Annotated in this window: 50 protein-coding genes and 7 tRNA genes (1 of these 57 only partly in view); 19 read left to right on the forward strand and 38 right to left on the reverse strand. The window is 70.5% G+C overall.

The window, feature by feature from the left end; translation table 11 throughout:
* Positions 1–265 precede the first annotated feature (265 nt).
* Both ACH4DZ_RS21470 and ACH4DZ_RS21475 read right to left on the reverse strand, forming a co-directional pair.
* Complete coding sequence (locus tag ACH4DZ_RS21470) at positions 266–1,621, reverse strand: replication-associated recombination protein A (RefSeq protein WP_398288821.1); 1,356 nt, start codon at positions 1,619–1,621, stop codon at positions 266–268.
* A gap of 84 nt (positions 1,622–1,705) precedes the next feature.
* The gene (locus ACH4DZ_RS21475) at positions 1,706–2,344 is read right to left on the reverse strand and encodes a vitamin K epoxide reductase family protein (protein WP_398288822.1); all 639 of its coding nucleotides are present in this window, start codon (positions 2,342–2,344) and stop codon (positions 1,706–1,708) included.
* Positions 2,345–2,483: 139 nt separating this feature from the next.
* Here ACH4DZ_RS21475 and ACH4DZ_RS21480 point away from each other — a divergent pair, with 139 nt between their 5' ends.
* The 4 genes from ACH4DZ_RS21480 to ACH4DZ_RS21495 are packed head-to-tail and all read left to right on the forward strand — an operon-like array spanning position 2,484 to position 6,047.
* Complete coding sequence (locus ACH4DZ_RS21480; RefSeq protein ID WP_398288823.1) at positions 2,484–3,350, forward strand: ABC transporter ATP-binding protein; 867 nt, start codon at positions 2,484–2,486, stop codon at positions 3,348–3,350.
* The gene (locus ACH4DZ_RS21485; protein WP_398288824.1) at positions 3,347–4,195 is read left to right on the forward strand and encodes an ABC transporter permease; all 849 of its coding nucleotides are present in this window, start codon (positions 3,347–3,349) and stop codon (positions 4,193–4,195) included. The genes ACH4DZ_RS21480 and ACH4DZ_RS21485 overlap by 4 nt, the downstream gene beginning before the upstream one ends.
* Positions 4,192–5,427: a sensor histidine kinase gene (locus tag ACH4DZ_RS21490; RefSeq protein WP_398289214.1), complete on the forward strand. Its 1,236-nt coding sequence runs from the start codon at positions 4,192–4,194 to the stop codon at positions 5,425–5,427. Before ACH4DZ_RS21485 ends, ACH4DZ_RS21490 begins: the two co-directional genes overlap by 4 nt.
* Complete coding sequence (locus ACH4DZ_RS21495) at positions 5,424–6,047, forward strand: response regulator (protein WP_398288827.1); 624 nt, start codon at positions 5,424–5,426, stop codon at positions 6,045–6,047. The genes ACH4DZ_RS21490 and ACH4DZ_RS21495 overlap by 4 nt, the downstream gene beginning before the upstream one ends.
* Before the next feature lie 167 nt (positions 6,048–6,214).
* Here ACH4DZ_RS21495 and hisS read toward each other — a convergent pair whose 3' ends face one another.
* Both hisS and ACH4DZ_RS21505 read right to left on the reverse strand, forming a co-directional pair.
* Entirely contained in the window at positions 6,215–7,477 is a 1,263-nt protein-coding gene (hisS, locus tag ACH4DZ_RS21500) for a histidine--tRNA ligase (protein WP_398288828.1), read from the reverse strand.
* 13 nt (positions 7,478–7,490) lie between these two features.
* Positions 7,491–8,207, reverse strand: coding sequence for an MBL fold metallo-hydrolase (locus tag ACH4DZ_RS21505; protein WP_398288830.1), 717 nt, complete (start codon positions 8,205–8,207; stop codon positions 7,491–7,493).
* Between the two features lie 181 nt (positions 8,208–8,388).
* Here ACH4DZ_RS21505 and ACH4DZ_RS21510 point away from each other — a divergent pair, with 181 nt between their 5' ends.
* The gene (locus tag ACH4DZ_RS21510; protein WP_398288831.1) at positions 8,389–9,228 is read left to right on the forward strand and encodes a peptidylprolyl isomerase; all 840 of its coding nucleotides are present in this window, start codon (positions 8,389–8,391) and stop codon (positions 9,226–9,228) included.
* Between the two features lie 135 nt (positions 9,229–9,363).
* Positions 9,364–10,593, forward strand: coding sequence for a DUF349 domain-containing protein (locus ACH4DZ_RS21515; protein WP_398288832.1), 1,230 nt, complete (start codon positions 9,364–9,366; stop codon positions 10,591–10,593).
* A 158-nt stretch (positions 10,594–10,751) separates the two neighbouring features.
* Here the strand turns inward: ACH4DZ_RS21515 and ACH4DZ_RS21520 are convergent, their stop codons facing one another.
* The 15 genes from ACH4DZ_RS21520 to pgsA all read right to left on the reverse strand — a co-directional run bounded on the left by ACH4DZ_RS21520 (position 10,752) and on the right by pgsA (position 26,908).
* Complete coding sequence (locus ACH4DZ_RS21520) at positions 10,752–13,346, reverse strand: RelA/SpoT family protein (protein ID WP_398288833.1); 2,595 nt, start codon at positions 13,344–13,346, stop codon at positions 10,752–10,754.
* A 229-nt stretch (positions 13,347–13,575) separates the two neighbouring features.
* Positions 13,576–14,124, reverse strand: coding sequence for an adenine phosphoribosyltransferase (locus tag ACH4DZ_RS21525; RefSeq protein WP_398288834.1), 549 nt, complete (start codon positions 14,122–14,124; stop codon positions 13,576–13,578).
* On the reverse strand, positions 14,121–15,251 hold the full coding sequence (gene secF, locus ACH4DZ_RS21530) for a protein translocase subunit SecF (RefSeq protein WP_398288835.1): 1,131 nt from the start codon (positions 15,249–15,251) through the stop codon (positions 14,121–14,123). The genes ACH4DZ_RS21525 and secF overlap by 4 nt, the downstream gene beginning before the upstream one ends.
* Position 15,252: 1 nt before the next feature.
* Entirely contained in the window at positions 15,253–17,007 is a 1,755-nt protein-coding gene (gene secD, locus ACH4DZ_RS21535; protein WP_398288836.1) for a protein translocase subunit SecD, read from the reverse strand.
* Between the two features lie 138 nt (positions 17,008–17,145).
* On the reverse strand, positions 17,146–17,679 hold the full coding sequence (gene yajC, locus ACH4DZ_RS21540; protein WP_398288837.1) for a preprotein translocase subunit YajC: 534 nt from the start codon (positions 17,677–17,679) through the stop codon (positions 17,146–17,148).
* A 164-nt stretch (positions 17,680–17,843) separates the two neighbouring features.
* Complete coding sequence (gene ruvB / locus ACH4DZ_RS21545) at positions 17,844–18,914, reverse strand: Holliday junction branch migration DNA helicase RuvB (RefSeq protein ID WP_398288839.1); 1,071 nt, start codon at positions 18,912–18,914, stop codon at positions 17,844–17,846.
* A gap of 171 nt (positions 18,915–19,085) precedes the next feature.
* Positions 19,086–19,697, reverse strand: a complete 612-nt coding sequence (gene ruvA / locus ACH4DZ_RS21550; protein WP_398288841.1) for a Holliday junction branch migration protein RuvA — start codon at positions 19,695–19,697, stop codon at positions 19,086–19,088.
* Positions 19,694–20,239, reverse strand: coding sequence for a crossover junction endodeoxyribonuclease RuvC (ruvC, locus tag ACH4DZ_RS21555; protein WP_398288842.1), 546 nt, complete (start codon positions 20,237–20,239; stop codon positions 19,694–19,696). The genes ruvA and ruvC overlap by 4 nt, the downstream gene beginning before the upstream one ends.
* Before the next feature lie 224 nt (positions 20,240–20,463).
* The gene (locus tag ACH4DZ_RS21560) at positions 20,464–21,216 is read right to left on the reverse strand and encodes a YebC/PmpR family DNA-binding transcriptional regulator (protein WP_398288843.1); all 753 of its coding nucleotides are present in this window, start codon (positions 21,214–21,216) and stop codon (positions 20,464–20,466) included.
* Between the two features lie 76 nt (positions 21,217–21,292).
* A complete protein-coding gene (pdxT, locus tag ACH4DZ_RS21565; protein WP_398288845.1) occupies positions 21,293–21,898 on the reverse strand; it encodes a pyridoxal 5'-phosphate synthase glutaminase subunit PdxT in 606 nt (201 codons plus the stop codon).
* Between the two features lie 101 nt (positions 21,899–21,999).
* Positions 22,000–22,923 carry a pyridoxal 5'-phosphate synthase lyase subunit PdxS gene (gene pdxS / locus ACH4DZ_RS21570; RefSeq protein WP_398288846.1) on the reverse strand — a complete coding sequence of 308 codons (924 nt, stop codon included), beginning with the start codon at positions 22,921–22,923 and terminating at the stop codon, positions 22,000–22,002.
* Positions 22,924–23,098: 175 nt separating this feature from the next.
* The gene (locus ACH4DZ_RS21575; protein WP_398288847.1) at positions 23,099–23,644 is read right to left on the reverse strand and encodes a hypothetical protein; all 546 of its coding nucleotides are present in this window, start codon (positions 23,642–23,644) and stop codon (positions 23,099–23,101) included.
* Between the two features lie 269 nt (positions 23,645–23,913).
* Positions 23,914–25,086 carry a glycosyltransferase family 4 protein gene (locus ACH4DZ_RS21580; RefSeq protein WP_398288848.1) on the reverse strand — a complete coding sequence of 391 codons (1,173 nt, stop codon included), beginning with the start codon at positions 25,084–25,086 and terminating at the stop codon, positions 23,914–23,916.
* On the reverse strand, positions 25,083–26,159 hold the full coding sequence (locus tag ACH4DZ_RS21585; RefSeq protein WP_398288850.1) for a phosphatidylinositol mannoside acyltransferase: 1,077 nt from the start codon (positions 26,157–26,159) through the stop codon (positions 25,083–25,085). Before ACH4DZ_RS21585 ends, ACH4DZ_RS21580 begins: the two co-directional genes overlap by 4 nt.
* Entirely contained in the window at positions 26,156–26,908 is a 753-nt protein-coding gene (gene pgsA / locus ACH4DZ_RS21590) for a phosphatidylinositol phosphate synthase (protein ID WP_398289215.1), read from the reverse strand. The genes ACH4DZ_RS21585 and pgsA overlap by 4 nt, the downstream gene beginning before the upstream one ends.
* 225 nt (positions 26,909–27,133) lie before the next feature.
* On the opposite strand from pgsA, the gene ACH4DZ_RS21595 reads away from it, so the two are divergent.
* The gene (locus ACH4DZ_RS21595; RefSeq protein ID WP_398288853.1) at positions 27,134–29,341 is read left to right on the forward strand and encodes an elongation factor G-like protein EF-G2; all 2,208 of its coding nucleotides are present in this window, start codon (positions 27,134–27,136) and stop codon (positions 29,339–29,341) included.
* 155 nt (positions 29,342–29,496) lie between these two features.
* On the forward strand, positions 29,497–31,170 hold the full coding sequence (locus ACH4DZ_RS21600) for a hypothetical protein (protein ID WP_398289216.1): 1,674 nt from the start codon (positions 29,497–29,499) through the stop codon (positions 31,168–31,170).
* 36 nt (positions 31,171–31,206) lie between these two features.
* Here ACH4DZ_RS21600 and ACH4DZ_RS21605 read toward each other — a convergent pair whose 3' ends face one another.
* Positions 31,207–31,767 (reverse strand): HIT family protein, encoded by a 561-nt coding sequence (locus ACH4DZ_RS21605; RefSeq protein WP_398288854.1) that lies wholly within the window; start codon positions 31,765–31,767, stop codon positions 31,207–31,209.
* Positions 31,768–31,834: 67 nt separating this feature from the next.
* On the opposite strand from ACH4DZ_RS21605, the gene ACH4DZ_RS21610 reads away from it, so the two are divergent.
* Positions 31,835–32,491, forward strand: a complete 657-nt coding sequence (locus ACH4DZ_RS21610) for a potassium channel family protein (protein ID WP_398288856.1) — start codon at positions 31,835–31,837, stop codon at positions 32,489–32,491.
* 44 nt (positions 32,492–32,535) lie between these two features.
* On the opposite strand, the gene thrS is transcribed toward ACH4DZ_RS21610, so the two are convergent.
* The 3 genes from thrS to ACH4DZ_RS21625 all read right to left on the reverse strand — a co-directional run bounded on the left by thrS (position 32,536) and on the right by ACH4DZ_RS21625 (position 36,459).
* The gene (gene thrS, locus ACH4DZ_RS21615; RefSeq protein ID WP_398288858.1) at positions 32,536–34,512 is read right to left on the reverse strand and encodes a threonine--tRNA ligase; all 1,977 of its coding nucleotides are present in this window, start codon (positions 34,510–34,512) and stop codon (positions 32,536–32,538) included.
* A gap of 160 nt (positions 34,513–34,672) precedes the next feature.
* Positions 34,673–35,896: a hypothetical protein gene (locus ACH4DZ_RS21620; RefSeq protein WP_398288860.1), complete on the reverse strand. Its 1,224-nt coding sequence runs from the start codon at positions 35,894–35,896 to the stop codon at positions 34,673–34,675.
* Positions 35,893–36,459 carry a DUF4365 domain-containing protein gene (locus ACH4DZ_RS21625; RefSeq protein ID WP_398288861.1) on the reverse strand — a complete coding sequence of 189 codons (567 nt, stop codon included), beginning with the start codon at positions 36,457–36,459 and terminating at the stop codon, positions 35,893–35,895. The genes ACH4DZ_RS21620 and ACH4DZ_RS21625 overlap by 4 nt, the downstream gene beginning before the upstream one ends.
* Positions 36,460–36,627: 168 nt before the next feature.
* Between ACH4DZ_RS21625 and ACH4DZ_RS21630 the strand changes: the two genes are divergently transcribed.
* On the forward strand, positions 36,628–37,356 hold the full coding sequence (locus tag ACH4DZ_RS21630) for a 3'-5' exonuclease (RefSeq protein WP_398288862.1): 729 nt from the start codon (positions 36,628–36,630) through the stop codon (positions 37,354–37,356).
* A gap of 98 nt (positions 37,357–37,454) precedes the next feature.
* On the opposite strand, the gene ACH4DZ_RS21635 is transcribed toward ACH4DZ_RS21630, so the two are convergent.
* Positions 37,455–37,526: transfer RNA gene (locus ACH4DZ_RS21635), tRNA-Val, on the reverse strand.
* 39 nt (positions 37,527–37,565) lie between these two features.
* Positions 37,566–38,024 carry an SRPBCC family protein gene (locus ACH4DZ_RS21640; RefSeq protein ID WP_398288864.1) on the reverse strand — a complete coding sequence of 153 codons (459 nt, stop codon included), beginning with the start codon at positions 38,022–38,024 and terminating at the stop codon, positions 37,566–37,568.
* Positions 38,025–38,185: 161 nt separating this feature from the next.
* Between ACH4DZ_RS21640 and ACH4DZ_RS21645 the strand changes: the two genes are divergently transcribed.
* On the forward strand, positions 38,186–40,627 hold the full coding sequence (locus tag ACH4DZ_RS21645) for an SCO7613 C-terminal domain-containing membrane protein (protein ID WP_398288865.1): 2,442 nt from the start codon (positions 38,186–38,188) through the stop codon (positions 40,625–40,627).
* Positions 40,628–40,862: 235 nt separating this feature from the next.
* Here the strand turns inward: ACH4DZ_RS21645 and ACH4DZ_RS21650 are convergent, their stop codons facing one another.
* The 7 genes from ACH4DZ_RS21650 to ACH4DZ_RS21680 all read right to left on the reverse strand — a co-directional run bounded on the left by ACH4DZ_RS21650 (position 40,863) and on the right by ACH4DZ_RS21680 (position 49,306).
* Positions 40,863–43,610 carry a Tat pathway signal sequence domain protein gene (locus ACH4DZ_RS21650; RefSeq protein ID WP_398288866.1) on the reverse strand — a complete coding sequence of 916 codons (2,748 nt, stop codon included), beginning with the start codon at positions 43,608–43,610 and terminating at the stop codon, positions 40,863–40,865.
* Positions 43,611–43,755: 145 nt separating this feature from the next.
* Positions 43,756–44,376 (reverse strand): hypothetical protein, encoded by a 621-nt coding sequence (locus ACH4DZ_RS21655; protein ID WP_398288868.1) that lies wholly within the window; start codon positions 44,374–44,376, stop codon positions 43,756–43,758.
* A gap of 5 nt (positions 44,377–44,381) precedes the next feature.
* The gene (locus tag ACH4DZ_RS21660) at positions 44,382–45,305 is read right to left on the reverse strand and encodes a carbohydrate ABC transporter permease (protein ID WP_398288869.1); all 924 of its coding nucleotides are present in this window, start codon (positions 45,303–45,305) and stop codon (positions 44,382–44,384) included.
* Positions 45,302–46,261 carry a carbohydrate ABC transporter permease gene (locus ACH4DZ_RS21665; protein WP_398288871.1) on the reverse strand — a complete coding sequence of 320 codons (960 nt, stop codon included), beginning with the start codon at positions 46,259–46,261 and terminating at the stop codon, positions 45,302–45,304. Before ACH4DZ_RS21665 ends, ACH4DZ_RS21660 begins: the two co-directional genes overlap by 4 nt.
* An 11-nt stretch (positions 46,262–46,272) precedes the next feature.
* Entirely contained in the window at positions 46,273–47,562 is a 1,290-nt protein-coding gene (locus ACH4DZ_RS21670; RefSeq protein WP_398288872.1) for an extracellular solute-binding protein, read from the reverse strand.
* A gap of 1,168 nt (positions 47,563–48,730) precedes the next feature.
* Positions 48,731–48,802: transfer RNA gene (locus ACH4DZ_RS21675), tRNA-Val, on the reverse strand.
* Between the two features lie 69 nt (positions 48,803–48,871).
* Positions 48,872–49,306 (reverse strand): TIGR02611 family protein, encoded by a 435-nt coding sequence (locus ACH4DZ_RS21680; RefSeq protein ID WP_398288874.1) that lies wholly within the window; start codon positions 49,304–49,306, stop codon positions 48,872–48,874.
* A 191-nt stretch (positions 49,307–49,497) separates the two neighbouring features.
* On the opposite strand from ACH4DZ_RS21680, the gene ACH4DZ_RS21685 reads away from it, so the two are divergent.
* Both ACH4DZ_RS21685 and ACH4DZ_RS21690 read left to right on the forward strand, forming a co-directional pair.
* Complete coding sequence (locus tag ACH4DZ_RS21685; RefSeq protein WP_003959770.1) at positions 49,498–49,911, forward strand: SsgA family sporulation/cell division regulator; 414 nt, start codon at positions 49,498–49,500, stop codon at positions 49,909–49,911.
* 550 nt (positions 49,912–50,461) lie between these two features.
* Positions 50,462–51,019 carry a CGNR zinc finger domain-containing protein gene (locus ACH4DZ_RS21690; RefSeq protein ID WP_398288876.1) on the forward strand — a complete coding sequence of 186 codons (558 nt, stop codon included), beginning with the start codon at positions 50,462–50,464 and terminating at the stop codon, positions 51,017–51,019.
* A gap of 41 nt (positions 51,020–51,060) precedes the next feature.
* Here the strand turns inward: ACH4DZ_RS21690 and ACH4DZ_RS21695 are convergent, their stop codons facing one another.
* Together ACH4DZ_RS21695 and ACH4DZ_RS21700 are read right to left on the reverse strand one after the other, a co-directional pair.
* Positions 51,061–51,213, reverse strand: coding sequence for a hypothetical protein (locus ACH4DZ_RS21695; protein WP_398288878.1), 153 nt, complete (start codon positions 51,211–51,213; stop codon positions 51,061–51,063).
* Between the two features lie 232 nt (positions 51,214–51,445).
* On the reverse strand, positions 51,446–51,892 hold the full coding sequence (locus ACH4DZ_RS21700; protein ID WP_398288880.1) for a hypothetical protein: 447 nt from the start codon (positions 51,890–51,892) through the stop codon (positions 51,446–51,448).
* 295 nt (positions 51,893–52,187) lie between these two features.
* Between ACH4DZ_RS21700 and ACH4DZ_RS21705 the strand changes: the two genes are divergently transcribed.
* Complete coding sequence (locus tag ACH4DZ_RS21705; protein ID WP_398288881.1) at positions 52,188–52,718, forward strand: DsbA family protein; 531 nt, start codon at positions 52,188–52,190, stop codon at positions 52,716–52,718.
* Between the two features lie 28 nt (positions 52,719–52,746).
* Here ACH4DZ_RS21705 and ACH4DZ_RS21710 read toward each other — a convergent pair whose 3' ends face one another.
* The 3 genes from ACH4DZ_RS21710 to ACH4DZ_RS21720 all read right to left on the reverse strand — a co-directional run bounded on the left by ACH4DZ_RS21710 (position 52,747) and on the right by ACH4DZ_RS21720 (position 55,619).
* Positions 52,747–53,571 (reverse strand): GNAT family N-acetyltransferase, encoded by an 825-nt coding sequence (locus ACH4DZ_RS21710; RefSeq protein WP_398288884.1) that lies wholly within the window; start codon positions 53,569–53,571, stop codon positions 52,747–52,749.
* Between the two features lie 129 nt (positions 53,572–53,700).
* A complete protein-coding gene (locus ACH4DZ_RS21715) occupies positions 53,701–54,522 on the reverse strand; it encodes an aminotransferase class IV (protein ID WP_398288886.1) in 822 nt (273 codons plus the stop codon).
* Positions 54,523–54,560: 38 nt separating this feature from the next.
* The gene (locus ACH4DZ_RS21720; RefSeq protein WP_398288888.1) at positions 54,561–55,619 is read right to left on the reverse strand and encodes a chorismate-binding protein; all 1,059 of its coding nucleotides are present in this window, start codon (positions 55,617–55,619) and stop codon (positions 54,561–54,563) included.
* Between the two features lie 156 nt (positions 55,620–55,775).
* On the opposite strand from ACH4DZ_RS21720, the gene ACH4DZ_RS21725 reads away from it, so the two are divergent.
* From ACH4DZ_RS21725 to ACH4DZ_RS21745, 5 genes are all read left to right on the forward strand, one after another.
* A tRNA-Gly gene (locus ACH4DZ_RS21725) sits at positions 55,776–55,848 on the forward strand.
* 39 nt (positions 55,849–55,887) lie between these two features.
* A tRNA-Cys gene (locus ACH4DZ_RS21730) sits at positions 55,888–55,961 on the forward strand.
* Between the two features lies 1 nt (position 55,962).
* Positions 55,963–56,034, forward strand: a tRNA-Val gene (locus tag ACH4DZ_RS21735).
* A gap of 23 nt (positions 56,035–56,057) precedes the next feature.
* Positions 56,058–56,129 (forward strand) — tRNA-Val (locus tag ACH4DZ_RS21740).
* 73 nt (positions 56,130–56,202) lie between these two features.
* Positions 56,203–56,277 (forward strand) — tRNA-Val (locus ACH4DZ_RS21745).
* Between the two features lie 124 nt (positions 56,278–56,401).
* Here ACH4DZ_RS21745 and ACH4DZ_RS21750 read toward each other — a convergent pair.
* Positions 56,402–56,510, reverse strand: the final stretch of a protein-coding gene (locus ACH4DZ_RS21750) for a zf-TFIIB domain-containing protein (protein ID WP_398288889.1). The gene runs 191 nt beyond the window's last position; 109 of the gene's 300 nt are visible here — the last part of the coding sequence; its start codon lies beyond the right edge, outside the window; it ends in the stop codon at positions 56,402–56,404.

Genomic DNA, 56,510 nt, shown 5'->3' on the forward strand with positions numbered 1-56,510 from the left:
AAACCCTTCGGGTCCGTCACGGACCTGCTGGGCAGCCGCTCCCTGAGCTGGGCACATGTGCAGCACGCGAGTGGCCCACCGACCGTTTCCCGGGATTCCGAGAGGGTGGTGGGCTGCCCGCGACACCTTCGACGGTGCGCGACGCTCCTGGATTCCTCACCCGGAGGTGAGGGCTCCGGCTGCATGTCCCGTTCTGGTGGTGCCGACTTCCTCGTTGAAGGAGGCCGGACACGGGACGCAGCGCTTCGGAGAGTCTACAGGGCGATCAGGACCGCCCTCGACCGAGGTGTTTCCTGGTCCACTCCACCGCGTCCGCGTAGCGCGCCTCGGCGCCGTGCCGGGTCGGGGTGTAGTACTCCCGGTCCTTGAGCTCCTCGGGCGCGTACTGCTGGGCGGCGATGCCCTCGGGCAGGTCGTGCGGATACACGTACCCCTGCGCGTGGCCGAGCTTGGCCGCGCCCTTGTAGTGCCCGTCCCGCAGATGCATCGGCACGGGACCCGCGTGGCCCTTGCGCACGTCCTCCATGGCGGCGCCGATCGCCGTCGTCGCGGCGTTCGACTTCGGGGCCAGGGCGAGGGCGATGGTGGCGTGGCTGAGGGTGAGCGCGGCCTCCGGGAAGCCGATCATGGCGACGGCCTGGGCCGCCGCGACCGCCGTCGGCAGCGCGTTCGGATCGGCCAGGCCGATGTCCTCGCTGGCGGAGATCATCAGGCGACGGGCGATGAACCGGGGGTCCTCGCCGGCCTCGATCATCCGGGCCAGGTAGTGCAGCGCCGCGTCGACGTCCGAGCCCCTGATCGACTTGATCAGGGCGCTGGCCACGTCGTAGTGCTGGTCGCCGTCGCGGTCGTACTTCACCGCGGCCCGGTCGACGGTCTCCTCCAGGGTCTGGAGGGTGATCCCGGCGTCCTTCTTGTCGAGTGCCGCCCCGGCGGCGGCCTCCAGGGCGGTGAGGGCACGCCGGGCGTCGCCGCCGGCGATCCTCAGCAGGTGCTCCTCACTGTCCGTGGGGAGGGTGAGCGCCCCCTTGAGGCCGCGCTCGTCGGTGAGCGCCCGGCGCAGCAGCCCGCGCAGGTCGTCGTCCGTGAGCGGTTCGAGGGTGAGCAGGAGCGAGCGGGACAGCAGCGGGGAGATGATCGAGAAGTACGGGTTCTCCGTGGTCGCCGCGATCAGCGTCACCCAGCGGTTCTCGACGGCCGGGAGCAGGGAGTCCTGCTGGGCCTTGCTGAAGCGGTGGATCTCGTCGAGGAAGAGGACGGTCTCCTTGCCGTAGCCCCCGGTGGCACGGCGGGCCCCCTCGATGACCGCGCGGACCTCCTTGACGCCCGCGGTGATCGCGGAGAGCTCCACGAAGCGCTTGTTCGTCGCCTTGGAGACCACGTACGCGAGGGTCGTCTTGCCGGTGCCGGGCGGGCCCCAGAGGATCACCGAGGAGGGTCCGGCCGGGCCGCCGCCGCCCTCGCCGACGAGTCTGCGCAGCGGCGAGCCCGGCTTCAGCAGATGCTGCTGGCCCTCGACCTCGTCGAGGGTGCGCGGGCGCATCCGGACGGCCAGGGGACTGCCGGAGGGGTCCTTCTCCTGGCGTTCTTCGGCTGCGGCGGTAAACAGGTCGGGCTCCACATCCGGAACCCTATGCCACGCCACTGACAACGCGGCCCGGCCCTTGCCCCGCAAGGGATCCGCCCGGGTCCGTCGGCTGGTGCGTCAGCTGGTCCAGAAGTCCCACCAGCGCGTCAGGATCAGCATGCCGATGATCCCGATGTGCAGGACCGGCAGCACCCAGGCGAACTCGCCGAAGAACCCCTTGAGCCAGCCGGGCGCGGGCAGGAAGCCGTGCCGGACGTTGTGCGCGGTCACGGACCAGAACATCACGATGGTCGCGACCCAGGCGAGGCAGCACCACAGGCACAGCGAGTTGATGTTGTACAGCGACTGGTACTGCAGCCAGGTCACGAATCCGACGCCGAACAACGTGCCCGCGTTGAAGGTCAGCCAGTACCAGCGCGGGTAGGTCGCCCGCCCGAGCAGGCTCACGCCGACGGCGATCACGATGCCGTACGCCACGAGGCCCATCATCGGGTTGGGGAACCCGAAGACGGAGGCCTGGTCGCTCTTCATGATGTTGCCGCAGGAGACGACCGGGTTCAGGCTGCAGCCCGGCGTGAAGCCCGGGTCCTCAAGGAGCTTGAACTTGTCGATGGTGATGACCCAGGAGGCCAGCAGCCCGGCCGCGCCCGTGATCATCAGCACAAGGGCGAGGAACCGGCCGCCGCCCACGGTCCGTGGGACTCCCGCGGCTCCCTGGTCGGTGGAGACGCCTTCCCTGACTGTCGTCTTGCTCATCACGCCGTTTCCGTAGCTTGAGAGGACCTTCCGGGCACGGTCATTGTGCCGCACACGCGCGGGTGTCCACCGTTCGATGGACATAAGGAAGTACGTGCGGTCGTCCCGGAACGCTCGCTTCGGCGGGACGCTCGTTCGCATGACAGCACACGCGAACGAACTCGCGGTCGACGTACGGGGGCTGCGCAAGCGGTACGGCGGCATCACCGCCGTCGACGGCATCGATCTCGGTATCCGGCGGGGCGAGGTGTTCGGCCTGCTCGGACCCAACGGCGCGGGCAAGAGCACCACGGTGGAGATCCTTCAGGGCAACCGTTCCCGCGACGCGGGCGAGGTCTCGGTGCTCGGCACGGATCCGGTGAACGCCACGCGCGCGTGGCGCTCGCGGGTCGGCATCGTCTGGCAGGACGAATCCGCGCCCGCCGAGTTGACGGTGGGCGAAACGGTCCGCCATTTCGCCCGCTACTACCCGAAGCCGCGCGACCCGGCGGAGGTCATCGGCCTGGTGGGCCTGGAAGGGAAGACGGGCAGCCGCATCAAGGCGCTCTCGGGCGGCCAGCGGCGCCGGCTCGATGTGGCGCTCGGGGTGATCGGCGGTCCCGACCTGCTGCTCCTGGACGAGCCCACGACCGGATTCGACCCGGCGGCCCGGCGGCAGTTCTGGGAGCTGATCCGCAGGCTCGCGGACGAGGGCACGACGATCCTGCTGACCACGCACTATCTGGAGGAGGCGGAGGCGCTCGCGGACCGGCTCGCGGTGATCGCGCGCGGGCTGGTCGTGGCCGAGGGCGAACCCGCGGAGCTGCGCGACCGGTTCGGGACCGAGGCCGTCGTCGAGTGGACGGAGTCCGACGGCTCTCCCCGCACGGAACGCACCGGGACGCCCACGCGTACGGTCGCCGAACTCATGCGCCGCTTCGACGGGGAGATCCCGGGGCTGCGGGTGGCCCGCCCGACCCTGGAGGACGTCTATCTGCGGCTCACGGGGCTGGAGGACGCGCGATGACCACGGCCACGGCACGGGTGCGTACGAAAGAGAGCGGCACGCGGCGGCTCCCGGCGGCCTGGCTGCTCGGATGCCACCGGGGCGCCCTGGAGATCAAGCAGTTCTTCCGACTGCGCGACCAGGTGGTCTTCACCTTCGCCTTCCCCATCGTGTTCCTCTTCCTGTTCGCGTCGATCTTCAGCGACGACGTGACGGGCGCGGGCGTCACCGCCTCGCAGCTGTACGTGCCTGCGATGATGGCCGCCGGCATCATGACCACCAGCTTCCAGTCGCTCGGCATCTCGATCGCGATCGAGCGGGACGAGAAGGTGCTGCGCCGGCTGCGCGGCACTCCGATGCCGCCGGCCGCGTACTTCGTCGGCAAGATCTGGCTGGTTCTCGTCACCGGCTTCCTGGAGACGGTCGTCCTGCTCGTCGTGGGCATCACGTTCTACGGCGTGGAGCTGCCCTCGGACACCATGAGGTGGCTGGACTTCGGCTGGATCTTCCTGCTGGGCCTGACGGCGTGCGCCCTGCTGGGCATCGCGATCAGCTCGGTCCCGAAGACCGGTAGGAGCGCCACTTCCGTGGTCGTACTGCCCTTCCTGGTGCTGCAGTTCATCTCCGGGGTCTACATCTCCATCGACACCATCCCGGGCTGGATGCTCGACATCAGCGCGGTGTTCCCGCTGAAGTGGATGTGCCAGGGGCTGCGGGGCGTGTTCCTGCCGGAGTCGGCGCAGGTCCTGGAGCAGGCGGGGAACTGGGAGTTCGGTCGGATCGCTCTGGTGCTCGGGGCGTGGTGCGTCGGAGGATTGCTGCTGTGCCTGCTGACCTTCCGCTGGAAGAACCGCCGCGACGGATGAACGGCCTCTCCGTGGACCACGGCGACGGCGCCTACACCTGGGCCCGTTCCTTCCGGCTCTGGGACTCGTACTTCGCCGTGGTGTGGGCGGCCACCCTGGTGTTCGTGCTCGGCACGGACTTCCCGGGGTGGCACACCCGTGCCGTCGCCGCGGCCCTGCTCGTCCCGCTGAGCCCCTGGTACGTACTGGTGGGCCGCCCGGTCCTCAGGAGCGAACCCCCCGACGAGCGGCGGGCCCTCGACTACCTCGCCGGATGCCTGGCGCTGTTCCTCCCCTCGGCGATCCTGGTCGGGGAGACCCGTCTGATGACCTTCGCGCTCGTCCCGCCGTGCTTCATGGCGCTGCGCCTGCGCCGGGCGCTGGCCGCGGTGGTCGTCATCAACCTCGCGCCGGTGGTGGGCTGGGCGCTGCTGTGGTGGCCCGGTGACCACGCCGTCTTCTTCAACTCGATGTTCGCCGTGGTCACCCTCGCCTTCTCGGCGGCCGTCGGCAGCTGGATCATCCGGGTCATCGAGCAGAGCCAGGACCGGGCCACGCTGATCGCCGAGTTGGACGCCAGTCGTCACGAGCTGTCGCGGCTCTCGGCCGCGCACGGCGCGCTGGCCGAGCGGGAGCGCCTCTCCCGCGAGATCCACGACACACTCGCGCAGGGCTTCACGAGTCTGCTGATGCTCACGCAGGCCGTCGAGGCGGAGCTGGACCGCTCCGATGTGGCGCGGGCCCGCCGGCATCTGGCCCTGATGGAGGGGACCGCACGCCAGAACCTCGCCGAGGCGCGGGCCCTGGTCACCGGCGGCACACCCGCCGACCTCGACGGGGCGTCGCTGCCCGACGCGCTGCGCCGGCTCGCGGCCCGGCACGAGGCGTCGGTGACCGTGTCCGGTACCGTGCGCGCGCTGCCCGCCGCGGCGGAGGTCGTCATCCTGCGCGCCTGCCAGGAGGCGCTGTCCAACGCCCGTAAGCACGCGGGGAGTTCGGCCGCGGTCGACATCGAGCTGAGCTACTCCTCGGAAGAACTCTCGGTGCGGGTGGGCGACGACGGGTGCGGCTTCGACCCCTCCCTGCCGTCCGGTGGTTACGGGCTCGTGGGGCTGCGGGCGCGGGCCGCCGCGGTGGGCGGGGCGACGATGGTCCGCAGCGCACCCGGCGAGGGCACGACCGTCACGGTCGGGCTTCCCGTACCGGTCATGCCACTCGCACCACTCGCACCGCTTGAAGGGGGTACCCCGTGATCCGGATCGTCCTCGCCGACGATCATCCCGTCGTGCGCGAGGGGCTGCGCGCGATGCTCAGCGCCGAACCCGATCTGGACGTCGTGGCCGACGCCTCCAGCGGGCCCCGGGCGGAGGCTTTGGCCGCGGAACTCCGGCCGGACATCGTGCTGATGGACCTGCGGATGCCCGGCGGCGGGGGCGTCGACTCGATCCTCCGGATGACCGAGGCGGGGCTGCCGTGCCGGATCGTGGTGCTCACCACCTACGAGACCGACCGTGACATCCTGCGGGCCGTCGAGGCCGGGGCCGCGGGTTATCTGCTCAAGGATCTGCCGCGGGGGGAACTGGCGGACGCGGTACGGGCCGCAGCTCGCGGGGAGACGGTACTGGCGCCCTCGGTCGCCGCGCGGCTGGTGGACCAGCTGCGTACGAAGCCGGAGCGGCCTCGGTTGTCCGCGCGGGAGGTAGCGGTGCTGCGGCTGGTCTCCGACGGGTGCACGAACGCCGAGATCGGGCGGCGCTTGTTCATCGGGGAGTCGACGGTGAAGACGCATCTGCTGCGGGCGTTCGGAAAGCTGGGGGTCGATGACCGGACGGCGGCGGTGACGAGCGCGATGCGGTTCGGTTTGCTGGAGTGAGTCCTCCGCCGCCCCGTCCCTGGGGCTGCGCCCCAGACCCCCTGTCGCGCTTGCGCGCTCGTCCTCGAACGCCGGACGGGCTGAAGATGTCCGCCCGTCCGGCGACACTTCAGCCCGTCCGGCGTTCGAGGACACGGGGGTTCGGGGGCAGCGCCCCCGAGAATGCCTCAGCTCAGCCTGGACTCCAGCTCGGCCACGATCTCGTTGACACCGACGGCCACCTGCTCACCGGACTCCATGTCCTTGAGCTGGACGACCCCCTCGGAGAGGTCCCGCTCACCGGCGACGACGGTGTAACGGGCGCCGCTGCGGTTCGCGTTCTTCATGGCGCCCTTCAAGCCCTTCCCCCCGTACGAGAAGTCCGCGGCGACCCCGTTGCGGCGCAGCTCGGTCACCACACCGAACAGCACCCGCCGCGCCTCGTCCCCGAGCGGCACCGCGAACACACTGGTGGAGGAGGGGAGTTGGAGCGTGACACCCTCGGCCTCAAGCGCGAGGACCGTGCGGTCGACGCCCAGCGCCCAGCCGACGGACGGCAGCGCGGGCCCGCCGATCATCTCGGAGAGGCCGTCGTAACGCCCGCCACCCCCCACCGCGGACTGCGAGCCGAGGCCGTCGTGCACGAACTCGAAGGTCGTCCGGGTGTAGTAGTCGAGCCCCCGGACCAGCTTCGCGTCGTCCTCGTAGGAGACGCCCGCGGCCGTGATCAGCTCGCGCACCTCCTCGTGGTACGCCTTGCAGGCGTCGCAGAGGTAGTCCCGCAGGAGCGGCGCCCCGACCAGCTGCTTCTGGACGTCGTCCCGCTTGTCGTCGAGGACCCGCAGCGGGTTGATGTCGGCGCGGCGCAGGGTCTCCTCGTCCAGGTCGAGTCCTCGCAGGAAGTCCTGGAGCGCCGCGCGGTAGACGGGCCGGCACTCCTTGTCGCCCAGCGAGTTGAGCAGGATCCGGAACTCGCGCAGCCCGAGCGAGCGGTACGCCTGGTCGGCCAGGATGATCAGCTCGGCGTCCAGGGCCGGGTCCTCCGCGCCGATGGCTTCCGCGCCGACCTGGGAGAAGTGCCTGTACCGGCCCTTCTGCGGGCGCTCGTAGCGGTAGTAGGAGCCCGAGTACCAGAGCTTGAGGGGGAGGTTGCCGAGCTTGTGGAGGTTGGCCTCCAGGGCGGCCCGCAGCACGGAGGCCGTGCCCTCGGGGCGCAGCGCCAACCGGTCTCCGCCCTTGGTCTCGAAGGCGTACATCTCCTTGGTCACGATGTCGGTGGACTCACCGACCCCGCGCGCGAACAGCTCGACGCTCTCGAAGCCGGGCGTCTCGATGTATCCGTAACCGGAGTCGCGCAGCGGAGCGGCGATCGCCTCGCGCACCGCGAGGTACTTCGCGCTGTCCGGCGGGATCAGGTCGTACGTGCCCTTGGGGGCCTTGAAGGTGCTCACGGGAATTCTCTCGTCACATTCCTCGTCGCGGGGCGGATTTCGGGTCCGCTCCCTGGCCGGCCGCCGCCACCTGCCGCAGATACGGGTTGGTGGCGCGCTCCTGGCCGATGGTCGTCTGGGCGCCGTGGCCGGACAGCACCACGGTCGAGTCGTCGAGCGGCAGGCACACACGTGCCAGCGAGCCGAGCATCTCGTCCATGTCGCCGCCGGGCAGGTCGGTACGTCCGATGGAGCCGGCGAAGAGCAGATCCCCGGAGAAGAACACGGACGGGACCTCCGTGTTCCCGGGCATCCGGAACGTCACCGACCCCTTCGTATGGCCGGGCGCGTGCGCGACCGAGAAGTCGAGGCCGGCGAGGGTCAGCGCGGCGCCGTCCGTCAGTTCCCGCACGTCGTCCGGTTCGCCGACCGTCAGCTCGCCCATCAGCGGCATGCCGATGGAGCGGCCGAGTGCCCGCTCCGGGTCGCTCATCATGTACCGGTCCTCGGGGTGGATCCACGCCGGTACGTCATGCGCTCCGCACACGGGGACCACCGAGGCGACATGGTCGATGTGGCCGTGCGTGAGGACGACGGCGACGGGCTTGAGCCGATGCTTGGCGAGCGCTTCCTCGACTCCCGGGGCGGCCTGGTGGCCCGGGTCGATGATCACGCACTCCTCACCGGCGGCGGGGGCGACCAGATAACAGTTGGTGCCCCAGGCCCCGGCGGGGAACCCGGCAATGAGCACGTTCGTCCTTCGGTATGCCGTACGGAATGTCGCACGGGGGATGGCTTCGCTGCGGTTCAGAGCCTACCGGCGCTGCCGGAACCACAGCGAACCCATATACGGTACGGGGCACACGCAGGCGGTCGGCTCACGAGACCCACGCGTCCCACCTGACGTACGAGACGCATGAGGAGATAACCCGGTGGTCACCCAGGAACAGCGGCGGCGTCAGCTCGCCCGGGAGAAGTTCTTGCGGCAACAGCAGCGGCGTACGTCCGCTCGGCGCAAGGCCCACGCTCGTAACGCGGTGATCGCGTCGGTACTCGGCGTGATCGTCGTCGGCAGCGTGGTGTCGTACGCGACCGGGGTCTTCAAGAAGGACGACGACGACAAGTCGAACGCCGCCGCGGAGGCCACCCCGAGCGCCTCCCCCAGCAAGGCCCCGGACCCCTGTGACAAGGCCGCCGCGGGCAAGGTGAAGTCGCTGACCTACAAGAAGGAGCCGGCGATCACCATCGACAAGTCGGCGGACTACACGATGAAGCTGCAGACGACCTGCGGCGCGATAGACATCGACATGCCGGCCTCGAAGGCCCCGCACACCGTGAACTCGTTCAGCTTCCTCACGGGCAAGGGCTATCTGGACCACACCAAGTGCCACCGTCTGACGACGAACGGCATCTACGTGCTCCAGTGCGGCGACCCGCAGGGCACCGGCATGGGCGGTCCCGGCTACACCATTCCCGACGAGAACCTCAAGGACAAGCGCCTCAAGGGCAATGTGTACCCGGCGGGCACGGTGGCGATGGCCAACCAGTACAACGCGCAGACGAAGGAAGGCCGCGACAGCGGCGGCAGCCAGTTCTTCCTCGTCTACCAGGACAGTCAGTTGCCGGCCAACTACACACCGTTCGGCACGATTTCCGAATCGGGCATGAAGGTGATGAAGAAGATCGCGGCCGCCGGCGAGGCCACCGGCCAGGGCGACGGCGCACCCAACGCGACGGTCGTGATCGACAAGGCGACCGTGACGAAATCCTGACCGCAGGCAGCGAAACTTCGGTCGCGCGGGATGCGGACAGCCGCCCCGCCGGTCGCCTATGTTGGCCGTGACGAAACTGTGGACGATGCCCGGGGGCAATGCCGCCCCACGCAGGCATCATGTGGAGGAGGCGCTGTGAGCAGCGACCCGTGGGGCCGCGTCGACGAGACGGGCACCGTGTACGTGCGTACCACCGACGGCGAGCAGGTCGTCGGTTCCTGGCAGGCCGGTACTCCCGACGAGGCACTGGCCTACTTCGAGCGCAAGTACGAGGGCCTGGTCGTGGAGATCGGCCTCCTCGAACGACGGGTGAAGACGACCGACCTGTCCTCGAAGGACGCCCAGGTCGCCATCGCCCACATCCGCGAACAGGTGGACGCCCACCACGCGGTCGGGGATCTGGACGCGCTGAAGGTCCGGTTGGACAAGCTCGTCGAGACGGTCGACGCCCGTCGTGAGGAGCGCAAGGCGCAGCGGGCGAAGCAGTCCGACGAGGCCCGGCACTCCAAGGAGGCGCTGGTCGTCGAGGCGGAGGAGCTGGCCCAGTCCGACCAGTGGCGGGCCGCCGGTGAGCGGCTGCGCGCGCTCGTGGACACCTGGAAGGGCCTGCCCAGGCTCGACCGGAAGTCCGACGACGAGCTGTGGCACCGCTTCTCGCACGCGCGCTCGGCGTTCTCCAAGCGGCGCAAGGCGCACTTCGCGTCGCTGGACGCGCAGCGGGAGGATGCCCGCAAGACCAAGGAGAAGCTGGTCGCGGAGGCCGAGTCGCTCTCGGCCTCGGCCGACTGGGGTCCGACGGCGGCCCGTTACCGCGAGCTGATGGCGGACTGGAAGGCCGCGGGCCGCGCCCAGCGCGAGCACGAGGACGACCTGTGGAACCGCTTCCGCGGCGCCCAGGACGTGTTCTTCGCGGCGCGCAGCTCGGTCTTCGCCGAGCGGGACGCGGAGCAGACGGAGAACCTGAAGCTCAAGGAGGAGCTGGCCGAGGAGGCCGAGAAGCTCGTCCCGGTGCAGGACCTGAAGGCGGCCCGGGCCGCTTTCCGCTCGATCAACGAGCGCTGGGAGGCCATCGGCCATGTGCCGCGGGACGCCCGCCCGAAGGTCGAGGGGCGGATGCACGCGGTGGAGCGGGCTCTTCAGGACTCCGAGGAGACCGAGTGGCGCCGGACGAACCCGGAGGCACGCGCGCGTGCGGAGGGTCTGACCGGACAGCTGCAGGCGGCCGTGGACAAGCTCCAGGGGCAGATCGAGACGGCTCGCTCCGCGGGGAACAACGCGAAGGCCGACAAGCTCCAGCGGGAGCTTGATGGGCGTCAGGCGCTGTTGGAGCAGGCGCTCAAGGGGCTGCACGAGTTCGGCGGATAGCTCCGCCGGGGCGCTCCGCCGGGGGCCGGTTCTTGTCTGGGGTGCGTTGTGGCCGGTCGCGCAGTTCCCCGCGCCCCTTCGGGGGCGCTGCCCAACCGACACAGGAGGGGCTCCCGTACGAATCTGTACGGGAGCCCCTCCTGTGTCGTGTCCGGCTGTCAGGCCTCTGAGGGTCTGCGGGCCGATGTCACGCGGTAGACGTCGTACACGCCCTCCACTCCCCTGACCGCCTTCAGGACGTGGCCCAGGTGTTTGGGGTCGCCCATCTCGAAGGTGAAACGGGAGGTGGCCACCCGGTCGCGGGACGTCTGGACGGCCGCGGACAGGATGTTGACGTGCTGGTCGGACAGGATCCTCGTGACGTCCGACAGGAGCCGTGAGCGGTCCAGCGCCTCGACCTGGATGGCGACCAGGAAGACCGAGGACTGGGTGGGGGCCCACTCGACCTCCAGGATGCGCTCGGGCTCACGGGACAGCGAGTCGACGTTGACGCAGTCGGTGCGGTGGACCGACACCCCGCTGCCGCGCGTCACGAAGCCCATGATCGGGTCGCCGGGAACGGGCGTACAACAGCGGGCCAGCTTCACCCACACGTCGTCGACGCCCTTGACGACGACACCCGGGTCGGCGTTGGAGCGGCGCTTGCGGCCACGGCCGCGCGCGGGCGGGACGCTCTCGTCGATCTCCTCGGAGGCGGCCTCCTCGCCGCCGAGCGCCTGGACGAGCTTCTGCACGACGCCCTGCGCGGCCACATGGCCTTCGCCGATCGCCGCGTACAGGGACGAGATGTCGGGGTAGCGCATCTCGTGCGCGAGCGTGACCAGCGAGTCCCCGGTGAGGATGCGCTGGATCGGCAGGTTCTGCTTGCGCATGGCCCGCGCGATGGCGTCCTTGCCCTGCTCTATGGCCTCGTCGCGGCGCTCCTTGGAGAACCAGGCGCGGATCTTGTTGCGGGCGCGGGGCGACTTGACGAAGCCCAGCCAGTCCCGCGACGGTCCGGCGCCGGACGCCTTGGAGGTGAAGACCTCCACCAGGTCGCCGTTGTCGAGGGTCGACTCCAGCGGTACGAGGCGTCCGTTGACGCGTGCTCCTATGGTGCGGTGGCCCACCTCCGTGTGCACCGCGTAGGAGAAGTCCACGGGTGTGGCGCCGGCCGGCAGCGCTATCACGTCGCCCTTCGGCGTGAAGACGAAGACCTCGTTGCGCGAGAGGTCGAAGCGCAGGGACTCCAGGAACTCCCCCGGGTCCTCGGTCTCCTTCTGCCAGTCGAGGAGCTGGCGCAGCCACGCCATGTCGTTGAGGTGGTCGTCCTTGCCGGTGGTCCGCGGCTGGTCGGAGCGCACCTTGGAGGCGCCGGCGACGGCCTCCTGCTTGTACTTCCAGTGGGCGGCGATGCCGTACTCGGCGCGGCGGTGCATGTCGAACGTACGGATCTGGAGTTCGACCGGCTTCCCGTTGGGGCCGATCACCGTCGTGTGCAGCGACTGGTACATGTTGAACTTGGGCATCGCGATGTAGTCCTTGAACCGCCCCGGAACCGGGTTCCAGCGGGCGTGGACGGTGCCCAGTGCCGCGTAGCAGTCGCGGACCGTGTCGACGAGGACGCGGATGCCCACCAGGTCGTAGATCTCCGCGAAGTCACGGCCGCGGACGATCATCTTCTGGTAGACGCTGTAGTAGTGCTTCGGGCGGCCGGTGACGGTCGCCTTGATGCGGGCCGCGCGCAGGTCGGACTGGACCTCGTCGGTCACTATGGCGAGGTATTCGTCGCGCTTCGGGGCGCGCTCGGCGACCAGGCGCACGATCTCGTCGTACATCTTGGGGTAGAGGATCGCGAAGGCGAGGTCCTCCAGCTCCCACTTGATGGTGTTCATGCCCAGGCGGTGGGCGAGCGGCGCGTAGATCTCCAGGGTCTCGCGCGCCTTCTTCTCCTGCTTCTCGCGCTTGAGGTAGCGCATGGTGCGCATGTTGTGCAGGCGGTCGGCGAGCTTGATGACCAGGACGCGCGGGTCCTTGGCCATGGCGACGACCATCTTGCGGACGGTCTCGGCCTGCGCGGCCTCGCCGAACTTGACCTTGTCGAGCTTGGTGACGCCGTCGACGAGCAGGGCGACCTGGTCGCCGAAGTCCTTGCGGAGGGTGTCGAGCCCGTACTCGGTGTCCTCGACCGTGTCGTGCAGGAGTCCCGCCATCAGCGTGGCCGGGTCCATGCCCAGCTCGGCGAGGATCGTCGTCACCGCGAGCGGGTGCGTGATGTACGGGTCGCCGCTCTTGCGCTTCTGGCCGCGGTGCCAGCGCTCGGCGACCTGGTAGGCGCTCTCGACCTGGCGCAGCGTGGCCGTCTCGATCTTCGGGTCGTTGCTGCGCACTATCCGCAGCAGCGGCTCCAGGACCGGGTTGTACGGGTTCGAACGCTGGACGCCGAGACGGGCGAGCCGGGCCCGTACACGGTTGGAGGAGCCGCCGGAGCGCGCGGGCTGACCGACGGCGGGCCGGGCGGCGGACGCGGGGCGGGCCGCGGGCGGGGAGGTCTGGCGCTCGGGAGCCGCCGCCGGCTCGGGGCGTGGCTGATCGGCCGCCTTGCCCGTGGCGGCCTGGGTGGCCTCGGTGGCCGACCCGTTCTTCGCGGGTGCGGGGGCGGGCGCGGGTGCCGCGGACGTGCCCGCGGGCGCCGCGGGCTGGTCGGGCTTGGCGGCCGGTGGTACCCCCGGGCGTTCGGCCCTGGGGGCGAGTGGCTGGGCCTCGTCTGGCAAGAGGGCTCCTCGTGCGCGATCCGGGTCCCCGGTCAGGCTCCGGAAACCCCATGGTAGCGATCCTGGGCTCGGGTCTCGCCTTCGGCCGGTGGGACGGCCTTCCACAAGAGAAACGCGAGAGGCGGGTCCCGGATTCCTCCGGGACCCGCCTGCGCGGTGTCCTGCGGGGTTCTGAGCTGTGTCGGACGGGGGGCCGCCCGGGTTGCCGGGCGGTCGGTCGTCCGGTCGCTCAGACCGTGAGCAGTGCCTCCAGCGGGGCACCGTCCAGAGCGGGCTCCAGACGGGCACGGCCGCCCAGGAAACCCAGCTCCATGAGAACGGCCACCCCGGCGACCTCGGCGCCCGCCCTGCGGATCAGCCGGAGCGAGGCCTCGGCGGTGCCACCGGTGGCGAGGACGTCGTCGACGACCAGGACACGGTCGCCCGGCACGAGGTCCTCGGCGTGCACCTCGATCTCGGCGGAGCCGTACTCCAGGTCGTACGTCTGGCCGAGGGTCGCTCCGGGGAGCTTGCCGGCCTTGCGTACGGGGATGAAGCCCAGTTTGGCGAGGACCGCCACCGGGGCGCCCAGGATGAAGCCGCGGGCCTCCAGGCCGACGATCTTCGTGGCGCCGTTGCGGACAGCGATCTCCGCCAGGGCCTCGGTGAGCGCCGTGAACGCCGCCGGGTCCGCCAGGAGCGGGGTGATGTCCTTGAACATCACGCCCGGCTCCGGGTAGTCAGGCACGTCACGGATGCGGCTGAGCAGCAGCGCCGTGGTGTCTGCGAGTCCGGTCATCGGCGCTTGCCCGAGGGGCGGCCGCGGCCCCTGCCCCGGGACGACGGCTGGGCGCGCTGGGCACGGGGTCCGACGACCGCGGGGGTCGCTTCGTCGTCGGGCTCCTCGTCGTCGTACGAGCGCTCGACGACCGGGGTCTCCAGGGACTCGCCCTTCGCCGCGGCGGCGGCCCGCTTGGCCAGGATGCGCTTCCTCAGTGCCTTTATCTGCGGCTCGCGCTCCTTGAAGTCGGCGACGAGCGGCGTGGCGATGAAGATCGAGGAGTACGCGCCGGCGGCGAGGCCGACGAACAGCGACAGCGAGATGTCGTTGAGCATGCCCGCGCCGAGGACACCGCCACCGATGAACAGCAGGCCCGCCACCGGGAGCAGCGCGACCACCGTGGTGTTGATCGAACGCACCAGGGTGCCGTTGATCGAGCGGTCGGCGATCTCGCTGTAGGTCCAGCGGGTCTGTTTGGTGATGTCCTTCGTCTGTTCCTTGAGGCTGTCGAAGACGACCACCGTGTCGTACAGCGAGTAACCGAGGATCGTGAGCAGACCGATCACGGTGCCCGGGGTGACTTCGAAGCCGACGAGCGCGTAGACACCGACCGTGATGGTGATGTCGTGGATGAGCGCCACGAGCGCGGCAGCGGCCATGCGCCACTCGAAGGCGATGGCCAGATAGATCACGACGAGGACCATGAAGATCGCCAGGCCCTGCCAGGCCTTGTTGGCGACCTGATCACCCCAACTGGGGCCGACCAGATCGGCGTTGATCTTCTCCGAGTCGACCTTCAGGTCCTCGGCGAGGGTCTTCTTGATCTGGTCGGACTTGCCGGTGTCGACGCCGGCGACCTGGATGCGCAGTCCGCCGTTGCCGAGCTTCTGGACGATCGCGTCGTGGCCGGAGGCCTCTTCCGCGTACGTCTCGGCCTGGCTCACCGAGACGCTGGTGCGCTCGGTGGTGAAGACGGCGCCGCCCTGGAACTCGATGCCCATGTTCAGACCGCGCACCGCGAGGCCGAGGATCGCCGTGATGGTGATCAGGATCGAGACGCCGTACCAGATCTTGCGCTTGCCGACGAAGTCGTAGCCGATCTCACCGCGGTGGAGCCGGGCGCCGAGGGTGCCGAGTTTCGACATCTCACGCCTCCTTCGTGTCGACGGGGGCGGACGCACGACGGGTGCGGCGCAGCGGCGGCTGCACGCCCAGTCGCTTCGGGTCGAGGCCGGACCAGCTGTGGCCCTCCGCGAAGAACTTCTTGCGGGCCAGGATCGTCATCAGCGGCTTGGTGAAGAAGAAGACGACCACCACGTCGAGCAGGGTGGTCAGCCCCAGGGTGAAGGCGAAGCCCTGGACCTTGCCGACGGTGACCACGAAGAGCACGGCGGCGGCGAGGAACGACACGAAGTCGGAGACCAGGATGGTGCGCCGGGCGCGCGGCCAGGCACGCTCGACCGCGGGGCGCATCGAGCGGCCTTCGCGGATCTCGTCACGGATGCGTTCGAAGAACACGATGAACGAGTCCGCCGTGATGCCGATCGCGACGATGGCGCCACAGACCGCGGGCAGGTTCAGCGCGAAGCCGATGGTCGGGCCGAGCAGCGCCATGATCACGTAGGTCATGACCGCGGAGACCAGCAGCGAGGCGATGGCGATGAGCGACAGACCCCGGTAGTAGAGCACCAGGTAGATGATGACCAGGGCCAGGCCGATGGCGCCGGCGATCAGACCGGCCTCCAGCTGCTCCCCGCCGAGCGCGGCGGTGACGGTGGTGACGCTCGCCTCGGTGAAGGTGAGCGGCAGCGCGCCGTACGACAGCATGTTGGCGAGGTCCTGGGCCTCCTGCTGGTCGAAGCTGCCGGAGATCTCCGCGGTGCCGCCGGTCAGCGCCTGGCTGACGTACGGGTCGGAGACGACCTCACCGTCGAGGACGATGGCGAACTGGTTCTGCGGGGACTGGTTCTGCGCCAGCTTGCCCGTGATGCTCGCGAACTTCTTGCCGCCCTTGCCGGTGAAGTCCATGGTGACTTTCCAGCCCGCGGCACCCTGGGTGTCGAACACGGCCGAGGCCTTGTCGACGTCCGTGCCCTCGACCTCGGCCGGGCCGAGGATGTACTTCTGCCACTGGCCCTGCGAGTTCTGGCCGCAGGCCACGGTCGGGTCGCCGGCCTTGACGCCGTCACCGGCCTTGGCGCGGACCGTCTTCTTGCTGCAGTCCAGCGCGGTGTACTGCGCCTGGAGCTTCGCGGTCGCCGGGTCGGTGCTCGCGGAGGCGGACGGCGAGGCGGACGCGTCGGCGGAGGAGCTCCCGCCGCTCGCCGAGGGAGTGGGGTCGGCCTTCAGCGCGTCGGTGACCGCCCGGCCCTGCGAGGTGGCGGAGGCGGAGGGCGACGAGGACGAGGTGGCCTTCTCGCTCTCCTCGGCCGAGGCCGAAGGGCTCGCGGAGGAGCTGCCGGACGCGCTCGGGGACGGGGTCGCGGCGTCGGCGCCGGAGACCTCGGTGACCAGCACGGGACGGAAGTAGAGCTTGGCGGTGGTGCCGACCTGTTCCCGGGCCTGCTCGGAGTTCGTACCCTTGGGGATGTTGACGATGATGTTGCTGTCGCCCTGGGTCTGCACCTCCGCTTCGCTGACGCCCAGACCGTTGACACGACGGTTCATGATGTCGACCGCGGTGTCCATGTTGGTCTTGTTGATCGCGTTCTTCTGACCGGGCTCGTTCTTCGCCTGGAGCGTGATGCTCGTACCGCCGGCGAGGTCGATGCCCAGTCGCGGTGTCGTGTGCCCGGAGGCGAACATGCCGCCGGTGAGCGCCACGATGGCGATCAGGATCAGGGCCAAGGTGCGCCCCGGCCTGCCCTGGGTGCCCTGTCGGCCCTTCTTAGGTGCTGCCACCTTCTTGTTCTCCCTCTTCGTCCGCCCGGTCACTCGGTACCTTCGCGGACGGGCATCGAATGGTGTGGAGGTTCCGCGCGAAGCCGGACGTCCGGGTCGCGGCGCGCGAGCGGCGCACTCCGCGGTCCCCGGTCGTGGCTACTTCGTGTCGGACTCGCCGTCGGACTTCTTCAGCTCTGCGGCGTCGGTCTTCTTCGGCTCGGCGACGGCGGACTCGTCGGCGGGCTCGGCAACGGGCTCGACGGTCGGCTCGGCGACCGGCTCGTCGGCCACGTCCTTCTTGCCGAGGTCGATGTGCTTGCCGTCGGAGACGTCGGCGGACTCGTCCGTCTCGGTGAGGGAGGAGGCGTCGTCCGGCACGACCGACTCGTCGGACTTCAGGTCGTGCTCGATGCCGTGGACGATGCGGTTGTACTCGTCGTCGCCGAGGACCGCGCCGATGGCGTTCTTCGCGAAGAGCAGGTCGACGCCCGGGCCCGCGTCAAGAAGGACCGTCTCCTCGTTGACCTCCTTCACCGTCGCGTACATGCCACCGATCGTGCGGACGCCGGTGCCGGGCTGCATGTCGTTGCGCATCTGCGCGGCCGCATTCTGCTTCTTCTTGGCCGACCGGGTCATCAGGAACATGGCCCCGATGAGCACGATGAACGGGAGGAGGGTCACGAGACTCACGGGACGGAACTTCCTTCATTCGACCGCGATGGTGAGCGGCCTGATGGATGGGGGTGTGTACGCCGTCGACAAGGGCGGCATCGGCGGAGTCTAAGCGAGTCCGCCGTCAAGGAACAACGCTCAGCATGGCACCGGGGTTCCTGACCTCGCGAGCCCCCTCGCCGTCACGCCCCGAACAGGTCCCCTTGTCCGTTTCCACCGGTTGACGACCGGGGCGGCGTGAGGCCCAGGTGAGCCCACGCGGCCGGTGTGGCGACGCGTCCACGGGGCGTACGGGCCAGCAGCCCCTCGCGTACGAGGAAGGGCTCGGCCACCTCTTCGACGGTCTCCCGCTCCTCCCCCACGGCCACGGCGAGCGTGGAGAGGCCGACGGGCCCGCCGCCGAAGAGCTTGATCAGGGCTTCGAGGACGCCCCGGTCGAGGCGGTCGAGGCCGCGGCTGTCCACTTCGTACACCGCGAGGGCGGCCCTGGAGATGTCCTGGTCGATGACGCCGTCGGCCTTGACCTGGGCGTAGTCGCGGACCCGGCGCAGCAGACGGTTGGCGATACGCGGTGTGCCCCGGGAGCGGCCGGCGATCTCGGCGGCCCCGTCCGTGTCGATCTCCACGTCGAGCAGGTGTGCGGAGCGGTGGATGACCCGCTCCAGCTCGGCCGGCTCGTAGAACTCCATGTGGGCGGTGAAGCCGAAGCGGTCGCGCAGCGGGGGCGGCAGCAGGCCCGCGCGCGTGGTGGCGCCGACGAGCGTGAAGGGCGGCAGTTCGAGGGGGATGGCGGTGGCGCCGGGGCCCTTGCCGACGATGACGTCGACGCGGAAGTCCTCCATCGCCATGTAGAGCATCTCCTCGGCGGGCCGCGACATGCGGTGGATCTCGTCGAGGAAGAGGACCTCACCCTCCTGGAGGGAGGAGAGGATCGCCGCGAGGTCGCCCGCGTGCTGGATGGCGGGGCCGCTGGTGATGCGGATCGGCGCTTCCATCTCGGCGGCGATGATCATCGAGAGGGTGGTCTTGCCCAGGCCGGGGGCGCCGGAGAGCAGCACGTGATCGGCGGTGGCGCCCCGCGCGCGGGCGGCGCGCAGGACGAGGTCGAGCTGCTCGCGCACCTTCTCCTGACCGATGAACTCACCGAGGTCCTTGGGCCGCAGAGCGGCCTCGACGGCCTGCTCCTCACCGTCGGTGGACGCGCCGACGAGCCGCTCGGCGTCGGCGTCGTCGGTCGTCTCGTCCCAGTTCATTCGGCGTGCCTCGCGGGGTAGTGGTTCCGGGTCGTACGGGTGGTTCCGGGTCGTACGGGTGAAAGTCTCTCCACGGGGGCGCGACCCGCAAGGGTTCGCCCCCGAAGAGGCGCGGGGAACTGCGCGACCAGCCACAGTGGACCCGCAGCTTCACGACAGCCTCCCGCGGGGTCAGCGAGCCCGGTTGAGCGTCTGAAGCGCGGCCTTCAACAACTGGCCGATCTGCGGCACCTCGCCGGAGGCGTCCGCCTGCGGCGCAACCGCGGAGACGGCTTCGTCGGCCTCCCGAGTCGCATACCCCAGCCCGATCAGCGCGGCATGCAACTGCTCCCGCCACCCCGCGGCGACGGGGCGTCCGATCGCCGCGCCCCCCGTACCGAGCGGCTCCCCGAGGCGGTCCTTGAGCTCAAGCAGCAGCTTCTGGGCACCCTTCTTGCCGATGCCAGGGACGGCGGTGAGCGCCTTCTCGTCCCCCGTGGACACCGCGCGGCGCAGGGCGTCCGGGCTGTGCACGGCGAGCATCGCCTGGGCCAGGCGCGGCCCCACCCCGCTCGCGGTCTGCAGCAGCACGAAGGTCTGGCGCTCGTCGTCGTCCACGAAGCCGTACAGCGTGAGCGAGTCCTCGCGGACGACCAGGGAGGTGGCGAGCCGGGCCTCCTTGCCCATGCGCAGCCCGGAGAGCGTGTTGGGGGCGCACTGGACGGCGATGCCGATACCGCCCACCTCGACCACCGCGGAGTCGGGGGCGAGGGCGGCGACCTTGCCGCTGACGAAGGCGATCATCGGGGGACCTTCCGGCTGGAGAGCTGGGCCCGGCGGTGCGCGGCCTGTGCCTGCTGGAGGCGGTTCACGGCCGGGGCACGCCAGATGTGACAGATGGCGAGGGCGAGGGCGTCGGCGGCGTCGGCCGGCTTGGGAGGCGCGTCGAGCCGCAGCAGCCGGGTGACCATGGCGCCGACCTGGGCCTTGTCGGCGCGGCCGTTGCCGGTCACGGCGGCCTTGACCTCGCTGGGGGTGTGCAGGGCGACGGGGATGCCGCGCCGGGCCGCACAGAGCATCGCGACGGCGCTGGCCTGGGCCGTGCCCATCACCGTACGGACGTTGTGCTGGCTGAACACCCGCTCCACGGCGACGCATTCGGGCCGGTGCTCGTCGAGCCACTGCTCGATGCCCTGCTCGATGGCGACGAGTCGCTGCCCCAACTCCGCGTCGGCGGGGGTGCGGACGACTCCGACGGCGATCATGGCGAGCGGCCGGCCCGCCACGCCCTCGACGACACCGACACCGCACCGGGTCAACCCGGGGTCGACGCCCAGTACCCGCACCCGGCCCCCTCCTTCGACTCATCGGCCCCACCCGGCCACCACCGGGGAGCTGCCCCCGATTCGTGCAGGTTATCGGGTGCCACCGACAACGCCCGCCAGCGACGCCCGACAGGAGGACGGGCCGGCGAGAGGACCGGCGGGCAACGGAACGGGCCGACGGGGTGTGTCCCGTCGGCCCGTTGAGCCCGTACCGCCCGTGGCGGGGTGACGCGCGGAGTGCGGTGTTACGCGTCGACCTTCTCCATGACCTCGTCGCTCACGTCGAAGTTGGCGAAGACGTTCTGCACGTCGTCGCTGTCCTCAAGGGCGTCGATGAGCTTGAAGATCTTGCGGGCGCCGTCCTCGTCCAGCTCGACCTGCATGGTCGGGACGAAGTTGGCGTCGGCGGAGTCGTAGTCGATGCCGGCCTCCTGGAGCGCGGTGCGCACCGCGACCAGGTCGGTGGCCTCGGAGAGGACCTCGAAGGACTCACCGAGGTCGTTGACCTCCTCGGCACCCGCGTCGAGCACGGCACCCAGGACGTCGTCCTCGGACAGCTCGCCCTTGGGGACGATGACGACGCCCTTGCGGTGGAACAGGTACGAGACGGAACCCGGGTCGGCCATGTTGCCGCCGTTGCGGGTCATGGCGACGCGTACGTCCGAGGCGGCGCGGTTGCGGTTGTCGGTGAGGCACTCGATGAGCACCGCGACACCGTTGGGGCCGTAGCCCTCGTACATGATCGTCTCGTAGTCGGCGCCACCGGCTTCGAGACCACCGCCGCGCTTGACCGCGGAGTCGATGTTCTTGTTCGGAACCGAGGACTTCTTGGCCTTCTGCACGGCGTCGTAAAGCGTCGGATTGCCGTCGAGGTCCACGCCGCCCATACGCGCCGCGACCTCGATGTTCTTGATCAGCTTCGCGAAGAGCTTGCCGCGCTTGGCGTCGATCACGGCCTTCTTGTGCTTCGTCGTGGCCCATTTAGAGTGGCCGGACATCTGCCTGTCTCCTTCGCGTAACCCAACCAGTACGAACTCCCGAGGCTTCGAGAGCCTGGGGGACCCCCAGATCCTACTAGGACGCCACTGTCCGGGTCGCGCGCACCATGTCGACGAAGAGACCGTGCACCCGGTGGTCGCCGGTCAGTTCCGGGTGGAACGACGTGGCGAGCGCGTTGCCCTGCCGCACGGCGACGATGTGACCGCCGTACTCGGCCAGTACCTCGGCCTCCGCGCCCACTGATTCCACCCAGGGGGCCCGGATGAAGAGTCCCTCCACGGCATCGCCCTCGATGCCCGTCACGTCGACCTTCGCCTCGAAGGATTCGTTCTGCCGTCCGAAGGCGTTGCGGCGCACGATCATGTCGATGCCGCCGATGGTCTCCTGGCCCGAGCGCGGGTCGAGGATCTTGTCGGCGAGCATGATCATGCCCGCGCAGCTGCCGTAGACGGGCAGGCCGTCCCGCACGCGCGCGCGGAGGGGCTCCATCAGGCCGAAGAGGACGGCCAGTTTGGAGATGGTGGTGGACTCACCGCCAGGGACGATCAGTCCGTCCACCTCGGCGAGTTCCTCGGGGCGCCGCACCGGCCTGGCCACGGCGTCCGCCGCGGCCAGGGCGATGAGGTGCTCCCGTACGTCGCCCTGGAGGGCCAGGACGCCTATGACGGGGGTGGTGCTCATCTACGGATTGCCTGCCTTGTGTGAAGGGGTGCCCTGGAGAGGATGGTTTCCGCCCGGACGACGTCTGCCGTCCGGAGGGCATCCACCGTCCGCGGGAATGGTCACCAGCCGCGGTTCGCGTAGCGCTCGGACTCGGGGAGGGTGTCGCAGTTGATGCCGACCATGGCCTCGCCCAGGTTGCGGGAGGCATCCGCGATGATCTTCGGGTCGTCGTAGAAGGTGGTGGCCTTCACGATGGCCGCGGCGCGCTTGGCCGGGTCACCGGACTTGAAGATGCCGGAGCCGACGAAGACACCCTCGGCACCGAGCTGGCGCATCAGAGCGGCGTCGGCGGGAGTGGCCACACCACCCGCGGAGAACAGCACGACCGGGAGCTTGCCCAGCTCGGCGACCTCCTTGACGATCTCGTACGGGGCGCGCAGCTCCTTGGCGGCGGCGTACAGCTCGTTGTTGTCGTAGCCGCGCAGCCGGGCGATCTCGTTCTTGATCTGGCGCAGGTGGCGCACGGCCTCGACGACGTTGCCGGTGCCGGCCTCGCCCTTGGAGCGGATCATGGCGGCGCCCTCGGCTATCCGGCGCAGGGCTTCGCCCAGGTTGGTGGCGCCACAGACGAAGGGGGTCGTGTAGGCCCACTTGTCGGAGTGGTTGACCTCGTCGGCGGGGGTGAGCACCTCGGACTCGTCGATGTAGTCGACGCCGAGGGACTGCAGGACCTGGGCCTCCACGAAGTGGCCGATGCGCGACTTGGCCATCACCGGGATCGAGACGGCCTCGATGATGCCCTCGATCATGTCCGGGTCGGACATGCGTGCCACGCCGCCGTCCTTGCGGATGTCGGCCGGGACCCGCTCCAGGGCCATGACGGCCACGGCGCCCGCGTCCTCGGCGATCTTCGCCTGCTCGGGCGTGACGACGTCCATGATCACGCCGCCCTTGAGCTGCTCGGCCATACCGCGCTTCACGCGCGCGGTGCCGGTGGCCGGGGTGTCGGTGGGCTGGGCGGGGTGGGAGAGCGTGCTGGACACGGGTTGACCTCACTCGGTGAAAGAGGGCTTCTGCAAACACCGAGGAAACGCCCGGGGACCAGGCCACAGCAAGGGCCAATGGGTAGGCGGTGGCTCATTTTCCGCGCGCTGATACGGGTTTTACCTGGTCAGCGCCCTGCGTGAGGGGCTGGTGCGTAGTCCACGCGCGCGTGGACTACGTCCCGGGGCGGTCCGCCAGCGCCGTCGGCGGCTCGTCGTCCATCTCGACGGCCAGGGGGAACGGGGCGTGTCCGGCCAGCCGGAACCAGCGCACCGTGCGGTGGCGGCGCAGGGCACGGGCCGCCCGTACGGCGTCGTTGTGGAAGCGCCGGGCCATCGGTACGCGGCGGACCGCCTGGGCGAGTTCGCGGGCCGCTTCCTCGCCGCCCCGGGCCGCCCGGACCGCCTCGACCTGCTCGGTCGCTCCGAAGACGGCCCGCAGTGCCTGGCTGAGGTCGCTCTCGGCGACCTCCCGGTGGTCCTCCTCGGCCTGCCGGGCGGCGTGCGCCGCCTCGTAGAGCACCATCGACGCGGCCGGATCGAGCACGCCGGCGGTGGCCAGTTCCTGTGCGACCGAGGCGCGGCGCAGGAGCTGTGCGTCGAGGGCCGCGCGGGCCGCGTCGATGCGCGAGTGCAGGCGGTCGAGGCGGCCTGCCGTCCAGCTCAGGTAGAGGCCGATCGCCACGAGGGCGACCACGATCCAGATCAGTGTGGAGGTCACGGGGGCACACGCTACCGGTGGGGGTGGGGGCGCCTTGCCCGGCGGCGCCCCCGCGATGGCGCCTGCGGCGCCTGTCCGATCGTTTCCGGGTGCGGCCCGGTGGGGGCTGGTCGCGCAGTTCCCCGCGCCCCTGAGGGGCGGGGCTTCGCCCCTGCCCATCCGTCCGCCGGGCGGGATGAAAAGCACGGCGAAGCCGGCTTTTCAGGGGCGCGGGGAACTGCGCGACACGCCCCCACCGGCCCGCAGCCGAAACACTGCCGCCCGGAGGGTCAGTCGCGGGCCAGCCCGAAGCGGGCCAGGAGACCACCCGGCTCCGCCGGTTCGTCCGCCGCCGCCACCGCCGCCGCGCCGTCCGTGACCGTCTCGTACACGGACAGGATGTCCGCGCCGACCGTCGACCAGTCGAAGCGCCGCACGTGCGCGCTCCCCCGCTCGCGCAGTTCCGCGCGTCGCGCCGGATCGCCGAGGAGCCGTACCGCCGACGCGGCCAGCGCGTCCGCGTCCTCGTTGGTGAACAGCTCGCCCGCCGCGCCCTGGTCCAGGACCTGCGCGAACGCGTCGAGGTCGGAGGCGAGCACGGGCGCGCCCGCCGACATGGCCTCGACCAGGATGATGCCGAAGCTCTCGCCGCCGGTGTTGGGCGCGATGTACAGGTCGACGCTGCGCAGGAACCGCGCCTTGTCCTCGTCGCTGACCATGCCGAGGAACTCGACGCGCGAGCGCAGCTCGGCCGGAAGCTTCTCGACCGCCTCCTTCTCGTCGCCGCGTCCGGCGACCAGCAGCCGGGTCTCCGGCCGCTCGGCGAGGATCTTCGGCAACGCCTTCATGAGGACCGGCAGGCCCTTGCGGGGCTCGTCGATACGGCCCACGAAGCCGATCGTGCCGCCCTGCCACGCGGGGTTGGGCTCGGCCTTCGCGAAGTGGTCCACGTCGACGCCGTTCGGGATGACCACGGCGTCGCCGCCCAGGTGCTCGACGAGCGTGCGCCGCGCGTACTCGCTGACCGCGATCCGCGCGCTGATCTTCTCCAGGGCGGGCTGCAGGATCGGGTACGCGGCGATCATCGCGCGGGACCGCGGGTTCGACGTGTGGAAGGTGGCGACGATCGGCCCCTGGGCCGCCCAGCAGGCCAGCAGGCCGAGGGACGGCGAGGCCGGCTCGTGGATGTGGATGACGTCGAACGTGCCGTCGTGCAGCCAGCGGCGGACCCGCGCGGCGGACAGGAACCCGAAGTTGAGGCGCGCGACCGAGCCGTTGTACGGCACCGGAACGGCACGGCCCGCCGAGACGACGTACGGCGGGAGCGGTGTCTCGTCGTCGGCGGGCGCGAGGACGGACACGTGGTGCCCGAGCGCGATGAGGTGGTCGGCCAGGTCGCGGATGTGGAACTGGACTCCCCCGGGGACGTCCCAGGAGTACGGGCAGACGATGCCGATCCTCATGGCCGCTCCCCCGGCCGGACCTGATCGTCGTGCCGGATCCCGTCGTCGAGCCGTGCCCCGTGGTCGTGGCGGACCCCGTCATCGTGACGAACCCCGTCATCGTGACGGACCCCGTCGTCGTGCCCGTTCCGGTCCTGCTGTGCTCCGGACGGGGGCTGCCCCTCGGTCGTCCCCGGGCGGGGCTCCAGGTCGGCGAGCCACAAGCGTTGCAGCATGTGCCAGTCCTCCGGATGGTCGGCAATCCCCGTGGCGAAGGCGTCGGCCAGCGCCTGCGTCATGACAGACGTCTTCTCGGCCCGCGTACCTGACTCGGGCACCTCGACGGGGGGATGGACCCGGCCACGCATCACGGGCGAGTCGTCGTACCACAGTGTCACCGGCAGCAGCAGCGCGCCGGTCTGCTGGGCGAGCAGGGCCGGGCCCGCGGGCATCCGGGTGGTGTCCCCGAAGAAGGAGACCTCGACCCCGGAGGCGGACAGGTCGCGCTCGGCGACCAGGCAGACCAGGCCGCCGTCGCGCAGCCGCCTGGCCAGCGTGCCGAACGCGGTGCCCCCGCTGTGCGGCAGCACCTCCATGCCGAGGCCCTCGCGGTACGCCACGAACCGGTCGTAGAGCTTCTCGGGCTTGAGGCGCTCGGCGACCGTCGTGAACGGCGTCCGGAGGCTGGTGGTGACCCAGGCGCCAGCGAGGTCCCAGTTGCCCAGGTGCGGCAGCGCGAGGACGACGCCCTTGCCCGCCGCGAGCCCCTCGGTCAGATGGTGGAGGTCCTTCGCCTCGAAACCGCTCCTGATGCGTTCCTCGCTCCAGGCGGGCAGCCGGAACGATTCCATCCAGTAGCGCAGATACGAACGCATGCCCGCGCGGGACAGCTCCGCGAGCCGCTCCGGACTCGCGTCGGGCAGCACGCGCGCGTAGTTCGACTCCAGACGCAGTACGCCCTTGCCGCGCCGCTTCCAGGTGATGTCGGCGATGGTCCGGCCCAGGCGCACGGCCACCGGCTCGGGGAGCTTCTTGACGGCTCCCCAGCCCGCGGCGTACGCGCCGTAGGTCAGCTGGTCCCGCAGACCGCTCACGAGGTGGCCTCGCTGTTGTGCGAGGTGCTTTCCGGTGAGTTCCCCGGCGGGGCGGCGACCTCCGCGTCGGCCTCGGCGGCCTCCCGGCGCACCGTGACGACGCGCTGGATCAGGGTGACGACACTGCCCACGGCGACGATCCACAGGGCGATCGGCAGCAGTACGTCGATGCCTGGCACGCCGAACTTGTGGAAGCCGGCCAGACCGGCCGCGACCAGCGAGATCACCAGGCGTTCGGCGCGCTCGACGAGGCCGTTGACGGCGACGGGCAGGCCGATCGACTCGCCCCGGGCCTTGGTGTACGACACCACCTGACCGCTGGCCAGGCAGAAGATCGACACGGCGCACAGGACGTTGTTGTCACCGCCGCCCGCGTACCAGAGGGCGAAGCCGCCGAAGACCGCGCTGTCGGCCACCCGGTCGAGTGTCGAGTCGAGGAAGGCGCCCCAGCGGCTGGAGCGGCCCAGCTGGCGTGCCATGTTGCCGTCGACCAGGTCCGAGAACACGAACAGCGTGATGACGATCGTGCCCCAGAAGAGCTCTCCCCGGGGGTAGAAGACCAGCGCGCCCGCCATCACTCCGGCCGTGCCCAGGAGGGTGACCGTGTCGGGGCTCACCCCCCGGCGGATGAGAAACGCGGCGAACGGTGTGAGGACACGCGTAAAGAATGCACGCGCGTACTTGTTCAGCATGGCCTTCCCGACGGTCGGTGTGGCCGGGCGGCCCCTGCTGGCCACCGGCTGGCCCATCGTAGCCACGCGTGCGCGTGTGCGACGGTCGGGCACCCGCGCCCCGTGTCACGTCCTGGTGACATCCGGGGGCTCGGCGGGGGGCGGCGCGATCGTGTCCGCCGTATGGACGCACCGTGACACGAGTGCGAAGCTCGATGGCACCGCGGGCGTCAACGGAGCCGCCATTCGCGGATCCGCCGGCCCGCGCCCACAGTGACCTCACCGTGCACGGGAGGCAATTCCATGGGCGACAACGCGAACGCACACTCCGGAGCCGCCGGCAGGGCTACGGCGGCCGACCACCCCGCGTCCGTACGGAATGTGGTGCTGGTCGGCCACAGCGGTTCGGGCAAGACGACTCTGGTGGAGGCTCTCGCGCTGACCGCGGGAGCGGTGAACAGGGCGGGCCGTGTGGAGGACGGCGGCACCGTCTCCGACTACGACGAGATCGAGCACCGGCAGCAGCGCTCGGTGCAGCTCTCCCTGGTCCCGGTCGACTGGGACGGATACAAGATAAATGTGCTGGACACTCCCGGCTACGCCGATTTCGTCGGCGAGCTGAGGGCCGGTCTGCGGGCGGCGGACGCGGCCCTTTTCGTCGTCTCGGCCTCGGACGGGGTGGACGGCTCGACGCGCGTGGTGTGGGAGGAGTGCGCGGCGGTGGGCATGCCGAGGGCCATCGTGGTGACGCACCTGGAGTCGGCGCGGGCCGACTTCGACGAGATGACCCGGATCTGCGCGGACGCCTTCGGCGCGGACGACCCCGACGCCGTACTGCCGCTGTACCTGCCGCTGCACGGCTCTCAGGGACCCGACGGGCACGTGCCGGTGACGGGGCTGATCGGGCTGCTCTCGCAGCGGCTGTTCGACTACTCGTCCGGGGAGCGCAAGGAGTCCGAGCCGGGTCCCGAGCAGATGCCGCTCATCGAGGCGGCCCGCAACCGGCTGATCGAGGGAATCATCTCGGAGAGTGAGGACGAGACCCTCATGGACCGCTATCTCGGCGGTGAGGAGATCGATTTCAGGACACTCGTGCAGGACCTGGAGCGGGCCGTCGCGCGCGGGGTCTTCCATCCGGTGCTGGCCGCCGCGCCCGCCGCCGAGGGAGCCCGGCAGGGGCTGGGCACGGTGGAGCTGCTCGAACTGATCACGGGCGGCTTCCCGACGCCGCTGGAGCGCGAGGCCCCGATGGTCACCACCCCGGACGGCCGGGCCCGCCGGGTCAGGGCGTGCGATCCGGACGGGCCGCTGGTCGCCGAGGTCGTGAAGACCGCCTCCGACCCGTACGTGGGCCGGGTCTCGATGGTGCGGGTGTTCTCCGGGACGCTGCGTCCGGACGAGACGGTGCACGTGTCCGGGCACGGCCTCGCCGACCACGGTCACGAGGGCCGTGCCCTCCACGAGGCGGACGAACGCATCGGCGCCCTGTCCGCTCCCTTCGGCAAGCAGCAGCGCGCCCTCACGCACGCGATCGCGGGCGATCTGGCCTGTGTGGCCAAGCTGCACCGCGCCGAGACCGGGGACACGCTTTCGGCCAAGGACGACCCGCTCCTGATGGAGCCCTGGGAGATGCCCGACCCCCTGCTGCCGCTCGCCATCCAGGCGCACAGCAAGGCCGACGAGGACAAGCTCTCGCAAGGTCTGGGCCGGCTGGTCGCCGAGGACCCCACCATGCGCCTGGAACAGAACCGGAACACCCACCAGGTCGTCCTGTGGTGCCTGGGCGAGGCCCACGCGGACGTCGCCCTGGAACGGCTGCGCAACCGGTACGGCGTCCAGGTCGACGTCGTACCGCACAAGGTGTCCCTGCGGGAGACGTTCGCCACCAGGTCGGCGGGGCGCGGCCGTCATGTGAAGCAGTCCGGCGGGCACGGGCAGTACGCGATCTGCGAGATCGAGGTGGAGCCGCTGCCCGGGGGCTCCGGCATCGAGTTCGTCGACAAGGTGGTGGGCGGTGCCGTGCCCCGGCAGTTCATCCCGTCCGTGGAGAAGGGAGTGCGCGCCCAGGCCGCCAGGGGCGTGACCGCGGGCTATCCGCTCATCGACGTGCGGATCACGCTGACCGACGGCAAGGCGCACTCCGTGGACTCGTCGGACGCGGCGTTCCAGACCGCCGGCGCGCTCGCCCTGCGGGAGGCCGCGACCGACGCGCGGATCCATCTCCTGGAGCCGGTCGCCGAGGTGACGGTCCTGGTGGGCGACGAGTACGTGGGGGCCGTGATGAGCGATCTGTCGGGCCGGCGCGGACGGGTCGTCGGCACCGAACAGACGCCGGGCGGCCGGACCCTCGTACGGGCCGAGGTCCCGGAGATCGAGATCGGGCGGTACGCGGTCGATCTGCGCTCCCTCTCGCACGGGACCGCGCGTTTCGACCGCACCTATGCCCGGCACGAGCCCATGCCGCCGCAGTTGACCGACAGGGTCCGCGAACAGGCTCAGGGCGCGCACTAGTTGGTCTCCCCTTCGACCGGCGGACGGCTGCGGCGGTCCGCCGACGAATGTCGGTCCCTGGCGCTACCCTGAGAACCTGATCAAGACGATGACCTGATCAACAGGTGTGCGGAGCACCGAAGTCGGGAATGCCGCAGCAGCGGGGCAAGGCGGCGATGGGGGCGGCAATGGCGGACGACGCATTCGATTTCAGGCCCGGGGCACAGGTTCCGCTCTCGGGTTCGGCGGGACAGACGGCGGCGACGTTCGCGCTCGCCTCCGCGGCCTATCGGGACAGTCCCGTCGAAGCGATCCTCGACGCCAACAGCGAGTGGCACCAGTCGAAGGTCTCACCGGGCCTCAAGTGGGCGTCGATCTTCAAGCCGAACCTGGGCGAGGCCTTCGCCCGGGCCGTGCAGCTCCGGATGCTGGGCGGCGGCCGGGGCGCGCTCATCCAGTCCTTCGGCACGGAGCCGCAGGTGGTCGTCGAGCACTGTCTGGCGGCGAACCGCATCCGCAAGGAGCGGGACAGCTGGCTCACCGCGGTGATGGCGCTGACCGGCCTGATCTTCCTGCCCGGTCTGCTGATCTGGCTGCTGGTCTTCCAGATCCGCCGCTCGGTCGCCAAGGCCGAGGACAAGCGGGCCGGGGTTCTCGCCACCACGATCCTGATCGGGGTGGGCGGCCTGGCGGTCCTCTTCCTGCTCAAGATGCCCTTCGGCGGCTTCTGGGCCTGGTACGCACGCGCGGCGATCGTCGCGCCCGTCCTGGGCTGGTTCTGGGCGAAGCAGATCTGCGAGCGCACGGCCCACGATCTGCGGGAGCGCTGGAGCAGCCTGCTGGCGGGCGGCGGCATCGGCGCCAAGATTCCCGAGGCGGTGCCCGGCAGCCCCGGCGAGACGACGGCCGAGCGGCTGCGCCAGGGTTTGGCACGCCTGAGCGCCGAGCAGCAGTCGAACTCGGTCTTCTACGCGGGCCCCAAGGGAATACTGGGCATGGGCACACGCTGGGGCACCTGGCAGCTCGCCGAGGACCTGGTGTCGGCCGACTCCACCAAGGAGATCCATCCCTTCCGCAGCTGGGACGTGATCCGGTCGATCCACGACCAGCTGCGCATGCTGGAGCGCGGCCCGCTCAACACCGGTGGTTTCCCGGCGCCTTCGATAAAGCACTGGGTGGTCACACCGATCAACGAGAACGCGGGCTCGGTCTCCCGCCCGGGCGGCACCGACGTGGACGCGTACCAGGTCAAGACGCACAAAATACAGGAGATCTGCAACAAGCAGCAGTTCGGCAGCGGTGACCGCCACTACCTCGGGGTCCAGTGGACCCTCTGGGACGGCCAGTTGATCATCACGATGCTGATCACCGTGACCGTGCTGCACGAGACGCTGCGCATCGAGGTCACCGGTCACGCCCTGGGGCCCGTGCACTCGCTGTTCACCAGCGGGCCCGCCGCCAAGACGAAGACGGTCCCGAAGACCGTCAGGTTCTGGGAGACCAAGACGCAGAAGCTGCCGCTGGTCGACGCCGACGAGGTCGTACGGCTCGCGGTGCGCGCGCCCTTCACCTGGTATCCGCCGATCCTCGACCACCTCGGCGGCAAGCTGACCCTGCCGGAGCCCTTCGGCCTGCGCCACGCCTGGGCGGCCAAGCCCTGGCGGCACCGCTTCATGGCGGACGACGCCCTGCGCGCCGCGACCCCCGTGCTGCGGGTGGTGCACGCGGCAGCGATCAGGGTGCTGAACGACAACGGCGTGGACACGACGAAGTTCGGCAGCCGCTCGTCCGCCCTCAGCGGGGCCGTCCAGGAAGCCTCACCGAGGAAGGCGGATCTGTACGACGCGTAGGCGTCTACGCGGGATGGACCTCCGGGAGGCCGGGCCTCAGACCGACGGCCAGGCCTCCGCGAGCATCTTCCGGGTGTCCGCGAGGAGTTGCGGCAGCACCCGGGTGTGCCCGACCACCGGCATGAAGTTCGTGTCCCCGCCCCAGCGGGGCACGATGTGCTGGTGGAGGTGCGCGGCGATACCGGCCCCCGCGACCGAACCCTGGTTCATGCCGATGTTGAAGCCGTGCGCACCGGACGCGGTCCGCAGCGCGGTCATCGCCTGCTTGGTCAGCTCGCCGAGCTCGGCGGTCTCCGGGACGGTCAGATCGGTGTAGTCCGCGACATGCCGGTAGGGCACGACCATCAGATGGCCACCGTTGTACGGGTACAGGTTGAGCACCGCGTAGACCTGCTCGCCGCGCTTGATGACGAGCCCGTCCTCGTCGGATTTCGCCGGAATCGCGCAGAACGGACAGCCGTCGCCGGCCCCGGGACCGGTCGGCTTGTTCTCACCCTGGATGTACGCCATCCGGTGGGGCGTCCACAGGCGCTGGAACGCGTCCTGTGTGCCGACTCCGATCTGCTGCTCCGGCTCACTCGTCATGGGGTGAAGCATATGGCTTCGCCCGTTCGCGGCGTGTCGCCGGGTACCGCGCGAAAGGGCCCGCCGCCAAGCTGAGGTGATGGACGACGACACCCGCACGACGCGCTGGGAGCGCCGCACCGAGCTGCCGCTCGTCGTCACCTCTGTGCTCTTCTTCACCTCGTACGCGATCCGGGTCCTGGGCCACGGGCTGCCGGAGCCCTGGCCGAGCGCCTGTGGCGCGGTGATGCTGGGGGCCTGGGCGGTGTTCGCCGTCGACTACGCCGTGCGCTGGCGGCTGAGCGGCCAGGGGCCCCGTTTCGTACGGAGGCACTGGCTGGACACGGTCGTCCTGGTGCTGCCCCTGCTGCGCCCGCTGCGCGTGGTGAAGGTCTACGAGGCCGTGCAGCGCCGACGCGGGCGGCCCCGGCTGGCCCTGCACGCCCGCGTGATCACGTACGCGGGTCTGGCCGTGTCCCTCCTCGGCTTCGCGGGCGCGCTCGCCGTGTACCAGCAGGAGCGCACGGCACCGGGCGCGACGATCCACACCTTCGGCGACGCGGTGTGGTGGACCTGCGCGACGATGGCGACCGTGGGGTACGGCGATGTGGCTCCCGTGACGGCCGCGGGGCGGGTGATCGCGGTGGGGCTGATGGCCTGCGGGCTCGCCCTGCTCGGCGCGGTGACGGGGTCGTTCTCGTCCTGGCTGCTCCAGGTGTTCTCCAGTGAGGAGAAAGAGAAGCCCCCGGACGGCTGAGCCGAACCGGGGGCTTGTCGTCGCGCGCCTCGGCGCGCGGGGCCTCAGATCTGCACCCGCTCCTCGACGACCTTCGCGATCTTCGCGATGGCCTCGTCGAGCGGGATGCCGTTCTCCTGGGAGCCGTCGCGGTAACGGAAGGAGACGGCACCGGCGACCATGTCCTCGTCGCCCGCGATGACCATGAAGGGCACCTTCTGCTTCTGGGCGTTGCGGATCTTCTTCTGCATGCGGTCGGAGGACGAGTCGACCTCGACCCGCAGCCCCTTCTTCTTCGCCTCGGCGGCGAACTTCCGCAGATGGTCGATGTGCGCGTCGCCGATCGGGATGCCGACCGCCTGGACGGGCGCCAGCCACGCCGGGAACGCGCCCGCGTAGTGCTCAAGGAGCACCGCGAAGAAGCGCTCGATCGACCCGAACAGCGCCCGGTGGATCATGACGGGGCGCTGCTTGGTGCCGTCGGGGCCGGTGTACTCCAGGTCGAACCGCTCGGGCAGGTTGAAGTCGAGCTGCACGGTCGACATCTGCCAGGTCCGGCCGATCGCGTCCTTGCACTGGACGGAGATCTTCGGCCCGTAGAACGCGGCGCCGCCCGGGTCCGGGACGAGCGGGAGGCCCTGCTTCTCGGCCACCTGCCGCAGTGTCTTGGTGGCCTCGTCCCAGGCCTCGTCCGAGCCGACGAACTTCTCCGGGTCCTTGGTGGACAGCTCCAGGTAGAAGTCGGTCAGGCCGTAGTCGCGCAGCAGCCCGAGCACGAAGGTCAGCGTCCGGTCGAGCTCCTCGGCCATCTGCTCGCGGGTGCAGTAGATGTGCGCGTCGTCCTGGGTGAAGCCGCGGGCCCGGGTCAGACCGTGCACGACACCGGACTTCTCGTACCGGTACACGGTTCCGAACTCGAAGAGGCGCAGCGGCAGTTCACGGTAGGAGCGGCCGCGCGCGTCGAAGATCAGGTTGTGCATCGGGCAGTTCATGGGCTTGAGGTAGTAGTCCACGCCCTCGTCGAGCTGCATGGGCGGGTACATGCCGTCGGCGTACCAGTCCAGGTGGCCCGAGGTCTCGAAGAGCTTCCCCTTGGTGGCGTGCGGGGTGTAGACGAACTCGTACCCCTCCTCCTCGTGGCGGCGCCGCGAGTAGTCCTCCATGACGCGGCGGATGATGCCGCCCTTGGGGTGGAAGACCGCGAGGCCCGAGCCGATCTGCTCCGGGATGGAGAACAGGTCCAGTTCGTTGCCGAGCTTGCGGTGGTCGCGCTTCTCGGCCTCGGCGAGGAACTCCAGGTGCGCCTTCAGCTCGTCCTTGGTGGGCCAGGCGGTGCCGTAGATGCGCTGGAGCATCGGGTTCTTCTCGCTGCCGCGCCAGTAGGCGGCGGCGTTGCGCATCAGCTTGAACGCCGGGATGTTCCGGGTGGTGGGCAGGTGGGGACCGCGGCAGAGGTCCTTCCAGCACAGGTCGCCGGTCTTGGCGTCGAGGTTGTCGTAGATGGTGAGCTCGCCGGCGCCCACCTCGACGTCCGCGCCGTCGTCGCTCGAAGCGGCGCCCTTGAGGCCGATGAGCTCCAGCTTGTACGGCTCGTCGGCGAGTTCCTCGCGGGCGGCCTCGTCGGTGACGACCCGGCGGGAGAAGCGCTGGCCGCGCTTCTGGATCTCCTGCATCTTCTTCTCGACGGCCTTGAGGTCCTCGGGGGTGAAGGGCCTCGCCACGTCGAAGTCGTAGTAGAAGCCGTCCTTGACCGGCGGGCCGATGCCCAGCTTGGCCTCGGGGAACAGCTCCTGCACGGCCTGGGCCATCACGTGCGCGGTGGAGTGGCGCAGGATGTCGAGGCCGTCCTTGGAGGAGATCTCGACGCTCTCGACGGTCTCGCCGTCCTTCACCTCGTACGCGAGGTCCTTCAGCTCGCCGGCCACGCGCGCGGCCACGATGGTGCGCTCACCGGCGAAGAGCTCGGCCGCCGTAGTCCCCGTCGTCACCACGCGCTCTTCCCGCTCGGAATCGCGTTGGATGATCACACGGACGTCTGACACCGGACTCTCCTACCTGAAGGGAACGCGCGCGGCGACTCCTGCGCGCGTCTTGGAAGGATCGTACCGAGCCGGGGGCGCCCACCGCGAAACGGTTGTCCCCCACGGCCGTCGGTCCCGCCCCGCGGCCCGCGACCGAGCACGCCCCTGACCCACCCCCACGTCAGTCCTCGGTGCACGCCTCCTCGAAGACGTCGAGGTTCTCCTGGAGCGACTTCATCAGGCGGTCGCGTTCCGCCTCGTCCACCTGGACCGGTGTCACCCCGGACGCCCCGGTCAGCCGCCTGAATCCGCCGCGGCTCTCCAGCCGGCCGTGCACCCGCACCGGGAGCCCGACGAGATGGGCCTGCCCGGCGATCCGGTACGACTCCTCGTCCAGGGTCATCCGGACGTGCGGCACCTCGGCGCCCGCGATGACCTTCAGCCGTACGGTTCCGTCGCCGCGCGGCCCTGACCTGCGCATCCGCACCACGGCGCCGGTGATGCGCACGGGCACGGACGGCTCCTCGCGCAGATAGCGGGCCCCCGCCTCGCGCAGCGCGGGCAGGTCGCCGGGCGAGAACTCGACGGGTTCCGCGGACGCCGCGCACCCCTCGGGGACCCCGGCGGCGGGCGCCCACCCGACAGCGATCCTGGCACCCTCCGTGCCCCGCACCAGCACCACGAGCGCCTCCGTCAGCTCATGGCTCACACCCGCCTCGACAGCCCCGTCGAAGGCGTCCATGCCACCGGTGGCACGCCGGTAGTCGATCGCCTCACGGGCCGCGTACAACGCCTGGCGCAGCCGGACGGCGAGGGGGCGGCCGGTGGCGACCGGGACGAAAGCGGTGAGACGACGGCCACCGGGGGAAGCTCCGACCAGCACGTTCTCCAGGGAGGCGGCGGCGGGCCTGCGGTGGCGGGCGCCGTGGTAGCCGGCCCGCCCACGGGTGGCGAGGGCGCCGGCGAGGAGGATCCGCCGTGCCGCCGTGCGCATCTGTTCCTCGACCGTCCACGGCGACGTGCCGACCGGGCCCACCGGCACATCGCGCCACCAGTGGATCTCGTCGCTGGGCACGGCGAGGCCGACCAGGACGTCACGGGCGGACGGCGAACCGCTGCGCGACAGCGCGAGGAGGGCCTCCCCCAGAAGGTCCTCGCTGTCCGGGAACGCCCGGCTCTCCGGCACGAGCAGGCTGGTGCCGGATCCGCCGGGGCCGGGTGGGGTCCAGCGGCCGTACCGGCCGGGTGCTCCGCCGCGGCGCTGCCAGCCGTGCCGGTGCAGCAGCGCACCGAGGACGGCGGGGTCGACCTCGTCGGGCCTCGGCGGCTGGTCCCACGGCCCGGGCGGCTCGACGGGGTGGGGCCTGACGGGGCGTAGGGGCTCGTCGAAGGGGCGGTGCGTCACGGTCTGCCTCCCGTACCGACCCGCGTCATGATCTCGCAGAGCGCCCTGTCGTCGAAGACGCGCGTGGTCGGTATCCGCACGGTGGTCCTGCGCCGGCCGGTGATCCGGTGTCCGGCGAGGTTGATCCAGTAGCAGCAGTGCCGCAGGTCGAGGCCTTCGTGGCCGGCACGCAGCCAGTCGTCCTGTGATCTGGGCACGAGCATCACGACCAGTATTTTGTGCACCGAGACCGGGGTCCGGGCCAGCTTCTCCAGGTGGGCGTTGTCGAGCGTGAAGGAGAAGCCGGCGCCCGGCGGGTTCGGCGGGATCTGGTACGTGCACTTGAGCTGCACCTTGATGGTGACTTCGTCGTCGACCGTGTGCCCGGGGGCGCTGTGGCTGACGTGCCAGTCGATGCCGTTGTCCGGAAAGGGCTGGGACAGGGAGCAGCCCGAGGCGGCCGCCACCGCGTGCAGATAGCCGACCTGCAGCGTCTCCATGCATGCGGTGGTGGCCAGTGAGCCGCGATGCGGTGCCGTCCGCCGGGGCAGCAGCCCGCCCTGCTCGGGCTGCGCGAGCGCCATGTCCAACAGCCTTCCGAATCCCGTGAATCCCCGTGCCGAGTCGCTGAACTGCAAAGACCCGTACCTCTGTTGTCTCCTCCCGGCGTACGGCGCAAACAGCCCGGGTATCACAAAAAGGGCAGGGGACGGCGCGTCAACTGCCGAAGGTGAACGAGGAGTTGTGTGCGTATGACGTGCTGGTACGAAGGGCCCTTGACCGCTTTCGACACGGAGACGACCGGTGTCGACGTGGAAACCGACCGGATCGTGTCGGCGGCCATCGTCGTGCAGGACGCTCCCGGCAGCCGCCCGCGCGTGCGTCGCTGGCTGGTGAATCCGGGGGTGCCGGTGCCCGAGGCGGCCACGGCGGTGCACGGGCTGACGGACGAACACCTGCGGCGCAGCGGCCGCTGGCCGTCGCCCGTCATGGACGAGATAGTCAGGGAGCTGGCCGAACAGAGCGCGGCGGGACGCCCGCTCGTGGTGATGAACGCGCCCTTCGATCTGACGCTCCTGGACCGGGAGTTGCGCAGGCACCGGGCATCCTCGCTGGACCACTGGTTCGAGTCCGTGCCGCTGCGCGTCCTCGATCCGCGGGTCCTCGACAAGTATCTGGACCGCTACCGCAAGGGCCGCCGCACGCTCACGGACCTGTGCGAGCACTACGAGGTGGAGCTGCAGGGCGCCCACGAGGCGGCGGCCGACGCGCTGGCCTCGCTGGAGGTCGTCCGGGCGATCGGGCGGCGTTTCGCGACCCGCATGGAGCGGCTCTCGCCGGCCGAACTGCACACGCTGCAGGGCGGCTGGCACGCGGCGCAGGCCCGCGGCCTGCAGGCGTGGTTCGCCCGCAGCGGCTCGGAGGAGCTGGTCGACCAGTCCTGGCCCCTGCGGCCCGAACTCCCGGCGGAGGCCGCCTGAGCGACGCCGGGTGCGGGGCCGGAGCCACGCCGTGCGCGGTGCCCGGACGCCAGGCATGCAAAAAGCCGGTCCGTCTGTGACGGACCGGCCTCTCCCGGTGGGCGATACTGGGTTCGAACCAGTGACCTCTTCGGTGTGAACGAAGCGCTCTCCCACTGAGCTAATCGCCCGGGAACGCACCGAACAATACAGGTCTCCGTGCGTTTCCTTCAAACCGCTTCGCGGTTCCCCCGGAGGTGGGCGGCCAGCCCCCGCCGCCCCGCCCGCATCATCAGCGCGTGATTGGCGCGGAAGACGGGCCGCCCCGGTACCGCGAAGCGTCGCAGCAGCGGCTTGGTCACGTGCACCTCCTGGTCGTAACGGGCGCGGGTGTCCGGCCCGTCGGCGGCGACGGTCCACCGCGCCCAGCCGTCCACGTCACCCGTCATCGCGATCTCCAGGATTCCGGCCGCCCGGTCGCGCCGGACCTCCCTGGCGGTGAACACCAGGTCGTAGGGCAGCACCGAGCGGATCCGGATGACACCGCTGACCTCGTCGAAGGGCGTCACCTCGCGCACCTGCGGCCACCAGCGCGGATAGTGCTCGGCGTCGGCCAGCGCGCCGTAGACGTCGTCGGGCGGGGCGGCGAGGGTCCAGAGGCTGCGGAAGCGGTAGTGCGTCCAGTCCATGGGTCTCATGATCCGGGTCTGCCCGCCCACGACAAGCCCATGACCTCCCGGGGCCGCCCACGACTGCCCACGACTGCTCACGACTGCCCATGACGGATCTGAGTACGTCCTGAGTACGTGCGCTCATGCCGTGGGCCGTGACCCGGACCACACTCCGAGGCATGACGAACATTCCGCCGCCGGCCGAGGAGTTGCGGATCCTCGACCACGAGCTGTGGCAACTGGACGCCCGCAGGGCCCAGTTGCTGGCCCGCCGGATCTGGCTGCTCGACGTGCTCCGGTCGGCCGGGCCCCAGGCGGCCCCGGCCCATGTCCCTGCCACCTGGCCACCGCGCGGGCCCCGGCCCCGACGCCCGGAGGCCACGGCCCCCGGTGTGCAGAACGTGCTGCTCGTGCTCGGCGGCGTCCTGCTGACCATCGCGGCCATCGCGTTCACGCTGGTGAGCTGGGGCGACATGGGCATCGCCGGACGGGCGGCGGTCCTCGGCGCGGTCACGACGGCCGCGCTCGCCGCGCCGGTGCCACTGCTGAAGCGCGGCCTCCGCTCGACGGCTGAATCGGTGGCGGGCCTCGGCCTCGCCCTGACGGTGCTCGACGCCTACGCCCTGCACGAGGTCGCCCTCTCCGCGGTGGACGGCACCGGCTACGCGGCAGCGGCGACGGCGCTCCTGGCCGCGCTGTGGACGGCGTACGGCCGTGTTCTCGGCGATCTGCGGCTGCCGCTCCCGGCGGCCGTGGCGACGGCCCAACTCCCCCTGCTGCTCTGGGCGGTGGCGGCCGGTGCGGGCGACCACACGATCACGGCAGCACTCCTGGTGACGGCCGCGTCGGACACGGCGCTGGCCCTTTCCGCCCCGGTGCGGTCCATCCGGTCCGTACGAGTCGTCGCCGCCGTCGGCGCGTACGGGACGGGCGCCCTCGGCGTCCTGGCGGCCGGCTTCCTCACGTGGGACGCCCCCGGTCCGAGCGCCGCCGCCCGTGCGGCGGCGCTCCTCGCCCTCGCCGCGGCGATCGCGCTCGGGGCCGCCTGGCGTGCCCCCGAGGCGCGGGCCGCTCTCGGTCTGGCGTCGGCCGGCGGTCTGATCGCCGTCGCCGCGGCGGGCGGCGTGCTGCGCCCGGTACTGCCCGGTGTGTGGACGGTACCGGCCTGTCTGGCCTGCGCGAGCGCACTGCTGTCGGTACGCGGCACCTGGCTGCCCGGGACCGTACGCCGAGGCCTGCACCTGTCGTCCGCGACGGTGCAGGCGCTCGCAGTGGCCTGGGCCCTGCCCCTCGTCGCCCTGGCCCTTCTCGGCCCGGTCGGCTGGGCCGCACACGTGTGGTCGGGTACGCCGTCGGACGCCCGCGACGCGGTGACGATCTCCGCGCCCTGGCCGTCCGGCACGGAGAGCGCCCCGCTGGTGCTGGCGGCGGTGGCGGCGGTGCTGGCCCTGCGGTTCCGGAGCAGCCCGCTCCGCCCCCTCGCTTCGAGCGGGGCACTGCTCCTGGCCTGGTCCGCGACCCTCGCCCTGCCCGCCATCGCACAGCTCCCCTACCCGGCAGCCCTGTCGGCGCACGGCGCGATCACGGCGGCACTGCTGACGGCGGCGGCGTACACGTCCGCGACCGGCGACCGCCCCCTGCCGGAAGGCCGCCGCGCACCTCTGCTCCCGACCACCGCGCTCTGCCTCGCACTCGTCGGCTCGCTCCACCTCGTGGCCCTCTCCCTGACCTCCGAGGCCGCCACACTGGCCGTGCTCGCAAGCCTGACCGCGGCCTTCGCCTCGGCCGCCGTCCCACGGAAGTGGACGACCATCCGGGCCGTCACCACGGCCACCGCCCTCGCGTACGCCACGGCGCTCGCCTGTGCCGTCGGCGCGTCCCTCGGCCGGCAGCCGCAGTACATCGCGCTGCTCGTCCTGGTGGTGCCGGCCGTTGCCGCGGTGCTGGCGCCCCGGCTCGGCGATCGCGCGACGACGGTGTCCGCCGAGATCACGGGAGTCGTCGCGGCACTGCTGGCGATCGCCCTCGCGACCGCCGAACCGCCCGTCCTCGCCCTGGTCCTGGCCCTGTGCGGCGTGATCGCCGCGGGCACCGCCGTACGCGAGGACCGCAGGCGGGTCGGCCATGCGGCGGCCGCGCTGTTCGTGCTGGCCGCGTGGGTCCGGCTGGCCGCCTGGGAGGTCGGCGCCCCGGAGGCGTACACGCTGCCGGTGACCGTGCCCGCGCTGCTTCTCGGGTACGCCCGCAGGAGCCGTGACGCGGAGGCCTCGTCCTGGACGGCGTACGGTCCCGGCCTCTCGGTGACGCTGCTGCCGAGCCTCCTGGCCGTGTGGGGCGACGCGAACTGGCCGCGCCCCCTGCTCCTGGGTGCCGCGGCACTCGCCGTCACCCTCATCGGCGTCCGGCACCGCCTCCGGGCACCGCTCGTCCTCGGCGGCGGCACCCTGGTCCTGGTCGCGCTCCACGAACTGGCCCCGTACATGGCCCAGGCCATGGGCGCGGTCCCCCGCTGGGCGCCCCCCGCCCTGGCCGGCCTCCTGCTCCTGACCCTGGGCGCCACCTACGAACAACGCCTACGGGACGCCCGCCGGGTCAGGGATGTCCTGGGCAGAATGCACTGACACCGACGCCCGACGAGGCCCCCTGCGGGGAGTCGCCCCGCCAGGGGCGCTCCCGAGGGGCGCGGGGAACGGCGCGCCCAGCCACAACCGACCCGCACCCGGACACCCCACCCCGGAGGGGACCCCAGCCCCGTGGGGGCGCAGCGCACCGCGGGCACGTGTACCGCCGCGCGCACGTCGTGGCTGGCCGCGCAGTTCCCCGCGCCCCCGAAGGGCCCCACCCCCAGCGGCAGCGTCACGGCATCTTGTCGCCGATCAACGCCAGATTCTGAATCGCCGCCAACCCGTACAACGCAGTCGTGTTCGTCGACACCCAGGACGCCTCGCTCCCCGGGACCAACCCCACCGGCCCCGCCACCTCCTTCGTGGACCAGTCGGTCGACTCCTTGTAGTCCCACGTGTCGGCACTGTTGTAGAACTGCCGCCACGCCCGCGCGGCCAGCGCGTCGTCCCCCAGCTCGACAGCCGCGTACGCGTCCTGCCGCGAGTGCCCCTGGAACAGCAGCAGCGACCCGAAGTCGGACCCGTAACGAGCCTTCTGCTCGGCCTTGGTCGCGTTGAAGTACCGGCAGTAGTCGAGCCACGCCTCCTTGAACTCCGGCATGTCGATCTGGTCGAGCAGTTCGGCGTTCAGCTCGACGAGCCCGAACATCGCGGACAGGTGCGAGACACCCACCACGGCCGAGTCCGCGACGGCGAACCTCCCGGTGTCCAGGTCGTACAGCGCACTGCCCTGGACGAACCCGTTCGGCTGCGCGGCGATGGTCTCCATCGTCGACAGCACCCGCGCCTTCGCCTTCTCCCACTTCGGCCCGCGCCGCTCCCACTCGGTGAGCCACGCCGACACGAGCCCGCTCCAGTCGGTGCCGAAGCCGATCGAGAGGGCGTTGCGGTCCGGCTCGTACGGCTCGGTGCGGATCTTGCGGATCGGATCGAGCACGAGGAACGTCTCGTCGGAGTCGACGTTGGCGTGCATGAGGTCGCCGACCCGTTCGTCACCGGTGAGGAAGTAGTAGTAGCGCCGGTAGGTCGTGTTGGCGATGCGCTGCTGCTTGGCGCTGTCGGCGTAGTGCTGCACGCCGTGCCGGGTGCCGAGGCCGGCCCACTCGCCCAGGTGGTAGACGTCGACCTCGCCGGTGTGCCGGGTCATCGCCTCCGCGAACCGGAAGATGTCGGCGCGCCCGGAGCGCATGTAGGCGAACCAGAGCCACAGGTCGGGCGACAGCTCGGAGTTGTCCCAGGCGTAGCCGCCGACGTCGTAGCACCACTGGTGACGGCTCGGATCGTACGTGTGCATGATGTCGCCGTAGTCCCAGAACCCGTACCACCTACGCATCTCCACCTGGTCCTTGTAATAGGTGAAGAGGAAGTCGAGATGGTCCTCGATCTTCGCCTTGGCGGCGGTGGAGCGGTCCGGTTCGGCGAACAGCCCGCCGAAGACGCCCGCCTTGACGAGGTGCCTGGGCGGAGCGGCGAGCTGTGCCGGCTTGCGTACGGCGGCCACCTGCTTCGCCATCGCCTCGGCGCTCGGTGTCGACTCGTGGGCCCAGAAGAGGAGTTCGCTGGTGCGGGCGATGCCGTAGGGGGTGCCGAAGCCGGGCTCGTAGTCCTCGTAGGTGATGTTGAGGCCTTCGAGCTGCTCGGGATAGGTGTCCTGGCCCATGCCGTCGTGGTAGAAGCGCAGGTCCATGGGCTGCGACTCGGGCGACCAGAGCCAGAGCGTGACCTCGGCCTCGTCGGTCTGGGCGTCGCGGATGTCGAGCTGGGCGGGGAACTTCTCCCAGAAGTCCCGCAGCCCGAAGGAGAGTCCACCGCTGGCACCACCCACGTACCCGAAGCCGCCGGCCCGCCGGCCACCGCCCGCGGAGATCCAGCCGTGGCCCTTCTTGGTGCGCTTGCGCACGCCGAAGCCGTCGGCGGAGAGCTGCGAGAGGGTGTAGTCGCCCCACTCGGGGATGTACTGGAGCCGGGTGGTCACCCGCTGGTCCCAGGTCGACGGATCGGGCAGCTTCCGCCCCTCGAACTGGGCCGTCCGGATGGCCGCGCCCGGGTCCCGGCGCAGCCCGGTGATGCCCTTGACCGCCTCGCGCAGCAGCCCGGTCCCCTCCCCGCCGATACGGATGTGCCGGTCGTACGCGGCGTCGCGCATCGGCACCTTGAAGCGGACGCCGATGCCGCGGATGAAGTCCCCGCTCGCCTTCCCGGGCTCCTGGGTGCCGTCGAAGGTGATCGTGTGCACCATGCGGAACGACTCGCCGCCCGCGTAGAAGTAGAGCCGGACCGAGAAGGGCAGCCAGCTCCGGCTGCCCTTGCGGTGCTTGCCGTCGATGCGGACCACGGCACGGACCGGGCCGTCCTGCTCGACCTCCACCTCCGCGATGGCGCTCTCGAACCGCTCGTACTTCTCGGCGCCCTGGTCGCCGTCCTCGATCTCGGGCTGGCGCAGCAGCACGAGGCGGCCGTCCTTGGCGATCTCCGTCGAGCCGCGGGTGACGGACTTGACGAGGGTGGAGCCGCTCCGGCCGATCTTCGCGGTGATGACCCCGGTCGAGACGGTGATGGTGCCGCCGCTCCTGCCGACCGTGACCTTCTTCTCCGGGGCGGCGGGCGAACCCGCGTCGAGGGTGAGTTCTCCGCTGCCCGCCCCCGGCCCGACCGCGTGCGCGGTCCACTTCAGGGAGCCGTCGGGCCAGTAGCCGATCGGCCAGGACTGGACGGGCACGGCCTTGCCGTCGGCGTCGGTCAGCGCGAACGTCTGGTCCTTGTCGTACGCGCCCTTCGGCCAGGGCACGCCCACAGTCGAGCCGGGCGCCTCGCCGAGGCCGCCGTCCTCCAGCCAGTCCAGGGTCACCGGATCCGCGTCGGCGGCCTCGGCTCTCGGGGCGGCCTGCGCCTCCTGCGCGCCCAGGGCCCAGCTGAACTGGGCGGCGGCTCCGGCGACGGCGGCCGCCTTGAGGAGGGACCTGCGGGGGATGGGGGACATGGCCTTTCCTTTCCTTGCGAGGAGGTCAGGTGCATGACAGGGGGAGGTACGACGCCGAGGCGCCGACCTGGTTCGGAGCGGTCGGAGCGGTCGGGGTCGGGGTCGGGGTCGGGGTCGGGGCGGTCGAAGCCACCGGAACGGCTGGTCAGCGGTGCCGGCCGCGTTCCTCCACGGCGAGGGCCGCCGCCGCGACGGCCCCCAGGACGGGGATCGCCAGCGGCGGCACGAACCAGCCGGAGACGGCCACGACAGCCAGTCCGCCGACGAGCAGGAAGGACCCGGCGGGATCCAGGACGGTACGGCGTCCGGCGGCGCCCAGCAGTTCCCGCCACCGGGCGCCCGGCTCCCAGACCGCCGCCGCACGAAGCCCCGCGACGGCCAGCCCGAGCAGCGCGAACAGCCCCACGGCCCCGACGAACGGGCCGCCGGGGATCCCCGCGCGCACGGCCTGCACATCCACCCACACCGCGAGCGCGGCGGCCCATCCTGCGAGCCCGGCGATCCACCCGCCGCGCACGGCCGTGCGGAAATCCACGACGAACTCCCGCCAGCCGCCCGCCTCGTGGGCCGTACGCCGCCGCAGATGCCGGGACCCGGCGGCGAACGCGGCGGGGTAGGTGACCACGGGCAGCGAGGCCACCGCGATCCACACCCCGGTGAGCAGACACTCGGCGAAGAGCGCGAACCGCTCGGCGAGGGCGGACTCCCGCTTCGGGGGCTTCCGGGCGGAAGCCGACGCGGGTGCCGGTGCCGTACGAGCCTTCATGTGTGTCAGCCCTTCAGACCGGAGGTCGCCATACCGTCGATCAGATAGCGCTGGAAGGCGAGGAAGAAGGCCAGCACGGGCAGCAGCGCCACCAGCGACATGGCGATCATGCCGCCGTAGTTGGCGACGCCCTCCTGGTCGCGGAACATCATCATGCCGAGGGAGACGGTGTACTTGGCGGGCTCGTTGAGGTAGATCAGCGGGCCCATGAAGTCGTTCCAGGCGTTGATGAAGGTGAAGATCGCGCTGGTGATCAGGGCCGGCCGGCACAGCGGCAGCACGATCGACCAGTAGATCCGCAGATGCCCGCAGCCGTCGAGCCGTGCCGCCTCGTCCAGCTCCCTGGGCAGGTTCCGCATGAACTGCACCATGAGGAAGACGAAGAACGCCTCGGTGGCGAGGAACTTGCCGATCAGCAGCGGCACGTACGTATTGATCAGTTCCATCTTCTGGAACATCACGTACTGCGGGATGAGCAGCACGTGGTACGGCAGCAGCAGGGTGCCGATCATCAGCGAGAACATCAGGTTGCGCCCGGCGAACCGGATGCGGGCGAAGGCGTACGCCGTCAGCGAGCAGGAGATCAGGATGCCGACGACGGAGCCGAGAGCGTAGAAGAGCGAGTTCTGGAAGAACGTGGCGATCGAGATGTCCGCGATGCCGTCGGCCAGCCCCTTGAAGTTCTGGAGGATCGGGCTGGTCGGGAAGAGCTGCAGGCTGCCGATGATCTCCCGGCTGGGCTTGAACGAGGCGCCAAGGACCCAGACGACGGGATAGAGGACGACCGCGAGGACGAGCAGGGCGCCGATGTGCCAGGCGAGCGAGCCGGTGCTCTTCCGCCCGGGCGCCAGGGACCTGCGCGGCGGGGTGACCTCCGTACCCGGGCTCGTACTCGTGGAGACGCCGTTGGTCGTGGTGGTGGTGCTCATCGGGAGGCCTCCTCGTAGTGCACCCATCGCTTCTGGGACCAGAAGAGGACGGCCGTCACCAGGGCCACGGCGAGCAGCAGCATCCAGGCCATCGCCGAGGCGAAGCCCATCTGGGCCTCCTTGAAGCCCTTCTGGTACAGGTAGCAGGTGTAGACGAGCGTGGAGTCGGCCGGCCCGCAGCTGGTGTTGGAGACGACGTACGCGGAACCGAAGATCTGGAACGAGTGGATGGTCTCCAGCAGCACGTTGAAGAACAGCACCGGGGAGATCATCGGCAGGGTGATGCTCCAGAACCGTTTGAACGGTCCCGCGCCGTCCACCTCGGCCGCCTCGTACAGCTCCTTCGGCACCTGCTTCAGGCCGGCGAGGAAGATGACCATGGGTGCGCCGAACTGCCAGACGGTGAGTGCCACCAGGCTGTAGAGCACCCAGTCCGGGTTGCCGACCCAGCCGCCCACGTCGAGCCCGAAGAACGACTGCGTACGGTCCACGGCGGCGTCGTCGGAGAACAGCGCGCGCCACACGAAGCCGATGGACACACTCGCGCCGATCAGCGAGGGGGCGTAGAAGGCGGCCCGGTAGAAGGCCTGTCCGCGCCGGCTCTGGGCGAGCAGCAGGGCGACCCCGAGCGCGAGCAGCAGTTTCAGCGGGGTGCCGATGACGACGTACTTCGCCGTCACCTCGACCGACTTCTGCCACCGGGGATCGTCGAGCATCCTGGTGAAGTTGTCGAAGCCGATCCACTTCGGGGAGTCGAAGAGGTTGTAGTCGGTGAACGCGAAGTAGAGCGATGCCGCCATGGGCCCCGCGGTCAGCAGCAGGAAGCCGGCGATCCAGGGGGACATGAAGAGGTAGCCGGCCAGATTCTCCCGGCGGCCCCGTCGCCGCACGGCGACAGGACGGCCGGGACGCTTCTCCGGAGCATGCGGCGGAGAGTCCTTGATGAGCGTCGTCACTGCTGTTCCCCTCAGGTGGCGAGGGCGGTCTTCGCCTCGGAGAAGAACTGCTTGACCGCGTCGGAGACCTTGGTCTTGCCCGTCGACATGTCGCCGGCGACCCGCAGGAACGCGGCTTCCACGGTGTCGGCGCCCGCCGGGTGCGGCGTGATGGTCCCGAGCAGGCCGGCCTCGGCGACGTCCGCCTCGTACTTCGCGATCGCCTGGTTGGGGGCGTCAGTGGGCTTGTACGCCTCGAACTGCTCGGTGGTGGAGAGGAGGCCGCGGTCGTAACCCATGATCTTGCCGACCTCGGGGTCGTGCACCATGAAGGAGATGAACTGGGCGACTTCCTTGGGGTGCTTGGTCCGCGCGAAACCGCTCAGCATGAGCGAGCCGAGGTACTGGCCGGTCTCCTTGCCGTCGGTCGTGGGGATCGGCGCCAGGCCGTAGCTGCTGTCGCCCTCCGTGGCGTAGCGCACGGTGAAGTTGTCCCAGGTGAACTCGGACGCGGCGTCACCGGAGGCCAGCGCGGACTTGGGCTTGAGCTGCTCGACCTTCTTCGGGTCGGTGACGATGCCGGCCTTCACGCGGTTGTAGCCGTCCTGCCACCACTCCGTCAGATCGGCCTCCTCGAAGCCGAGTCCGTCCTCGGTGAAGAACGCCTTGCCGTTCTGGCGCAGATAGAGGTCGTAGAGGTACATGATCCCGAAGTAGCCGGTGTCGCCCGCCACCTTCTGGGTGTCGTGGATCTTCTTGAGCGCGGCGAAGTACTCGTCCCAGGTCCAGCCCTGCTCGGCCGTCACGCCGGCGGCTTTGAAGACTTTCTCGTCAATGACGAGTGACATGGTGTTCGAGCCGACGGGTACGCCGAGGAGCTTTCCGTCGACCTCGCCGACCTTCTCCACTCCGGCCCTGAAGTTCTTGAGGTCCAGATTTCCGGCGTCCACTTGCGACTTGAGGTCGAGCAGAACACTTCTCTTGTCGTACTTCCGCAGGAATGCGACCGCGTTCTGGAATACGTCCGGCGGATTCCCGCCGGCGGCCTGCGTCTGGAACTTCTCCCAAAAGGCCACGTAATCCTGGAAGTCCGTCTTCACCTTGATCTTCGGGTACTTCTTCTCGAAGAGCTTGATGGACTGGTTGATGCGCTTGGCCCGCTCCTCGGCACCCCACCAGGCGAAGCGGATCTCGACCGTGCCGTCGCCCGACCCGCCGCTGTCGCCCCCACAGCCCGTGGTCGCGGCGAGCCCCGCCGCCGCGAGCGACGCCCCGGCCGCCTTGAGGACCGTCCGCCTCTCGACACTCCCGTTTATCCCCACAGTCGGGCCTCCTTGCGACATCGCCGTCCGCTGCCATGAATCGTTTCAAGTAAGCGCTTGCTGGCACAAGGTACGGAGGCCCTCAGCGGGCGTCAATGATTCGGACAGGAATTGATGTGAAGCGGCTCGCGCACGCGCCGGCGTGAACTGGGGCGAATTGACTGCGGAGTTGGGCGACTCCGCAGGTAGGGCGGGGTGGGTCGGGTGGTCGAACGGGAATGTGTTGGGGGCGGTGTTCTGGGAAGGGGGGCTGAATGGGAGGGGTGGAAGGGGGCTTGATCGGGGGGGCTTGATCGGGGGGCCTTGTGGGGGTGCGGGGGTGGGGTGGCCCTTGGGGGTGCCTGCCGGGGTTCCCCCGGAGGTTTCTGCGGAGGCCCCAGCCCGGGGCAACCTGGCCGGGGTGTCCTGTCTGGCGGTGCGCCTGGCAGGGGGTGTCCTGCCTGGGGGTGGCGCCTTGCCGAGGGTGTCCTGCCTGGAGATGGCGCCTTGCCGAGGGTGTCCTGCCAGGAGTGGCGTCCCTCCGCTCGACCGTTCTCCTGGGGGCAGCTTCCCAGGGGATGCCACGCTTGGGGCGGGCTCGCCTCCGGGCGGCTTTCGCGAGAACGGCTTCTGCGGGGACAGCTCCGTCGAGGGGGTTCGGGGGTCCCGGGGTCCCGGGGGGGCCGAGGGGTCCCCGGGAGGCGCCTTACGCGGACCCGAGGGCTCCGGCGGGGCCGTCCTTACGCGGGAACTGTCGTCTCGGGGGACCTGGGCCGGCTGGTACGCAGCGTCGCTTCGACGCCGTGCCTTCTGACACGAAGCGGCTGGCCAGGGGGCAGGAAGCCTCGCGGGTCGGCCCCGCGCGGACATGTCGCGTACCCGAGAGCCGGTGGCTCGGCTGGGGCCGGGGCCGGGGCTGGGGCGGGCCGTTCAGTCGGCCCCGCGCACCGGGCCGGGAGTCGTGCAGGGCAAGAGGCGTGACCGGCGCCCATGACCATCGGGCGATCGTCGGGCGACCGTTGGGCGCAGGCCGACGCCGAGGGGTGTGGGATCAGGGGCCGTCGGCCGCGGGAGGCGGCTGCCGCTGCCGCTGCGGCGAACTTTCGGCGGTCGGAGGGCTTGTCGTCCAGAACGGCGAAGGCGGCTGGAGTCCACAGAACTCGTGAACCCCAGCCGCCTATCGGCAGTGTGGGCGATACTGGGATCGAACCAGTGACCTCTTCGGTGTGAACGAAGCGCTCTCCCGCTGAGCTAATCGCCCGGGCGCAGGAAGAAGATTACCCCATGTCAGGGCGTGCGTCCGACCGGCCCGTGAGTGCGTGAACGGCCGCTACTCCTTGATGTTCCACGGCATCTCGATGCCGAACTTCCACACGTACACCCCGACCAGTACCGCGATGATCACCAGCCCGATGGACGTCAGGATGACGTTGCGTCGTCGGACCTTCGGGTCGAGAGCCTTCTGTGTGGCCTCGGTGACTTTCCGTTTCGTCCAGCGGAGCACCAGTTGCGCCCAGACGAACTCGGTCGCCCAGATCGCCATGCCGCCGAAGATCACCAGCCAGCCCGGGCCGGGCAGAGGCAGCATGATCACGCCTGCCACGACGACCGCGAGACCTACTACGAACACGCCCACCTGCCAGCTCAGGTGCAGCATGCGGCGCGCCTTGATGAATTGCGGCGCACGGGATCCGAGCGCCGGCTCGCTCTTGGTTTCGTCGGCCGCCACAGCGGCCTCCCCCGTTCGGTCACTCCCCGTATTCATACGGCCAAACCCTACCGGACGGAAACCCGTCACCGGAATGGCCGTAGTACGCGAACGAGGACTCGGCCGGATGAGGTACCTAAAGACACGCAAAACACTCAGAGGGGTTTACAACGGCACCGTAGGTGGCATGTCGATTTCGCCGACGTGCGAATCCCCGAGCGCACACTGAGCGAAAGGCCCTGGCGCTTATGAACACCACGGTCAGCTGCGAGCTGCACCTGCGCCTCGTTGTGTCGAGCGAGTCCTCTCTGCCTGTCCCCGCAGGCCTGCGGTACGACACGGCCGATCCCTACGCCGTGCACGCCACCTTCCACACCGGAGCGGAGGAGACTGTCGAGTGGGTGTTCGCCCGCGACCTTCTCGCCGAGGGCCTGCACCGGCCCACCGGTACCGGCGACGTCCGAGTCTGGCCGTCCCGCAGTCACGGTCAGGGCGTCGTCTGCATCGCCCTGAGCTCTCCGGAGGGCGAAGCTCTGCTGGAGGCCCCGGCGCGGGCCCTGGAGTCGTTCCTGAAGCGAACCGACGCCGCCGTGCCTCCCGGCACGGAACACCGGCACTTCGATCTCGATACGGAGCTCTCGCACATCCTGGCCGAAAGCTAGGACGAGGCTTCGTACCAAGCCGCCCGGCGCCGTCCACTCGGGGAGACGGCTCGGGCTCAGACAACCGAATATGGATCACATGGGCGCCGTCTCCGCGTTAGCCCGCGGGGGCGGCGCCCGTGCGCTGCGGTTGAGCGGGGCGCTGGGGCGCCGGGGCGCACGGGCGCCGGTGTTGCCACTGCGTGGGGCTGGGTGGGGCCGTCCGTTCGTCGACGAGTGCCGGTCGCTTTCGCGTGATTGCGCCGTTCCCCGCGCCCCTAGGTAGGTGGGCCCGACCGTCGTACATCCCCTGCCCGCCGTCCCGGGCTGAGCGTGCCGTTCCCCGCGCCCCTGGGTGGGTGGGGCTGCACGTCGTACGGCCCGTGCCTGCCGTCCCGGGCCGAGCGCCGCGCCCCCCGCACCCCCAGGTGGGTGGGACCGACCCTCGTACATCCCCTGCCCGCCGTCCCGGGGATGCGGGTGGGTGGGCACGGTTGTGTGCGGGCTGGAGCCGCTAGCATCGGCCAGCATCGGCGGGCGTTCGCCCGACCTTCAGGCCAGGGAGCGAAACGTGCTGATCACCCACGACACCCGGTGCGCCCTCGACACCGTGGTCGGTCTGGTGAACACCGCACCGGAGGACGACATCCCGGACGGACTCGCGAACCTCGCGGCGCTGGTCGACTTCGTGCGAAAACACGACATGAGCGACGTCGGGACCCTGTCCGAGCTCGACCTCTCCGCGGTGCGCCGGATCCGGGGGCGCTTCGCCGCGGTCTTCGCCGCCCCGGACGCCCGTACCGCCGCCTCGCTCATCAACCAGCTGGTCGCCGCCGCCGGAACCACTCCGCGCCTCACGAACCACGACGGCTACGACTGGCACGTGCACTACTTCGCGCCCGGCGCGTCCGTCGCCGACCATCTCGCCGCGGACTGCGGCATGGCGCTGGCGTTCTTCGTGGTGGCCGGAGAAGAGGAGCGGCTGCGCCGCTGTGAGGCACCGGACTGCCGACGCGCCTTCGTCGACCTCTCCCGCAACCGCTCCCGTCGCTACTGCGACAGCCGCACCTGCGGAAACCGCCTGCATGTGGCCGCGTACCGGGCACGGCGCAAGGAAGCGGCAGGCTGACGGAGTCCGCAGCGGGTGGCGCCAGGGACTCCGCATACGGCTCAGAGCAGCAGCAGATCGTGCAGCGAAGCCATGAGCAGCAAACAGCCGATCACCGCAAGGAAGATCATCAGCGGTGGCTGAGACAGCGCGAAGAGACAACCCCGCCGTTCCTCGGGAGGAACCACGGTGTCGCTCTGGGGTGTTTCCAGCATCTCGCCGCGATGATGACTCAGCCGAGACGCCCTACGCGATCAACACGCCCGGATTATGGGGGAGTTAGCCGAAATCCGTGACACGGTGTTCCACGATCTGGGATAGGCGGGTGCGGGGCGGTCGCCGCGTCCCGTCGTGAAGAGCGGCCATGGAGAGCGGTCATGGATGGCAGCCAGGGGTTTTCCCAGCTCTCCGCGGTGAACAAGAAGATCCTCGCGTGCCGTTGATTCTTCATATCCCGTGCTTTTTCAAGATGGCCTCGATGTCGCTGAAGTCCTCCCCTGCCGGGGCCTTGCGCTGCTTGCCCTCGGGACGGACCGCCGGACGGGTCGCCGCCGGGCCCAGCGAAGGAGCCGAGGCCGTCGGAGCCACCGCCTCGCGCTGCGCGGCCCGTGCGGCCCTGCGCTCCTTGCGGGTCCCGCCCGTACGCCTCTCCACGGCACGCGTGGTCATGAACAGCAGCCAGGCCGCCCCGAGCACACCGAAACCAACCCAGGCCGTCGGACTGAAGGCCGTGTCCGCCGCCCATTCGACGACCCCAGTCATCACCAGACCGAGCGGCACCAGCGAGTACGCGGCAAGGCGGGCCGCGGTGAGGAAACGCTTGCGGTACGCGGTGACCGCGGCGATGCCCAGGCCTGCCGCGGCCACGGCGGAACAGACGGTCTCGGCAATCATCCGGTCCTCCAGGCAGGTCGGGCGGGGTCGGGCACAGGCACTTCGTCCCTTCCATCCTGCACCGCCGCATGCCCGGTATGCCATGGTCCGGGGAGACCTCAGGGACATCTCCGGGTCGGGTCCTCCTGAGGTGCCGGTCCAGGTGGCCGGTCCAGGTGGCCGGTCCAGGTGGCCGGTCGACGGCGGGGCATCGGCGGCGGGGCATCGCGGCCGGCGCCCACGAGGTGGCGACCGGACTCGCGGACGCCCGAGGTCCCGGTTGGGACGCGCGGGCCCCGGCTGGGAGACTGATCCCATGAGCGACTCCTCCCCCGCCCGCCCCGCCGCCCCCGTCCCCGTCCTGGACATCTGGTGTGAACTCCAGTGCCCGGACTGCCGCAGCGCCCTCGACGACCTGCGCGCGCTGCGTGCCCGCTACGGCGACCGGCTGGAACTGCGGCTGCGGCACTTCCCGCTGGAGAAGCACAAGCACGCCTTCGCGGCGGCCCAGGCCGCCGAGGAGGCCGCGGAACAGGGCAAGGCCTGGCCGTACGTCGAGGCGGTGCTGGAGCGCGTGTCGGAGCTGGACCGCGACGGGGAGGCGGTCCTCCTCGACGTGGCCCGCGGGCTCGGCCTGGACGCCGAGGAGTTCGACACCGCCCTCATCGACGGCCGGCACATTTTGATCGTCGACGCCGACCAGGCCGAGGGCAAGGCCATCGGCGTGACCGGCACGCCGACGTACGTCATCGACGGCGAGCGCCTCGACGGCGGCAAGAGCCAGGACGGGCTGCGCGAACGCGTCGAGGAGATCGTGGACCGGCTGCTGGCCGAGCAAAGGGCCTGACGCACACCCTCCCCGGCGGTTCCCGCGGCTACAGCAGGTCTTTGTAGAAGTGGTACGTGGTGGTCTCGTAGCCCAGTGACTCGTAGAGCCGCTCGGCCGGGGTGTTGCCGGCGAAGACGTTCAGACGGACACCGGGGCGTCCCGCCACGGCCGCCCGGGCCTCCGCCAGCAGCATCAGCGAACGCCCGTGCCCCCGGCCCCGGTACGCCTCGTCCGTCTCGACGTCGTAGACGAACGCCCAGCCGTCACGGGTCCCCAGCCACAGCGTGCCCACCGGGGTCCCCTCGTGCTCCAGGACACTGATGTCCGCCCCCTCGCTGCCGAGCCCGTCCGGCAGCAGGGTGGTGTTTTCCTGCTCGGCCTTGGCCCGGGCCTCCGCCTCGGGCACTCCCCGGGTGGTCCAGTCCTGGACGTAGTCCTCCTGGGCCCGCTCCGTCCAAGAGGCGAACTCGGTCTCCGTCATGGGGCGCCCCCGGCTGCCGGCAGGCAGTTCGGGCGCGACGTCGCCAGGTCGTTTCTCCATGAAGCGGCTTCGCACGACGTAGCCGAGGGCTGTCGCCAGTCGCAGGGCTTCCGTGGCGTCGGCCGGAACCGACGCCTCGATCCGCCGGCACCCCCAGCCGCGCGCCACCTCCTCCGCGGCGAGTGCCGCCACGGTGGCCCGGCCGCGCCCCCGGTCCGGCTCCTCGATGCGCAGGTCGCGGATCTCACCGACGGGTGCCCCGGGGGCGGGGCGGCTCACGAGGTGTACCGCGCCCACGGGACGGCTGTTCACGCACACCGCGTAGTGGCGGGAGAGGGCGCCGTCGGCGTCGCGTTGCAGCGGCTCGGTCGGCCGCAGGGTGGTGGTCATCAGGGGAGTTGTACCCGTCCGGACGCCCTCACGCCATCGAGATCGGCCGACGGTCCGTCGAGGGACCGCACGACGACCGGCGCAGCGATCAAGCCAGGCATCGACTCAGAGATCGATTCAGGGATCGGCTCAGGGATCGAGGTCGTCGGCCGCCCGCTCGGCGAAGATCCGCATGGCCTTGGCGGTCACCGGGCCGGGCGCGCCCGGCAGTTCGCGACCGTCGACCCGGTGCACGGCCTGCACATCGCGCAGCGTCGAGGTCAGGAAGACCTCCTCGGCCCGCTCCAGGACGTCCAGCGGCAGGTCGGTCTCCTTGGCACCGGTCCACTCGACGGTGAGGGCGCGCGTGATGCCCGCGAGGCAGCCGGAGGCGACGGGCGGGGTGTGGATCTCGCCGTCGAGAACGACGAAGACATTGGACCCCGTGCCCTCGCAGAGCTGCCCGACCGTGTTCGCGAACAGCGCCTCGGACCCGCCGTGCTCACGCGCGCGGGCGAGGGCGACGACGTTCTCGGCGTACGACGTCGTCTTGAGGCCCGTCAGCGCGCCGCGCTCGTTGCGGGTCCAGGGGACGGTGATGACGGCGGTGGAGTCGGGGCGGCGGCCGGACTCCGCCAGCGCCACGACCAGGGTCGGCCCCTGCTCCCCGCGGTCCGAGCCGAGCGGCCCGTGACCGCCGGTGTACGTGATCCGCAGGCGGCCGAGCGGCAGGGGATTGGCGTCCAGAACGGCCGCGCAGGCCCTGAGCACCTCGTCACGGTCGGGCTCGGGCAGTCCGAGGCCGCTCGCCGAGCGCGCCAGGCGGTCGAGGTGCCTGGTGAGCGCGAAGGTACGCCCGTCGGTCGTTTTCACCGTCTCGAAGATGCCGTCGCCCACCGTCAGCCCGTGGTCGAACACGGAGACACGGGCCGACTCGCTGTCCTGCAGCCGACCGTCGAGCCAGATCTTCACTGAACCTCACCTCACGAGAACGACGAGAACGTGCCGGGTCACCGGCCCGACGTGCTCTCTTGGGCGTCGTACGCCCCTGGGTACTCCCCCGACGCTACAGCGAGCAGCCGGGCGGCCTTCAGTTCGGTCTCCTCCCACTCGCGCCGGGGATCCGAGCCCCAGGTGATGCCCGCGCCGGAGCCGAAGCGCAGCACACCCTCGGTCCGGTCGATCCAGAAGGTGCGGATCCCGACGGCCAGTTCCCCGGTGCCGCGGTCGGCGTCGACCCAGCCGATACCGCCGCAGTACGGCCCGCGGGGAGCCGTCTCCAGTTCCTCGATGATCCGCAGGGCGCTGGACTTGGGGGCGCCGGTGACGGATCCGGGCGGGAAGGCCGCGCCCAGCAGCTCCGGCCAGCCCACGTCCTCGCGCAGTTCGCCGCGGACGGTGGAGACGAGGTGGACGAGGCCCGGGTGCTTCTCGACGACACACAGGTCGGGCACGGTCACGCTGCCCGTGGCGCACACCCGGCCCAGGTCGTTGCGGACCAGGTCCACGATCATCACGTTCTCGGCATGGTCCTTTTCGAGGAGGTCCGCCTCGGTGCGCCCCGTGCCCTTGATCGGACCCGACTCGACGACACGGCCGGTGCGGCGCAGGAAGAGTTCCGGGGAGGCGGTGGCTATGTCGACCCCGTGGCCCGGCAGGCGAATCGTTCCGGCGTACGGTGCCGGGTTGCCGCGTGCCAGCAGGGCGGTCAGCGCGTCCACGTCGGCGTCCGGGGCGATGGGCGCGGACAGGACCCGGCAGAGGTTCGTCTGGTACACGTCGCCCGTCGCGATGAGCTCACGTATGCGACGTACACCCGTCATGTACGCGGCGCGGTCGAGCGATGACGTCCAGTCGCCGGCCGCGGGTCCCTGCCACTCCCCCGGCACCGGCGCCGGTACGGCCTCGGGTCGTACGTCCGCGAAACGGGCACAGACCACGCGGCCCTCGAAGTCGGCGCCGACGGCCCAGAAGCCACTGGAGTCGAGCGCCGCGGGATCGTCGGTGACATCGACGAGGCCGGTCGCGACGAGGCCGCCGAAGCGGGCGAGAGCTGGGAGGTCGTGCACAACCGTGAGTCTATGGTGGGTGACCTGCGGGTGCCTCGGCCGTGTCCTGGAGCGGGCGTAACGCAGCACGCTGCGCAAACGCGTTTTTGTGCTGGCCCCGGTATCCGCTAGAGTTCAACACGTCGCCGGGACGCGAGAGCCGACCGGAAACGACAAGCGGACGTAGCTCAGTTGGTAGAGCGCAACCTTGCCAAGGTTGAGGTCGCCAGTTCGAACCTGGTCGTCCGCTCGAAGGAAGTAGGGGATCTTCCCGACCCCCCGCGCTCCTGGTGGAGTGGCCGAGAGGCGAGGCAACGGCCTGCAAAGCCGTCTACACGGGTTCAAATCCCGTCTCCACCTCCAAGGACGATTAGCTCAGCGGGAGAGCGCTTCCCTGACACGGAAGAGGTCACTGGTTCAATCCCAGTATCGTCCACTGATCCGGTTCACCGGGTCCCCGCGCGATTAGCTCAGCGGGAGAGCGCTTCCCTGACACGGAAGAGGTCACTGGTTCAATCCCAGTATCGCGCACGCAGTACAGGCAGTACGCACTACAGGCAGTACGCGGTATCTGTGCAGTACGCGTCATCAGCAGGTCCCACCCGCGCGATTAGCTCAGCGGGAGAGCGCTTCCCTGACACGGAAGAGGTCACTGGTTCAATCCCAGTATCGCGCACCAGTCGAAGCCCCCGGCCGTCTCGTACGGTCGGGGGCTTCGTCGTTCTCGTCGTTCTCGTCGTTCCTCGAAGACGGTCCTGACCAGTCAGAGCCGGTCAGGACCGATCGAGACCGGTCGGTGCCGGTCAGGAGGAGAAGAGCATGTGGCCGAAGCTCTTCTGACGCTTGTGGCCGTAGTGGCCGCCGTGCCCGCCATGACCGCCGTGCTGCGGAGCGCCCCAGGCGGGAGCGGGG

The organism is Streptomyces sp. NPDC017991 (genome assembly GCF_044328075.1).
In the GTDB taxonomy this organism is placed as follows: domain Bacteria; phylum Actinomycetota; class Actinomycetes; order Streptomycetales; family Streptomycetaceae; genus Streptomyces.

Coding starts and splice junctions, on each gene's coding strand:
- ACH4DZ_RS21645 (WP_398288865.1), top strand. CDS start 38,186: ATGACGAACATTCCGCCGCCGGCCGAGGAGTTGCGGATCCTCGACCAC.
- ACH4DZ_RS21480 (WP_398288823.1), top strand. CDS start 2,484: ATGACAGCACACGCGAACGAACTCGCGGTCGACGTACGGGGGCTGCGC.
- ACH4DZ_RS21600 (WP_398289216.1), top strand. CDS start 29,497: ATGGGGGCGGCAATGGCGGACGACGCATTCGATTTCAGGCCCGGGGCA.
- ACH4DZ_RS21630 (WP_398288862.1), top strand. CDS start 36,628: ATGACGTGCTGGTACGAAGGGCCCTTGACCGCTTTCGACACGGAGACG.
- ACH4DZ_RS21680 (WP_398288874.1), bottom strand. CDS start 49,306: ATGAATACGGGGAGTGACCGAACGGGGGAGGCCGCTGTGGCGGCCGAC.
- ACH4DZ_RS21525 (WP_398288834.1), bottom strand. CDS start 14,124: ATGACCGGACTCGCAGACACCACGGCGCTGCTGCTCAGCCGCATCCGT.
- ACH4DZ_RS21595 (WP_398288853.1), top strand. CDS start 27,134: ATGGGCGACAACGCGAACGCACACTCCGGAGCCGCCGGCAGGGCTACG.
- ACH4DZ_RS21650 (WP_398288866.1), bottom strand. CDS start 43,610: ATGTCCCCCATCCCCCGCAGGTCCCTCCTCAAGGCGGCCGCCGTCGCC.
- ACH4DZ_RS21610 (WP_398288856.1), top strand. CDS start 31,835: ATGGACGACGACACCCGCACGACGCGCTGGGAGCGCCGCACCGAGCTG.
- ACH4DZ_RS21605 (WP_398288854.1), bottom strand. CDS start 31,767: ATGCTTCACCCCATGACGAGTGAGCCGGAGCAGCAGATCGGAGTCGGC.
- ruvA (WP_398288841.1), bottom strand. CDS start 19,697: ATGATCGCCTTCGTCAGCGGCAAGGTCGCCGCCCTCGCCCCCGACTCC.
- ACH4DZ_RS21700 (WP_398288880.1), bottom strand. CDS start 51,892: ATGATTGCCGAGACCGTCTGTTCCGCCGTGGCCGCGGCAGGCCTGGGC.
- secF (WP_398288835.1), bottom strand. CDS start 15,251: ATGTCGAAACTCGGCACCCTCGGCGCCCGGCTCCACCGCGGTGAGATC.
- ACH4DZ_RS21640 (WP_398288864.1), bottom strand. CDS start 38,024: ATGGACTGGACGCACTACCGCTTCCGCAGCCTCTGGACCCTCGCCGCC.
- ACH4DZ_RS21710 (WP_398288884.1), bottom strand. CDS start 53,571: ATGACCACCACCCTGCGGCCGACCGAGCCGCTGCAACGCGACGCCGAC.
- ACH4DZ_RS21475 (WP_398288822.1), bottom strand. CDS start 2,344: ATGAGCAAGACGACAGTCAGGGAAGGCGTCTCCACCGACCAGGGAGCC.
- ACH4DZ_RS21485 (WP_398288824.1), top strand. CDS start 3,347: ATGACCACGGCCACGGCACGGGTGCGTACGAAAGAGAGCGGCACGCGG.
- pdxT (WP_398288845.1), bottom strand. CDS start 21,898: ATGAGCACCACCCCCGTCATAGGCGTCCTGGCCCTCCAGGGCGACGTA.
- ACH4DZ_RS21625 (WP_398288861.1), bottom strand. CDS start 36,459: ATGGCGCTCGCGCAGCCCGAGCAGGGCGGGCTGCTGCCCCGGCGGACG.
- ACH4DZ_RS21490 (WP_398289214.1), top strand. CDS start 4,192: ATGAACGGCCTCTCCGTGGACCACGGCGACGGCGCCTACACCTGGGCC.
- ACH4DZ_RS21580 (WP_398288848.1), bottom strand. CDS start 25,086: ATGAGGATCGGCATCGTCTGCCCGTACTCCTGGGACGTCCCCGGGGGA.
- ACH4DZ_RS21685 (WP_003959770.1), top strand. CDS start 49,498: ATGAACACCACGGTCAGCTGCGAGCTGCACCTGCGCCTCGTTGTGTCG.
- ACH4DZ_RS21560 (WP_398288843.1), bottom strand. CDS start 21,216: ATGTCCGGCCACTCTAAATGGGCCACGACGAAGCACAAGAAGGCCGTG.
- ACH4DZ_RS21660 (WP_398288869.1), bottom strand. CDS start 45,305: ATGAGCACCACCACCACGACCAACGGCGTCTCCACGAGTACGAGCCCG.
- ACH4DZ_RS21695 (WP_398288878.1), bottom strand. CDS start 51,213: ATGCTGGAAACACCCCAGAGCGACACCGTGGTTCCTCCCGAGGAACGG.
- ACH4DZ_RS21655 (WP_398288868.1), bottom strand. CDS start 44,376: ATGAAGGCTCGTACGGCACCGGCACCCGCGTCGGCTTCCGCCCGGAAG.
- ruvB (WP_398288839.1), bottom strand. CDS start 18,914: ATGAACTGGGACGAGACGACCGACGACGCCGACGCCGAGCGGCTCGTC.
- pgsA (WP_398289215.1), bottom strand. CDS start 26,908: ATGGGCCAGCCGGTGGCCAGCAGGGGCCGCCCGGCCACACCGACCGTC.
- ACH4DZ_RS21705 (WP_398288881.1), top strand. CDS start 52,188: ATGAGCGACTCCTCCCCCGCCCGCCCCGCCGCCCCCGTCCCCGTCCTG.